Source organism: Mesorhizobium sp. L48C026A00 (assembly GCF_000502375.1).
Lineage (GTDB): Bacteria > Pseudomonadota > Alphaproteobacteria > Rhizobiales > Rhizobiaceae > Mesorhizobium > Mesorhizobium muleiense.
On record NZ_AYWU01000019.1, the window covers coordinates 170,715 to 225,798 of the forward strand.

The 55,084-nt window shown below is 61.8% G+C and carries 59 protein-coding genes, 1 tRNA gene and 1 pseudogene (1 of these 61 running past the window's edge); 24 read left to right on the plus strand and 37 right to left on the minus strand.

Annotated elements, in window-relative coordinates; translation table 11 throughout:
* Together X738_RS68815 and X738_RS68820 are read right to left on the minus strand one after the other, a co-directional pair.
* Positions 1-204: the 5' portion of an ABC transporter permease gene (locus X738_RS68815; protein ID WP_023801551.1), read on the minus strand. The gene continues 1,113 nt to the left of window position 1, outside the view; the window shows 204 of its 1,317 coding nt (coding positions 1-204); the start codon lies at positions 202-204; its stop codon lies off the left edge, out of view.
* A pseudogene (locus X738_RS68820) lies at positions 201-1,849 on the minus strand (sugar ABC transporter ATP-binding protein). Before X738_RS68820 ends, X738_RS68815 begins: the two are co-directional and overlap by 4 nt.
* A 219-nt stretch (positions 1,850-2,068) precedes the next feature.
* Between X738_RS68820 and X738_RS68825 the strand changes: the two are divergent.
* A complete protein-coding gene (locus tag X738_RS68825; RefSeq protein WP_023801552.1) occupies positions 2,069-3,100 on the plus strand; it encodes a LacI family DNA-binding transcriptional regulator in 1,032 nt (343 codons plus the stop codon).
* A gap of 26 nt (positions 3,101-3,126) precedes the next feature.
* Here X738_RS68825 and X738_RS68830 read toward each other — a convergent pair whose 3' ends face one another.
* The 3 genes from X738_RS68830 to X738_RS68840 all read right to left on the minus strand — a co-directional run bounded on the left by X738_RS68830 (position 3,127) and on the right by X738_RS68840 (position 6,726).
* The gene (locus X738_RS68830; protein ID WP_023801553.1) at positions 3,127-4,128 is read right to left on the minus strand and encodes an LLM class flavin-dependent oxidoreductase; all 1,002 of its coding nucleotides are present in this window, start codon (positions 4,126-4,128) and stop codon (positions 3,127-3,129) included.
* A gap of 158 nt (positions 4,129-4,286) precedes the next feature.
* On the minus strand, positions 4,287-5,450 hold the full coding sequence (locus tag X738_RS68835; RefSeq protein WP_023801554.1) for an AI-2E family transporter: 1,164 nt from the start codon (positions 5,448-5,450) through the stop codon (positions 4,287-4,289).
* Between the two features lie 214 nt (positions 5,451-5,664).
* The gene (locus X738_RS68840) at positions 5,665-6,726 is read right to left on the minus strand and encodes an LLM class flavin-dependent oxidoreductase (RefSeq protein WP_023801555.1); all 1,062 of its coding nucleotides are present in this window, start codon (positions 6,724-6,726) and stop codon (positions 5,665-5,667) included.
* 244 nt (positions 6,727-6,970) lie between these two features.
* Here X738_RS68840 and X738_RS68845 point away from each other — a divergent pair, with 244 nt between their 5' ends.
* On the plus strand, positions 6,971-7,399 hold the full coding sequence (locus X738_RS68845) for a DUF6481 family protein (RefSeq protein WP_023801556.1): 429 nt from the start codon (positions 6,971-6,973) through the stop codon (positions 7,397-7,399).
* A gap of 85 nt (positions 7,400-7,484) precedes the next feature.
* On the opposite strand, the gene sugE is transcribed toward X738_RS68845, so the two are convergent.
* The gene (sugE, locus tag X738_RS68850) at positions 7,485-7,799 is read right to left on the minus strand and encodes a quaternary ammonium compound efflux SMR transporter SugE (RefSeq protein ID WP_023801557.1); all 315 of its coding nucleotides are present in this window, start codon (positions 7,797-7,799) and stop codon (positions 7,485-7,487) included.
* Positions 7,800-7,978: 179 nt separating this feature from the next.
* Complete coding sequence (locus X738_RS88460; protein WP_023801558.1) at positions 7,979-8,104, minus strand: hypothetical protein; 126 nt, start codon at positions 8,102-8,104, stop codon at positions 7,979-7,981.
* 211 nt (positions 8,105-8,315) lie between these two features.
* Here X738_RS88460 and X738_RS68855 point away from each other — a divergent pair, with 211 nt between their 5' ends.
* Both X738_RS68855 and X738_RS68860 read left to right on the plus strand, forming a co-directional pair.
* Positions 8,316-9,146: a transglutaminase-like domain-containing protein gene (locus tag X738_RS68855; protein ID WP_023801559.1), complete on the plus strand. Its 831-nt coding sequence runs from the start codon at positions 8,316-8,318 to the stop codon at positions 9,144-9,146.
* Positions 9,147-9,245: 99 nt separating this feature from the next.
* Positions 9,246-9,650: a GFA family protein gene (locus X738_RS68860; RefSeq protein WP_023801560.1), complete on the plus strand. Its 405-nt coding sequence runs from the start codon at positions 9,246-9,248 to the stop codon at positions 9,648-9,650.
* A 4-nt stretch (positions 9,651-9,654) separates the two neighbouring features.
* Here X738_RS68860 and X738_RS68865 read toward each other — a convergent pair whose 3' ends face one another.
* Entirely contained in the window at positions 9,655-10,914 is a 1,260-nt protein-coding gene (locus tag X738_RS68865; RefSeq protein ID WP_023801561.1) for a DNA recombination protein RmuC, read from the minus strand.
* Between the two features lie 105 nt (positions 10,915-11,019).
* Between X738_RS68865 and def the strand changes: the two genes are divergently transcribed.
* From def to truA, 5 genes are all read left to right on the plus strand, one after another.
* Positions 11,020-11,565: a peptide deformylase gene (gene def, locus X738_RS68870; RefSeq protein WP_023801562.1), complete on the plus strand. Its 546-nt coding sequence runs from the start codon at positions 11,020-11,022 to the stop codon at positions 11,563-11,565.
* A gap of 94 nt (positions 11,566-11,659) precedes the next feature.
* Positions 11,660-11,965 carry a hypothetical protein gene (locus X738_RS68875; protein WP_023801563.1) on the plus strand — a complete coding sequence of 102 codons (306 nt, stop codon included), beginning with the start codon at positions 11,660-11,662 and terminating at the stop codon, positions 11,963-11,965.
* 30 nt (positions 11,966-11,995) lie between these two features.
* On the plus strand, positions 11,996-12,931 hold the full coding sequence (fmt, locus tag X738_RS68880; protein WP_023801564.1) for a methionyl-tRNA formyltransferase: 936 nt from the start codon (positions 11,996-11,998) through the stop codon (positions 12,929-12,931).
* Positions 12,928-13,437, plus strand: a complete 510-nt coding sequence (locus X738_RS68885) for a GNAT family N-acetyltransferase (RefSeq protein ID WP_023801565.1) — start codon at positions 12,928-12,930, stop codon at positions 13,435-13,437. The genes fmt and X738_RS68885 overlap by 4 nt, the downstream gene beginning before the upstream one ends.
* A gap of 17 nt (positions 13,438-13,454) precedes the next feature.
* On the plus strand, positions 13,455-14,216 hold the full coding sequence (gene truA / locus X738_RS68890; RefSeq protein ID WP_023801566.1) for a tRNA pseudouridine(38-40) synthase TruA: 762 nt from the start codon (positions 13,455-13,457) through the stop codon (positions 14,214-14,216).
* A gap of 276 nt (positions 14,217-14,492) precedes the next feature.
* Here the strand turns inward: truA and X738_RS68900 are convergent, their stop codons facing one another.
* The 6 genes from X738_RS68900 to dapD form a co-directional block, all read right to left on the minus strand.
* On the minus strand, positions 14,493-15,098 hold the full coding sequence (locus tag X738_RS68900; protein ID WP_023801567.1) for a hypothetical protein: 606 nt from the start codon (positions 15,096-15,098) through the stop codon (positions 14,493-14,495).
* 2 nt (positions 15,099-15,100) lie between these two features.
* Positions 15,101-16,300, minus strand: coding sequence for a succinyl-diaminopimelate desuccinylase (gene dapE / locus X738_RS68905; RefSeq protein WP_023801568.1), 1,200 nt, complete (start codon positions 16,298-16,300; stop codon positions 15,101-15,103).
* A 289-nt stretch (positions 16,301-16,589) separates the two neighbouring features.
* Positions 16,590-17,597 carry a GGDEF domain-containing protein gene (locus X738_RS68910; protein ID WP_023801569.1) on the minus strand — a complete coding sequence of 336 codons (1,008 nt, stop codon included), beginning with the start codon at positions 17,595-17,597 and terminating at the stop codon, positions 16,590-16,592.
* Positions 17,598-17,844: 247 nt separating this feature from the next.
* On the minus strand, positions 17,845-18,567 hold the full coding sequence (locus X738_RS68915) for a hypothetical protein (RefSeq protein WP_023801570.1): 723 nt from the start codon (positions 18,565-18,567) through the stop codon (positions 17,845-17,847).
* Between the two features lie 21 nt (positions 18,568-18,588).
* Positions 18,589-19,008 carry a DUF805 domain-containing protein gene (locus X738_RS68920; protein ID WP_023801571.1) on the minus strand — a complete coding sequence of 140 codons (420 nt, stop codon included), beginning with the start codon at positions 19,006-19,008 and terminating at the stop codon, positions 18,589-18,591.
* Complete coding sequence (dapD, locus tag X738_RS68925) at positions 18,989-19,843, minus strand: 2,3,4,5-tetrahydropyridine-2,6-dicarboxylate N-succinyltransferase (protein ID WP_023801572.1); 855 nt, start codon at positions 19,841-19,843, stop codon at positions 18,989-18,991. The genes X738_RS68920 and dapD overlap by 20 nt, the downstream gene beginning before the upstream one ends.
* 144 nt (positions 19,844-19,987) lie before the next feature.
* On the opposite strand from dapD, the gene X738_RS68930 reads away from it, so the two are divergent.
* Positions 19,988-20,827: an LOG family protein gene (locus X738_RS68930; RefSeq protein WP_023801573.1), complete on the plus strand. Its 840-nt coding sequence runs from the start codon at positions 19,988-19,990 to the stop codon at positions 20,825-20,827.
* Positions 20,828-20,863: 36 nt separating this feature from the next.
* On the opposite strand, the gene X738_RS68935 is transcribed toward X738_RS68930, so the two are convergent.
* Positions 20,864-21,571: a pyrimidine 5'-nucleotidase gene (locus tag X738_RS68935; protein ID WP_023801574.1), complete on the minus strand. Its 708-nt coding sequence runs from the start codon at positions 21,569-21,571 to the stop codon at positions 20,864-20,866.
* A 162-nt stretch (positions 21,572-21,733) separates the two neighbouring features.
* On the opposite strand from X738_RS68935, the gene X738_RS68940 reads away from it, so the two are divergent.
* Positions 21,734-22,495 carry a GGDEF domain-containing protein gene (locus X738_RS68940; RefSeq protein WP_023801575.1) on the plus strand — a complete coding sequence of 254 codons (762 nt, stop codon included), beginning with the start codon at positions 21,734-21,736 and terminating at the stop codon, positions 22,493-22,495.
* 106 nt (positions 22,496-22,601) lie between these two features.
* On the opposite strand, the gene phhA is transcribed toward X738_RS68940, so the two are convergent.
* A complete protein-coding gene (phhA, locus tag X738_RS68945; protein WP_023801576.1) occupies positions 22,602-23,438 on the minus strand; it encodes a phenylalanine 4-monooxygenase in 837 nt (278 codons plus the stop codon).
* 135 nt (positions 23,439-23,573) lie between these two features.
* Here phhA and X738_RS68950 point away from each other — a divergent pair, with 135 nt between their 5' ends.
* Positions 23,574-24,050 (plus strand): Lrp/AsnC family transcriptional regulator, encoded by a 477-nt coding sequence (locus X738_RS68950; protein ID WP_023801577.1) that lies wholly within the window; start codon positions 23,574-23,576, stop codon positions 24,048-24,050.
* Between the two features lie 57 nt (positions 24,051-24,107).
* On the opposite strand, the gene argB is transcribed toward X738_RS68950, so the two are convergent.
* Together argB and X738_RS68960 are read right to left on the minus strand one after the other, a co-directional pair.
* Positions 24,108-25,001, minus strand: coding sequence for an acetylglutamate kinase (argB, locus tag X738_RS68955; RefSeq protein ID WP_023801578.1), 894 nt, complete (start codon positions 24,999-25,001; stop codon positions 24,108-24,110).
* 75 nt (positions 25,002-25,076) lie between these two features.
* Positions 25,077-26,600, minus strand: coding sequence for an amidase (locus X738_RS68960; protein ID WP_023801579.1), 1,524 nt, complete (start codon positions 26,598-26,600; stop codon positions 25,077-25,079).
* 217 nt (positions 26,601-26,817) lie between these two features.
* Between X738_RS68960 and X738_RS68965 the strand changes: the two genes are divergently transcribed.
* The 4 genes from X738_RS68965 (at position 26,818) to msrB (ending at position 29,552) form a co-directional block, all read left to right on the plus strand.
* The gene (locus X738_RS68965; protein ID WP_023801580.1) at positions 26,818-27,357 is read left to right on the plus strand and encodes a sigma-70 family RNA polymerase sigma factor; all 540 of its coding nucleotides are present in this window, start codon (positions 26,818-26,820) and stop codon (positions 27,355-27,357) included.
* Positions 27,354-28,049, plus strand: coding sequence for an anti-sigma factor (locus X738_RS68970; protein WP_023801581.1), 696 nt, complete (start codon positions 27,354-27,356; stop codon positions 28,047-28,049). The genes X738_RS68965 and X738_RS68970 overlap by 4 nt, the downstream gene beginning before the upstream one ends.
* A gap of 314 nt (positions 28,050-28,363) precedes the next feature.
* Complete coding sequence (locus X738_RS68975) at positions 28,364-28,840, plus strand: fasciclin domain-containing protein (RefSeq protein WP_084833825.1); 477 nt, start codon at positions 28,364-28,366, stop codon at positions 28,838-28,840.
* A gap of 211 nt (positions 28,841-29,051) precedes the next feature.
* Positions 29,052-29,552, plus strand: coding sequence for a peptide-methionine (R)-S-oxide reductase MsrB (gene msrB, locus X738_RS68980; protein ID WP_023801583.1), 501 nt, complete (start codon positions 29,052-29,054; stop codon positions 29,550-29,552).
* Between the two features lie 38 nt (positions 29,553-29,590).
* Here the strand turns inward: msrB and X738_RS68985 are convergent, their stop codons facing one another.
* Complete coding sequence (locus tag X738_RS68985) at positions 29,591-31,123, minus strand: DHA2 family efflux MFS transporter permease subunit (RefSeq protein WP_245277758.1); 1,533 nt, start codon at positions 31,121-31,123, stop codon at positions 29,591-29,593.
* An 82-nt stretch (positions 31,124-31,205) separates the two neighbouring features.
* A complete protein-coding gene (locus X738_RS68990; protein ID WP_023801585.1) occupies positions 31,206-32,387 on the minus strand; it encodes an HlyD family secretion protein in 1,182 nt (393 codons plus the stop codon).
* Positions 32,388-32,527: 140 nt separating this feature from the next.
* Here X738_RS68990 and X738_RS68995 point away from each other — a divergent pair, with 140 nt between their 5' ends.
* Complete coding sequence (locus tag X738_RS68995) at positions 32,528-33,247, plus strand: TetR/AcrR family transcriptional regulator (protein WP_023801586.1); 720 nt, start codon at positions 32,528-32,530, stop codon at positions 33,245-33,247.
* Positions 33,248-33,370: 123 nt separating this feature from the next.
* Here X738_RS68995 and yihA read toward each other — a convergent pair whose 3' ends face one another.
* From yihA to rpmH, 5 genes are all read right to left on the minus strand, one after another.
* Positions 33,371-34,030: a ribosome biogenesis GTP-binding protein YihA/YsxC gene (yihA, locus tag X738_RS69000; protein ID WP_023801587.1), complete on the minus strand. Its 660-nt coding sequence runs from the start codon at positions 34,028-34,030 to the stop codon at positions 33,371-33,373.
* Positions 34,027-34,665 carry a CatB-related O-acetyltransferase gene (locus tag X738_RS69005; protein ID WP_023801588.1) on the minus strand — a complete coding sequence of 213 codons (639 nt, stop codon included), beginning with the start codon at positions 34,663-34,665 and terminating at the stop codon, positions 34,027-34,029. Before X738_RS69005 ends, yihA begins: the two co-directional genes overlap by 4 nt.
* A gap of 193 nt (positions 34,666-34,858) precedes the next feature.
* A complete protein-coding gene (gene yidC / locus X738_RS69010; protein WP_023801589.1) occupies positions 34,859-36,682 on the minus strand; it encodes a membrane protein insertase YidC in 1,824 nt (607 codons plus the stop codon).
* A gap of 13 nt (positions 36,683-36,695) precedes the next feature.
* Complete coding sequence (rnpA, locus tag X738_RS69015) at positions 36,696-37,049, minus strand: ribonuclease P protein component (RefSeq protein WP_023801590.1); 354 nt, start codon at positions 37,047-37,049, stop codon at positions 36,696-36,698.
* Between the two features lie 16 nt (positions 37,050-37,065).
* A complete protein-coding gene (gene rpmH, locus X738_RS83115; protein ID WP_008833937.1) occupies positions 37,066-37,200 on the minus strand; it encodes a 50S ribosomal protein L34 in 135 nt (44 codons plus the stop codon).
* A 315-nt stretch (positions 37,201-37,515) separates the two neighbouring features.
* Here rpmH and X738_RS69020 point away from each other — a divergent pair, with 315 nt between their 5' ends.
* The gene (locus X738_RS69020) at positions 37,516-39,003 is read left to right on the plus strand and encodes an ATP-binding protein (protein ID WP_023801591.1); all 1,488 of its coding nucleotides are present in this window, start codon (positions 37,516-37,518) and stop codon (positions 39,001-39,003) included.
* 149 nt (positions 39,004-39,152) lie between these two features.
* Positions 39,153-39,229 (plus strand) — tRNA-Arg (locus X738_RS69025).
* A gap of 208 nt (positions 39,230-39,437) precedes the next feature.
* On the opposite strand, the gene X738_RS85015 is transcribed toward X738_RS69025, so the two are convergent.
* The 7 genes from X738_RS85015 to X738_RS69050 all read right to left on the minus strand — a co-directional run bounded on the left by X738_RS85015 (position 39,438) and on the right by X738_RS69050 (position 45,164).
* The gene (locus X738_RS85015; RefSeq protein ID WP_023801592.1) at positions 39,438-39,575 is read right to left on the minus strand and encodes a hypothetical protein; all 138 of its coding nucleotides are present in this window, start codon (positions 39,573-39,575) and stop codon (positions 39,438-39,440) included.
* Between the two features lie 135 nt (positions 39,576-39,710).
* Positions 39,711-39,935, minus strand: a complete 225-nt coding sequence (locus X738_RS89175; protein WP_353728201.1) for a helix-turn-helix domain-containing protein — start codon at positions 39,933-39,935, stop codon at positions 39,711-39,713.
* Positions 39,936-40,084: 149 nt separating this feature from the next.
* The gene (locus tag X738_RS86240) at positions 40,085-40,261 is read right to left on the minus strand and encodes a hypothetical protein (protein WP_084833821.1); all 177 of its coding nucleotides are present in this window, start codon (positions 40,259-40,261) and stop codon (positions 40,085-40,087) included.
* Between the two features lie 1,190 nt (positions 40,262-41,451).
* A complete protein-coding gene (locus tag X738_RS85020; protein WP_156942634.1) occupies positions 41,452-41,595 on the minus strand; it encodes a hypothetical protein in 144 nt (47 codons plus the stop codon).
* 164 nt (positions 41,596-41,759) lie between these two features.
* Entirely contained in the window at positions 41,760-42,176 is a 417-nt protein-coding gene (locus X738_RS69040; RefSeq protein ID WP_023801596.1) for a sigma factor-like helix-turn-helix DNA-binding protein, read from the minus strand.
* 185 nt (positions 42,177-42,361) lie between these two features.
* Positions 42,362-42,556, minus strand: a complete 195-nt coding sequence (locus X738_RS89180) for a low affinity iron permease family protein (RefSeq protein ID WP_373420448.1) — start codon at positions 42,554-42,556, stop codon at positions 42,362-42,364.
* 1,141 nt (positions 42,557-43,697) lie between these two features.
* On the minus strand, positions 43,698-45,164 hold the full coding sequence (locus tag X738_RS69050) for a hypothetical protein (protein ID WP_198032861.1): 1,467 nt from the start codon (positions 45,162-45,164) through the stop codon (positions 43,698-43,700).
* Positions 45,165-45,839: 675 nt separating this feature from the next.
* Here X738_RS69050 and X738_RS69055 point away from each other — a divergent pair.
* Positions 45,840-46,988, plus strand: a complete 1,149-nt coding sequence (locus X738_RS69055) for a beta-glucosidase (protein WP_051407890.1) — start codon at positions 45,840-45,842, stop codon at positions 46,986-46,988.
* 81 nt (positions 46,989-47,069) lie between these two features.
* Here X738_RS69055 and glf read toward each other — a convergent pair whose 3' ends face one another.
* Both glf and X738_RS69065 read right to left on the minus strand, forming a co-directional pair.
* On the minus strand, positions 47,070-48,245 hold the full coding sequence (glf, locus tag X738_RS69060; RefSeq protein WP_023801600.1) for a UDP-galactopyranose mutase: 1,176 nt from the start codon (positions 48,243-48,245) through the stop codon (positions 47,070-47,072).
* Positions 48,246-48,247: 2 nt separating this feature from the next.
* On the minus strand, positions 48,248-49,420 hold the full coding sequence (locus X738_RS69065; protein WP_023801601.1) for a glycosyltransferase: 1,173 nt from the start codon (positions 49,418-49,420) through the stop codon (positions 48,248-48,250).
* Between the two features lie 415 nt (positions 49,421-49,835).
* Between X738_RS69065 and X738_RS69070 the strand changes: the two genes are divergently transcribed.
* Both X738_RS69070 and X738_RS86245 read left to right on the plus strand, forming a co-directional pair.
* Positions 49,836-50,759 carry a hypothetical protein gene (locus X738_RS69070; RefSeq protein ID WP_023801602.1) on the plus strand — a complete coding sequence of 308 codons (924 nt, stop codon included), beginning with the start codon at positions 49,836-49,838 and terminating at the stop codon, positions 50,757-50,759.
* 504 nt (positions 50,760-51,263) lie between these two features.
* Positions 51,264-51,440 carry a hypothetical protein gene (locus X738_RS86245; protein WP_023801603.1) on the plus strand — a complete coding sequence of 59 codons (177 nt, stop codon included), beginning with the start codon at positions 51,264-51,266 and terminating at the stop codon, positions 51,438-51,440.
* 13 nt (positions 51,441-51,453) lie between these two features.
* Here the strand turns inward: X738_RS86245 and X738_RS85030 are convergent, their stop codons facing one another.
* Entirely contained in the window at positions 51,454-51,627 is a 174-nt protein-coding gene (locus tag X738_RS85030) for a hypothetical protein (RefSeq protein WP_023801604.1), read from the minus strand.
* Between the two features lie 332 nt (positions 51,628-51,959).
* Between X738_RS85030 and X738_RS69080 the strand changes: the two genes are divergently transcribed.
* Positions 51,960-52,385: a hypothetical protein gene (locus tag X738_RS69080; protein ID WP_023801606.1), complete on the plus strand. Its 426-nt coding sequence runs from the start codon at positions 51,960-51,962 to the stop codon at positions 52,383-52,385.
* 21 nt (positions 52,386-52,406) lie between these two features.
* Here X738_RS69080 and X738_RS69085 read toward each other — a convergent pair whose 3' ends face one another.
* The gene (locus tag X738_RS69085; protein WP_023801607.1) at positions 52,407-53,144 is read right to left on the minus strand and encodes a DUF4336 domain-containing protein; all 738 of its coding nucleotides are present in this window, start codon (positions 53,142-53,144) and stop codon (positions 52,407-52,409) included.
* Between the two features lie 332 nt (positions 53,145-53,476).
* On the opposite strand from X738_RS69085, the gene X738_RS69090 reads away from it, so the two are divergent.
* Positions 53,477-54,130: a dioxygenase gene (locus X738_RS69090; protein WP_023801608.1), complete on the plus strand. Its 654-nt coding sequence runs from the start codon at positions 53,477-53,479 to the stop codon at positions 54,128-54,130.
* A gap of 70 nt (positions 54,131-54,200) precedes the next feature.
* On the opposite strand, the gene X738_RS69095 is transcribed toward X738_RS69090, so the two are convergent.
* Complete coding sequence (locus X738_RS69095; RefSeq protein WP_023801609.1) at positions 54,201-54,890, minus strand: iron-containing redox enzyme family protein; 690 nt, start codon at positions 54,888-54,890, stop codon at positions 54,201-54,203.
* Positions 54,891-55,084: the final 194 nt, after the last annotated feature.

Here is a 55,084-nt window from a genome sequence, read left to right on the forward strand (position 1 = left end):
GCCGCCGGTGATGATCACCGCCGTCATGCCGGTGGCGATCAGGCCGGTGGTCGACACCTGACGCAGCACATCGAGCAGATTGCCGTAGGACAGGAAGATGTTGTTGCCCTTGGAACTGATCGGCGAGCCCAGCACGCCGATCAGGAAGATGGCGATCAGGCCCCAATAGAGCTTCGTCCGCGACAGGATGTTCAAGATGCTCATGCTGCGGGTCTCGTCATGGTCCGGCGCGGCGCCGCGAGCCGCATGATGGCCTCCTCACTGGCTTGCGCGCGGGAAAGGATTCCCGTCTGGCGACCATCGGCCATGACCAGGATGCGATCGGAAAGAAGCAGCAGCTCCGGCAATTCCGAGCTGATCACGGCGATGGCGAGCCCGTCTCGCGCCAGCTTGAAGATCAGGTCGTAGATCTCCCGCTTGGCGCCGACATCGATGCCGCGTGTCGGCTCGTCCAGCAGCAGCACCCGCGGCCGCGTCGCCAGCCACTTGCCGATGACGACCTTCTGCTGGTTGCCGCCGGACAGNCCCGCGGCCGCGTCGCCAGCCACTTGCCGATGACGACCTTCTGCTGGTTGCCGCCGGACAGGGTGCCGGCCGGCTGCTCGATGGTCCCGCAGCGAATGCCGAGCGCCTTGACCGCCTGCCGCGCCAGGCCTTGCTCGGCGGCCCGCGAGCGAAGCCCGAACCGGGCCAGCGTGCCGACCAGCGGCAGCGCGACATTGTCGGTGATCGAGGCCTGAAGATGCAGGCCCTGCGTCTTGCGGTCCTCGGTCACCAAGGCGATGCCGAGCCGGCGGGCGTCGCGCGGCGAACGGATTTCCACCGGCTCGCCGTCGAGCCGGATTTCGCCGCCGGCGCGGCCGCCGCTGGAGCCGAAGATGGTCTCCAGGATTTCGGTGCGTCCCGAGCCGAGCAGTCCGCCTATCCCCAGAATTTCGCCTTCGGCAAGATCGAAGGCGACGCCGTCGAGCGCGGTGCGCCAGCCGTGGCGGTTTGGTTTCGACAGCGATAGGCCGCCTACGGAGAGAACGACCTTGCCGCTGGGACCACGCTCTTCCTGGGAAGAGGCAAGCAGGTTGCGCCCGACCATCGCCGATATGATGGTATCTTCGTCGAGCTTTGCCATCGCCTCGGTCAGCACGCGGCGTCCATCGCGAAACACGGTGACCCGGCTGGCCAGATGCATGACCTCGTCGATGCGGTGCGAGATGTAGATGATCGCCACCCCGTTGTCGGCGAGCTGGCGGATGATCCGGAACAGCCTCTGGCATTCGGCCGGCGAAAGCGCGGAGGTCGGCTCGTCCATGATCAGGATGCGCGCCGACATCGACAATGCCTTGGCGATCTCGACCAGCTGCTGCTCGCCGACACGTAGGCTGCCGACCCGCGCTTCCGGGTTGAGCTCGATGCCGAGCCTCTGCAGCAGGGCGCCTGCGGCATGGCTGCTTGCCTTGCGGTCGACGATAAGTCCGGCGATCAGCTTCTCGCGCCCGAGGAAGATATTATCGGCAACGCTGAGCTCGGGAACGAGATTGAGCTCCTGGTGGATGATGGCGATGCCGGCATGCTCGGCGTCGCGCACCCCGGCGAAACGGACCAGATGGGCATCGACGTTCACCGTTCCGTCGTAATCCGTATAGATGCCGGAGAGGATTTTCATCAGCGTCGACTTGCCGGCGCCGTTTTCCCCCATCAGCGCATGGATCTCGCCGCGCCGCAGCTCGAAGCCGACATCGACAAGTGCGGCGATGCCACCGAAGGTCTTGGAGATGTGCTCGGCGCTCAGAACGACAGCCGAGCGGCCGGCGGCCGCATCATCTCCGGACGTGATGGAATTGCCATGCTCCATGACAAGAACGGCCTCCCTTCCGTTGTCGTCGAACATCTCAAACGCTAATCTAAACGTTTCGAACATGTCAAGTCGCTATCTAATGAGGCGGGATTGATGCATTTCAATTCTTGCACAAATCCGCAGGATTCCTTAGGTATTGCAGCCAGAGGGCGATGAAACGTTTCGAAAATGATGGCGTCAGGACGAAAAAAGCAGCGAAAGTCCACGGCCCCCACCATGCTGCACGTGGCTGAAGTGGCGCGTGTTTCGGTCGCCACCGTCTCGGCGCTGATCAACGGCACCGCGACCGTCAGTCCCGAGCTCAGCCAGCGCATCGAACAGGCGATCCGCGACATCGGCTACAAGCGCAACGCGATCGCCCGCAGCCTGAAGATGGGCACGACCCGCACCATCGGGCTGACCGTTCCCCACATCACCAATCCGTTCTTCACCGATGTCGTTTCGGTCATCCAGCAGGCATTCGACCGCGCCGGCTATGCGGTCATGCTGTGCTGCACGGACGAGGACCTGAACACGCAGGACGACCAGATCAGGCTGCTGCTCGACCGAATGGTCGACGGACTGATTGTTGCGCGCGTCGGCGACGGCGCGATCCTGAAGAGAATTGTCGACGACGCCAACGTGCCGGTGGTGCTGCTCGACCGCGTTTGCGAAGGCGTCGATACCGACGCGGTCGTTCTCGACAACCAGCGCGCGGTGTTCGACGCCATCACCTATCTGATCGATCTCGGCCACCGGCGGATCGGCTACATCTCCGGCTCGTTCGACATCTCGCCCATGCATGATCGCATGACGGGATATCGCGAGGCGCTCCAGGCTGCCGGCCTGCCGGTCGAGAGCGAGCTTGTCCGCTTCGGCAATTTCCATGAAGTCGACGGCTACAACGCGACAATGCAGCTGCTTTCGCTGCACGACCGCCCGAGCGCGATCTTCTCGGCCAACAACCCGATGGTGATCGGCACCATGAAGGCGATCCGCGATATCGGGCTGTCCTGCCCCGAGGACATTTCGGTCGCCTGCTTCGACGATTTTCCGTGGTCGGACGTGTTCCAGCCGCAATTGACCACGGTCGCACAACCGGTCAAGGCGATCGGTGAGCAGGCGGCCAATCTGCTGCTCGACCGGCTCGCCGGAAACAGGGACGCGCCGCCGCGCAAGCTGACGCTCAAGGGACGCCTGATGATCCGCAATTCATGCCGGCCGCTGGGCGCGCCGCTGGGGGCGATCGCACAAAGCGTCAGCGCCTAACGCGCCTTCGCAGCCTCGCAAAAAAGTCAGGCAGCTTCCGACAGCGATTTGTGGACGTCGGCCAGGATCTCGAAGGATCGCACCCGCGCTGCGTGGTCGAAAATCTGCGCGGTGACCATCAGCTCGTCGGCGCCGGTGCGCTGCGCGAACGCCTCGATGCCTTGCCTGACCGTTTCCGGGGCGCCGACGACGGCGCAGGACAGCGCTTGGCCGAGCATGGTTTTGGCCATCGGGTCGAGGTCGCGCTCATATCCGTCGACCGGCGGCGGCAAGCGGCCGGGCCGGCCTGTGCGCAGATTGACGAAGGCCTGCTGCAGCGAGGTGAACAACAGCCGCGCTTCGGCGTCGGAGGGTGCAGCGAACACGTTGAGGCCGAGCATGACATAGGGCTTGTCGAGCTGTTTCGAGGGCTGGAAGCGCGAGCGATAGATCTCCAGTGCGTGGTCGAGTTCGGCCGGCGCGAAATGCGAGGCGAAGGCGTAGGGCAGGCCGAGCATGGCTGCGAGCTGCGCACCATAGAGGCTCGAGCCCAGAATCCAGATCGGCACCTGCTCGCCCTCGCCGGGCACGGCGCGGATACGCTGACCGTCTTCGGCCGGCTGGAAATAGCCCATCAGTTCGATGACATCCTGCGGGAAACTGTCGGCGCCGGCGTCGAGGTTGCGGCGCAGCGCACGCGCCGTGCCCATGTCGGTGCCCGGCGCCCGGCCGAGGCCGAGGTCGATGCGGCCTGGATGCAACGCGTTAAGTGTGCCGAACTGCTCGGCAATGACCAGCGGCGAATGGTTGGGCAGCATGATGCCGCCGGCTCCGACGCGTATCGTTGTGGTGCCGCCGGCGACATGGGCAATGACGACGGAGGTGGCGGCGCTGGCGATGCCCGGCATATTGTGATGCTCGGCCAGCCAATAGCGCCTGTACCCCAGCCGCTCGGCATGGCGGGCGAGATCGAGCGAATTGGTGAGCGATTGCGAAGCGTTGCTGCCTTCGACGATCGGCGACAGGTCGAGAACCGAAAGTGCGGTCATGGGCGGGGATCCTGTGGACGGGAGGGATGTAGGAACCGACCGCGACGGCCGCAAATTCAAAAAATTGAACTGACGCCCATGAGTCCACTCAAGCAAAAAGGGACGCTCTGGAATTTAGTATCCACGGCTGCCTGCCGCAGCTTATCCCGCTTCTCGGATCATGCGCCCGCAGCCGTGTCGGTTTCTGAAATCTCTTCGTCCTCAACCGCCGTATGTTGCGCCGCCAGGAAATTGCCGACATGGCTGAGCTCGTCGAAATGATCGCAGAACACCTTGATGACGACCAGCAGCGGCACCGCCATCAGCGCGCCGACGAAACCCCACAGCCAGGACCAGAAGGCAATGGCGATGAGGATCGCCACGGCGTTGATCTCTAGGCGCCGGCCAACCACCGTCGGCGTCACGAATTGGCCCTCGACGGTATCGCACAACAGCACGAAGGCCGGCGCCAGCAGCGCGTAGGAGATGCTGTCGAAGCTGATCAGCGCGATGATCGTGACAAGCGTGATTGTAATCAGCGCCCCGATATAGGGCAGGAAATTGAGCAGAGCCGCTGCTGCGCCCCAGACCTGCGGGTTGGGCATGCCGAGTGCCCATAGGCCGAGTCCGATGACCACGCCCAGGCATGTATTGATGATGGCGACGGTAAGCAGATAGTGCGAGATTTCACGTTCGACGTCATAGACGACGCGCAGTGCCCGCTTCTTATCGCTGAGACTGGGGAAGGATTCGACGATCTTCTCATAGAACATCGTGCCGGACGCGAGCAGGAACAGCGACAGGACGAAGACGATGATGAGGCTGGTGCCCGCCGACAGCAAATTGCCGGCGGCTTGCGAGAGGATGCCCGATTGCGCCATGGCTACCCTCTGGACGCCCGGCCCTTGGGAGGTCTGCGTCAGTCCCTCTATCTGCCGCGAAATCTCCATGATCCTTTCGAAAGGACGCCGCAGTTGCGCGAGACGTTCGGTCAGCTGCTGGCCAATCACCGAGGTGTTGTTGATGAGGTCGATGACCGGGCCGCTGAGCAGATAGCCGGCCACGGCAAGGATGCTGACCGACAGCACCACCAGCAGTGTCGCCGATAGCACATCGGGCATGCCGTGTTTGCGCAGGAAGCGGACGATCGGCGTCAGCGTCAGCGCCAGCAGGAAAGCCAGGATGACCGGCATGAAGAAGGCACGGGCGAAGGAGAGCGCGTAGATCGCCATAAGGATGAAGATGCCGACTAGCAGCGAACGTATCAGGTGCATGTCCGCACGCGCCTCGACGCGCGGATCGGGGCTCTCGGCAGCGCCCGAAGCGGCGGGTTCGGCTTTCATTCTGGCCCTCGGCGGCACACTGCGATTGGTGTACGCTGTTGGCGGAAACGCCTTTGCGGCTTCAAGGTTCCGTTGGAGCGACGTGCGTCCACTTGGACGCTCAAAGTACGCTCTAACGCTTTGAATTTACCATCGGCCCGAAAATCGATTCCGATTTTCGGCCGATGCGTTAGCCGGCGCTGACGATGACCTTAGGCCCTACCTGGCCGGCGAGTCAGGCGGCCGGCGCGGCAACGGTGGGGATCGCCTTCGCCGTTTCCTTGCGCACGATCGGTGCCACCTTGGTGCCGTAGAGTTCGATCGCCTTCATGATCTTGGCGTGCGCCATGGTGCCGATCGCCATTTGCAGCAGGAAGCGGTCGTTGCCGAATATCCTGTGCTGGGCAACGATCTTTTCGGCCACCTGTTCGGGGTTGCCGACGAACAGCGCGCCGTTCGGGCCGCGCGACTGGTCGAAATGTGCTCTCGACGTCGGACCCCAGCCGCGCTCGCGGCCGATGCGGTTCATCACCTCGGCCTGCGGCCCATAAAAATCGTCGGCCGCCTGGTCGGTGGTCGCGGCAATGAAGCCGTGCACGTTGAGGCTGGTGGCCAGACCAGCCGGATCGTTGCCAGCCCGTTTGGCCGCTTCCCTGTAAATATCGAACAGCGGCGCGAACCGCGCCGGCTCGCCGCCGATGATGGCCAGCGCCAGCGGCAGCCCGAGCGCACCGGCCCGCGCGGCGGATTGCGGCGTGCCGCCGATCGCGATCCAGATCGGCAATCTGTCCTGGAACGGGCGGGGGTAGACGCCGCGATCGTTGATCGGAGCGCGCAGCCTGCCCGACCAGCTCACCTTGACATGATCGCGGACGGCAAGCAGCAGATCGAGCTTTTCGGCAAAGAGCTCGTCATAGTCCTCAAGATCGTAGCCGAACAGCGGAAAGGATTCGATGAACGAGCCGCGCCCAGCCATAATCTCGGCCCGGCCGCTGGAAAGAAGGTCGAGCGTTGCAAACTGCTGGAAGACACGGACCGGATCGTCGGATGACAGTACAGTGACCGCGCTGGTCAGCTTTATGCGCCTGGTGCGTTCGGCCGCCGCGGCCAGGGCCACGACTGGCGCTGAAGCCGCATAATCGGGACGGTGATGCTCGCCCAACCCAAACACGTCGAGGCCGACCTGGTCGGCCAGCTCGATCTCCTCGATCAGGTTGCGCAGCCGCTCATGCGCACCGATGGCGCCTGGGCCTGATTCCGGGCTGACGTCGGCGAAGGTGTAGAGACCGAGTTCCATCATCTGTCATCCTGGTGTTTTGTTCTGGTGTTTTGTTTTTCGCGCTACAGGTAGCGACCAGTCCGCCGCGCCGCCAGAGGGTCGGATGGTGAACAGTGCATGTCCGTTTCAGCCGAATTCAGCCGAAAAGGCGTCTCCCGGCTGCAACAGCTCAGAATTTCATGGCTGGCATACCGTTTTGGCGCTTGAACTCTGGGTTTTCACGCGTATGTAAGCCTCGCAAATTGACTCCAGGGAAGTGGACTTGGCTATCTATAGGGAAAAAGACGTTTTCGAGCGGCGCAATGCCGCAAACGAGGCAAAGAAGGCGCTTCTCGAGCGCTTCAAGGCAAAGCCGGCAGCGGACGATCCAGCGGTGCTGGCACGACAGGCCGAACGCAAGGCGATCCTCGAAGCCCGTGCGATACGCGAGGCCGAAAAGGCCAGGCTGAAGCAGGAGAAGCTGGCGCGCGAAGCGGCCGAAAAGGCCGAGCGCGAAGCTGCTGCCGAAGCCGCGCGGATTGCTGCGGAAGAAGCGGCGCAGGCGGAAGCGAAGATCCGGGAAGCCGAAGAGAACGAGCGCATCGCTCGTTTGCTTGCCGACGAGGCCGAGCGCAAAGCCAAGCGCGACGCGCGCTATGCGGCGCGCAAGCAGCGCACCGGCAGGACGCCTCCGGGCTTTTCCGCTCGCTAGCGCTCCAAGCGCGATTCACCAATCAAATTCAGGGCCGCCTTGCAGCGGCCCTGAAGGCGTTTGTGCTGCTGCCTTGCAGCAAGAACTAGGTCGCGAGTTTCAATCCCATGATGCCGCAGACGATGAGTGCGATGCAGGCCAGCCTGATCGCGGTCGCAGGCTCACCGAGCAGCCAGATGCCAAGCAGCGCCGTGCCGACGGTGCCGATGCCGGTCCACACCGCGTAAGCCGTGCCGACCGGCAGCGTCTTCAGCGCCAGTCCGAGCAAGGCGAGACTGACGACCATTGAGGCAACCGTCAGGACGGTCGGAAGCGGCTTCGAAAAACCGTCAGTGTATTTGAGGCCGATCGCCCAGCCGATCTCGAACAGGCCAGCGAAGAAGAGAAGAATCCACGACATCGGAACGCTCCATTGGATTGCGGGTCGTCCCGGTCTTTTCGGAAAGCGCGAAGTCGTCTTCGCGGCATTGATTCAGAAATGCCCAATCAACAGCAGCGCCGACAGCACTTCAGGACCAGTCGCTGAATGTCGATGGTCCTGGAATGCCGTCGGTCATGACTGCGCCGAAACGCCGAGGCTTACTTGTCCTTGAGTTTGGTCGCCTTGACGGGCGGCGCTTTCAGGGTCGGGGCAGCGGCAGGTTTCTTCGCGTCCTTCTTCGGCTTGCGGGCTTCCTTGCCCGCCTTCATCGCACCTTTAGCCATGATTCGTTTCCTCCAATTGTGGCAAGCGAAATGAACCAAGAGAAACGCTCGACCGCAAGAGGCATAATCTGGCGCCGGCGCCAGCCGTTGGCTGTCAACCGTTTCTAAATCGCTCGTAAACCGCGCTGGTCCGTGCGATGATCTTTTTTGCGCTGCAGCAACGGCCCGTGCCTTCGCCGGGTGGTGATCCGGCAGGACGGTCAGGACGATAATGCGAATCCATATCGGCTGCGAGATGAGCTTCGACTTTCCGCAGGAAACGCCGCTGATCGCGATGCTCAACGTTCACTATTCCCGCGCGTCCGATCTCGAGCGGCCGGATTTCCTGACTTCGAACCCACCGGTGCCGATCGAGAGCTACCGCGACAGTTTCGGCAATTGGTGCAACCGCCTTGTCGCCCCTCCCGGTCGCTTCACCTTCGGCACGGACGCGGTGATCCGCGATCCCGGAAGTTTTGAGATGGGCGATCTGCTGGCGTGGCAGCACGAGGTGCGCGACCTGCCGTCGGAGACGCTGCTGTTCCTGCTGCCGAGCCGCTATTGCGAGAGCGACGTGCTGGCGAACGAGGCGTGGCGGCTGTTCGGCCACTCACCGCTCGGTATTCCACGCGTGCAGGCGGTCTGCGATTTCGTCCACAACCACATCATCTTCAACTACGGCAACGCGCGGCCGACGCGCACGGCAGCAGAGGCCTATCGTGAGCAAAGCGGCGTTTGCCGCGACTTTGCCCATCTCGCCGTCGCCTTCTGCCGCGCCTTGAATATCCCGACACGCTATTGCACCGGATACATCAGCGACATCGGCTTGCCGAAACCGTGGTCGGACATGGATTTCGCTGCCTGGATGGAGGTCTATCTCGGCGGCCGCTGGCATGCCTTCGATCCGCGCAACAATGCGCCGCGCATCGGCCGCATCCTGATCGCCTCCGGCCGCGACGCAGCCGATGTGCCGCTGACCCATATCTTCGGGCCGGGTATGCTGGCCGGTTTCAAGGTCTGGACTGATGAAATCATCGAACAGGCGTCGGCGCCGCAGTCTTGAACCACAGCATGCTTCGCGCGTTGTGATTGCCGGTGGAGCTTCGGCCGGTGCGCCGTTAAGCTCCAACGCGTCGAGGCTCGGCTGAAGGGAGGAGCGAAGATGAAAATCGACGGCGGGTGCCATTGCGGCGCCATCACTTACGAGGCGGAGGTCGATCCGGACAACACCAGTATTTGTCACTGCATCGATTGCCAGCAGCTGACCGGAACAGCGTTTCGGGTGACCGTGCCGGCGCCGGAGGAGCACTACCGGATCACCAAGGGCACGCCGAAGATCTACATCAAGACCGCAGCGAGCGGCGCCAGGCGCGCCCAGGCCTTTTGCGGCGAATGCGGTACGCACCTCTATGCCACGTCGGTTGGCGACGGGCCGAAAGTCTACGGCATCAGGGTCGGCACGGCGCGGCAGCGCGAACAACTGATCCCGAGAAAACAGATCTGGCACCGCTCGGCGCTGCCTTGGCTGCCGGAGTTCGAAGGCACGATGATCGTCGAGGAGCAGTAGCCTCTCAGTCGTCGCCTTCGACGACCCTTAGCCTCAGCTGGCCGGTCTTGGAGTCGGCGACGCGCGCACCCGCTTCGGTCTTCGCACTGGCCGCCGATCCGGCGTCGCCCTCCGTCGGCTGCGCGCCGAACTCCAGCGCCTCGATCTTTTGGCCGCGCTTGGTCACCTTCGACGTCGAGACGAGAATATCGTCGATATCCTTGGCCGACTGGCCGAAATGGCTCTGCAGCTTGCGCACCCGCTCGTCGAGGCGCGAGACATCCTCCATCAGCCGGATGACTTCGCCCTGGATCAGATGCGCCTGCTCGCGCATGCGGGCGTCCTTGAGAATCGCCTGGATGACCTGGATCGACAGCATCAGCAGCGACGGCGAGACGATGACGATGCGGGCGCGGTGCGCCTTGTGGACAATCCCCTCGAAATTCTCGTGGATCTCGGCGAATACCGATTCCGACGGCACGAACATGAAGGCGGTGTCCTGCGTCTCGCCCTGGATCAGGTATTTGTCGGAAATATCGCGGACATGCACCTCGATGTCACGCCGAAACGCTTGTGCCGCGACCTTCTGCAAATCGACGCCTTCGGCGGCACGGATGGCGTTCCAGGCTTCCAGCGGAAACTTGGCGTCGATGGCGAGTGCGGGCGCGCCATTCGGCATCTTCACCAGGCAGTCAGGCCGGCTGCCGTTCGACAGGGTCGCCTGGAATTCATAGGCGCCGTGCGGCAGGCCGTCGGCGACGATCGCCTCCATGCGCGACTGGCCGAAGGCGCCGCGCGTCTGTTTGTTGGAGAGGATTGCCTGAAGTTGCACGACTTGGCTGGCGAGCGACTGGATGTTGCCTTGCGCTGTATCGATGACCGCCAGCCGCTCCTGCAGTTTGGCGAGGCTTTCATGCGTCGATTTCGTCTGCTCGGTCATGGTCTGGCCGAGACGGCCGGTCATCGCGTCGAGACGCTGGCCGATCGACTGCGTGAGTTCGGCCTGCCGCGCCCCGAACACTTCGGCGATGGCGCCCATGCGGCCCTGCATCTCGGCCTGGCTTGCCAGGATGCCGGCCATCCGCGCCTCGGCGTCGCGGGCGTGGTCGGCGGCTTCCGCGGCAGCCACCGCACGCGCCTTGGCCGAGCGCCAGAGCGCGACGACGAGCGCCACGAACAGGCCCAGGAACAGGACCGCGCCGAATGCCAGCGCGTGGCCGAGCGTGATCGTGGTGGCGCCGAGCCGGGCGATCGGTTCGGACAGGATGGTGGTCAGGTCGTTCATATCGGACAGCATAAATGATTCGGCCTGACGACACAGATCAAAACGTGAACGCCGCTGCAAATGCCCCGGTTGACGCTTTTCGTGCGAGGTCTTAGGTGAGACGCCATGTCGATCAAGCCGCTCATCATCCTTCCCGATCCCGTCCTGCGCCAGGTTTCGAAACCGGTCGAGCGCGTCGACGGCGCCTTGCGCAAACTGGCCGACGATATGCTGGACACGATGTATGATGCGCCGGGCATTGGTCTGGCGGCGATCCAGATCGGCGAACCGCTGCGCATGCTGGTGATCGACCTCGCCAAGGAAGACGAGCCGCCGGCGCCGCATGTCTTCATCAATCCCGAGATTTTTGAGAGCGCCGATCAGCGCTCGGTCTACGAGGAGGGGTGCCTGTCGATCCCGGATTACTATGCCGAGGTCGAGCGCCCTGCCGCCGTGCGGGTGAAATATCTCGATCGCGACGGCAAGCTGCAGGAGATCGAGGCCGAAGGGCTGATGGCGACTTGCCTGCAGCACGAAATCGACCATCTCAACGGCGTTCTGTTCATCGACCACATCTCGAAGCTGAAGCGCGACATGGTGGTGAAGAAGTTCAAGAAGCTCGCCAGGGACAAACCATCAGGCAGCAAGGCGCCGGGCAAGTTAGTGGGATAGGGCGATACTCGCGCAGTTTGATGCTGAACTTTTCGAAGATGTTGGCGGGACAGCGCCCCTCTACCCTGTTCCAGATCAGGAAATGGAGACGCCGATGAGCGACATGCTGATCAGAAATATTCCCGAACCCTTGAAGCGGGAAATCGAGCAGGCGGCGCGTAAGAGCGGCCAGAGCCTGTCGGGCAAGGCGATAGCTCTTCTGCGCGAAGGCATGGTCGCCGAAAGGCAAGCCAGGCTGGAGCCGGGTCTTTCGGCATGGGACGCTATTCGCGCGACTTTCGCTGCTGAAAACGCAATTGGCGATGAATTCGCCAAGATCATGAACGAAATCGAAGCAGAAAGGAAACGCGACTTCGGTCGCCGACCCGCAAAGTTCGCGACTTCGACTGAGCCGACTTAACGGCCAGACGAAGACCGGACCCGGAACAAAATGCCCTTGCGCGTCATCTTCATGGGTACGCCCGAATTCTCGGTGCCGACGCTGCGGGCGATCGCGGATGCCGGACATGAGATTGGAGCCGTCTACACTCAGCCGCCGCGCGCCGCCGGTCGCCGGGGGCTGGAACTGACGCCGTCGCCGGTGCAGCGCGAGGCCGAGCGGCTGGGCCTCGAGGTGCGGACGCCGGTGTCGCTGAAGAACGAGACCGAGCAGCAGGCGTTCCGCGCCTTGCGGGCCGATGTCGCCGTCGTCGTCGCCTATGGCTTGCTGTTGCCCAAACCCATTCTCGAGGCGCCGCGGCTTGGCTGCCTCAATGGTCACGCGTCGCTGTTGCCACGCTGGCGCGGCGCCGCCCCTATCCAGCGCGCCATCATGGCCGGCGATACCGAGACAGGCATGATGGTGATGCGGATGGAAGAGGGCCTGGACACCGGCCCGGTGGCGATGGCCGAAAAATGCGCCATCGGCCCCGATATGACGGCCGACGAACTGCATGATCGGCTGATGCACATTGGCGCCGCGCTGATGGCGGAAGCGCTGGCTCGTCTGGAACGGGATGCCCTGACTTTTACCGCACAGGCGACGGAGGGGGTGACCTATTCCAAAAAGATCGATAAAGCGGAGACGCGCGTGGACTGGACGCGGCCTGCTGGCGAAGTCCACGATCATATTCGCGGCCTGTCGCCCTTTCCCGGCGCATGGTGCGAGATCGAAATTGGCGGCCGCCTGGAGCGGCTGAAACTGCTTCGCTCGATGCTTTCGCAAGGCGCCGGCGAGCCGGGAGGAATTCTCGACGACCGGCTGACGGTCGCCTGCGGGTCAGGCGCGATCAGGTTGGTCGAAGTTCAACGTGCGGGCGGAAAGCCCATTGCCGCGCAGGAATTTCTGCGCGGGGCCAAGCTCGAAAAAGGAATGAAATTCTCATGAGCATGATGTCGATACGCGCGGCGACGCCGCGGGACCGCGAGGCGATCCGCCTGGTCGAGGAACACGCATTCGGCCAGCAGGCGGAGGCCGGCCTGGTCGACGCGCTGGTCAGCGGCGGCGATGCCGTCGTCGAACTGGTGGCGGAAGAAGATGGACAGGTGGTCGGCCATATCCTGTTTTCGCGGCTTTTCGTGCAGAACGGCGGCAAGAGCTTTCCGGCGGTAGCTCTGGCGCCTCTGGCTGTCGAGCCGTCATTCCATGGCACCGGCATCGGCGGTGCGCTGGTCCGCGAGGCGCATATCCGCCTGAAGGACGCCGGCGAGGTGCTGGCGGTGGTGCTTGGCGATCCCGCATATTATGGCCGCTTCGGCTACAGTCACGCGCGCGCCGAAAAATTCGAAAGCGAGTTCCAGGGCGAAGCGCTGCAGGCGCTGGTCTGGGGCGAAGCGCCTGAGACCGGCAAGCTGGTCTACGCTTCGGCTTTCGGCACCGCGCTCGCCGCCTAACCTCATCCTTCTTAGGAATGCCGCGTTTTCGCCTCGACATCGAATATGACGGCAGCCTCTATGCCGGCTGGCAGCGCCAGGCAGACCAGCCTTCGGTGCAGCAGGCGATCGAACAGGCGATCGAGAAATTCTGCGGCGAACAGGTCTCGCTGCGCGGCGCCGGCCGCACCGATGCCGGCGTCCATGCGACCGGTCAGGTGGCGCATGTCGATCTCGTCAGGGCGTGGCCTGATGACAAGGTTCGCGATGCCGTCAACGCCCACCTGCAAACGGCCAAGGCGCGCGTCGCCATCCTCAAGGCGGCTGTGGTGCCGGATAGCTTCGATGCGCGTTTCTCGGCGATCGGCCGCCACTATCTCTACCGCATCGTCAACCGGCGCGCGCCGGCGGCGCTCGACAAGGGCAAGATCTGGAGGGTGCCGAAGCGGCTCGACGCCGAGGCCATGCACGAAGCGGCAAAGGTGCTGCTGGGGCGGCATGATTTCACCACGTTCCGATCGACCCAGTGCCAGGCCGACAACCCGATCCGGACGCTCGACCGGCTGGATGTCAGTCGGCTGGGTGACATGATCGAAGTGCGAGCCTCGGCGCGCTCGTTCCTGCACAATCAGGTGCGTTCGATGGTCGGCTCGCTGAAGCGCGTCGGCGAAGGCGGCTGGACAATTGCCGACCTGAAAGCGGCGCTCGACGCGCGCGACCGTGCAGCCTGTGGCCAGGTGGCGCCGCCCGACGGACTTTTTCTTATCGGTGTGGACTACCCGCAGGCGGCACACGACTGAGTAAAAATCAGTCCTCGTCGTCTTCAACCAATTGTGGGAGTTGGCGCTGCCCCTCATCGCCCTGCTGGGCACTTCTCCCCGTATAGTGCGGGGAGAAGAGGCTGGCCGCAGCCGCAGCATCCTTCTTGCAACGTCTGTGGTTGGCAAAATCGTTGATGAGAGCTGCCCTCTCCCCGTCACTATACGGGGAGAGGATGCCGGCAGGCAGGTGAGGGGCGGCGCCAACGTCAGCAAGCGAAACCACACCGGGAATTCGGACAAATTCACTTGGATGCTTCAAGTGCCGGTTCCGCTCGGCGCAACGATGCCGAGCAGCGCCTGCAGCACGAACAGAACGACCAGCGACGCCACGAACATTCCGGCGAAGACAGCGCTGCCGACAGCCGCGCCCCTGCCGATGGCAACGTTTGTCATCCGCCAGGTCAGGATCATCGACAGCGCGAACAAAAGCAGCGACGCCAGTACGGCGAACTCGTTGGTGGACGGCAGGAAAAGCCTAATCAACGCCGCTGGCAGCATCATCCAGGCGATGATCGCCGACGCCCAGTTGCTGGCGACGACATAGTGGACGAAACGCCCGCCGATGCCGGCGCGCGGCGCGACGAGGGCAAGGCCGACAAGCGGCAACACCCAGACGCCGATGTCGACTGTCGCCAGACGGATCAGCATGCTGAAGCGTCCGGCGAATGCATTCGGATCGCCGATCTCGTTGGCGAGGCCGACCCAACCGACGATCAGCGCCGGTGCCGCGACGACGATGGCGAAGAAGGAATTCCAGAAACCGTCGGCCGAAAGGTCGAACTGGCGCAGCCCATCGGCCTTGCCGAGCATCAGTCGCCAGGCGCCGTTGAGCGAAGCATAGGTTTCATCCGACGAAAGCATGATTACGATGCGCCTTGCTCGAACCAGTCTTCGATGAAGCGCTGATAGATCTGCGTCAGCGTCTCGAGGTCGGCAAGTGCGACGCGCTCATCGACCATGTGCATGGTCTTGCCGACCAGCCCGAACTCGACCACCGGACAATGATCCTTGATGAAGCGTGCGTCGGAGGTGCCGCCGGAGGTGGAAAGCGCCGGCTTCCTGCCGATCACCGCCTTGACCGAACCGCTCAGTGCTTCGATCAGCCGCTCGTCGCGGGTGAGGAAGACGTGGCTCGGCCGGTCGCGCCAGGCGAGTTCGTAATCGACCGGCGTCGTCTTGCCGGCCCGGTATTTCTTTCGCTTCGCCGCCTTGTCGAGACGGTTGTGGATTTCCGCCTGGATGGTCTCGGCGGTCCATGTGTCGTTGAAGCGGATGTTGAAGGTGGCGGTCGCCTTTGCCGGAATAACATTGGTGGCCGGATTGCCGACGTCGATCGAGGTCACCTCCAGATTGGTCGGCTGGAAGTCCTTGGTGCCCTTGTCGAAGACTGGCTGCAGCAAGGCTTCGACCAGCGTCATCAGGCCGCGCACCGGATTGTCGGCGAGCTGCGGGTAGGCGGCGTGGCCTTGGCGGCCGTTGACGATGATGCTGCCGGACAAAGAGCCGCGCCGGCCGATCTTGATCATGTCGCCCAGCGCATCGGGATTGGTCGGCTCGCCGACGATCGACGCATCCCATTTTTCGCCCTTGGCGACCGCCCATTCGAGCAGCTTTGTCGTGCCGTTGATGGCCGGCCCTTCTTCGTCGCCGGTGATCAGCAGCGAGACCGAGCCTTTCAGGCCGCCTTTCGACTCGAGATGGCGCGCCACGGCGGCGATGAAACAGGCGATGCCCCCCTTCATGTCGACGGCACCGCGACCGAACATCTCGCCCTTGGCGATCTCGCCAGCGAAAGGCGGATGCGTCCATGAGATCTCGTCGCCGACCGGCACCACGTCGGTATGCCCGGCGAACATCAGGTGCGGACCGTTGCCGGAGCGCCGCGCATAGAGATTTTCGATATCGGGCGTGCCGTCCTCCGAGAACACCGGGCGCTCGACGGAAAAGCCGAGTGGTTTCAGCATTGTTTCCAGCGTGCTCAGTGCCCCGCCCTCGATGGGTGTCACGGAGGGGCAGCGGATGAGGGCGGCGAGATTTCCAGCGGGATCGGTCGGCAACGTCATGGGCAAAAGCGTTAGTCGAAAGCGCAAGGCCTGTCACGGCCAGACATAAGGGACAGCCATCCCGCCGACACTATGGTTTTCGTGGCGTATTGTCGCAGGCCTGATGCATGTCGCCCAAAAGGCATGGCCTTGGGCTTGACCGGTGCGGGCGCAGCGGTTTTGGGCAAATGCGCATAAAACAAACAAAGGCTTGAAGTGCGTCGCAGGAGTCGCTTCAGACGCGACGCACTTAGGCGGGATACGAGATATTGCATGGACTGAGCGACAAAAGGCCCAATAATCGCTGTGGTCAGTTCGCGGCCCGCACATGCGCCCGGTAACGGCCCTTTCCGGTGCGTTTGGCTTCATAGAGCGCGTGATCGGAGCAGGTGAGAAGAAGTTCCGGCTCGCCGCCGTCGGCAGGCGCGAAGGCACTTCCAATGCTCAACCCGATGGGTATTGCGGTGCCCACGCCAAGGTCGAAAGGTACCGAAATCTTCTCAATGGCGCGCTTTGCCAGGAGGGTGGCTTCGATCTCGGATGTGTCGGGCAGCAGGATCACGAATTCGTCGCCGCCGATGCGAAAGACCATATCCCCCGGTCGGAAAGCGCGCTTCAATCGTTCGGCCACCTTGCGCAGCAGCATGTCGCCGACCGCGTGGCCGAAGCGGTCATTGACGTGTTTGAAGCCGTCGAGGTCCATGCTGAGAACGGCAAACGGCCTACCGCCGTTTGCTGCCGGCGCCGCAAGCTCGCTGCACATGCCGCGCAGTTTCTCCTGAAGGAAGATGCGGTTGGGCAGGCCGGTCAGCGCGTCCTTGATCGCCAGATCGCGATTGTCCAGTTCGGCGCGGATCATGCGGGCGTTGATCGCATGATTTTGAAGCAGCACGATGATGACGCCGGCCACATAGAAAGGCACTTGAAATCCGACGATCGACATTCCGGGCGCCGGAGATAACAGCGCGCCAACTAGGAAAGGCAGGCTTACCGCCAGCATGACGAATATGGCGTAGCGCGGGGTCGCTGCGTTGCGCGACGACACCACGCCGACGACGCCTGCGACGTTCAAGGCAGCCAGCACGGCAAGCGCCATATCCCCGCTGACGACGCAGCCATAGCAGCCGAGGCCGAAAATCACCGACCATGACCCACCGGCGGCCATGAGGCCTGCCAGCGGCCCCGTTCCCCCGCGCTTGCGGGTCCGCTCACATTCCCGCATCAGCAGGAAGCGGACGGCAAACAGAATGAGGTCGGCCGCCATCCAGGCGTAGGGCCACCGGTCGCCGGTGGAGACAGTGGCGCCGACTGCCAGCACCAGGACACTGATGGTGCCGAACAGGACAGCGAATTTGCGCTCGAAAGTGGCGTCGAGAAGCCGCGCGCGGACAGCTTCCGGTTCCGCTCTGATCGGCGAAGAAAACCAGGCGAACAGCCGCGCGCCGGCGCTTCGCTTTCCGCGCGTTTTCGGGTTGGCCAGGGGTTCGTCGTGTGCCAGTCGAGTGCTCCGTGCCGGTCGACACAGTCTTCACAGGGCTTGCTGGACCAAGGTGATTAAGATTAGCTTAGGTACTTGCACGAGCCGACCGCAATGGATGGTCGATCAGCGTGATCTTTTGCCAGATCTTTCGCGACAGATTGGAGCCCAATGACTCGATGTCGTTGACGCCATCGACGACCACATCGTCGTTGACCGATTGCGCGAACAGCGCGGCGATCTTGCCGGTGATCGACAGCATTTCGGAGCAATAGTCGAGGTAGCGCGCGAGATCGGCACGGTCGGTTATGCGTGCCGGTGAATGCGATGTCGGCTTGAAATCGGTTGAAAGCGCTGCCGGATCCTTGGTCAGCTGATGCATGTCGATGACATGGATCAGCGATCGCAAGCCATGAAGCTTGCGAAACACCTGCTTGCGCTTGATGCGCTCCTCGGTCCGGATCAAGGCCAGGAAGCCGAGCATCGCGAGGATGATCATGTTGATCAAGGATTCGATGCCTTGCACCGACTGGATGGCGTCGTGGGTTCCCGAGATGCGGCCGAGCGGCAGGATGGTGCCGACGAACAGGAACATCACCGCGCCGGCGGCAATGGTGACGATGACGACGCCGCGCAGCCACCAGATCGGCGCTTCCAGCGCCTTCGCCGCCTTGGCCAGATCACGCGACAGCGACACAAGTTCGATGGCGACGCCACGCAAGCCGGTATCGGGAAACCGCTCGGCGACGCGTTTTTCCAGTCGCTCGGCTGTTTCGATGATCAGTTTCGCATCAAGCGTGCGGTAGCGCATGGCTAGAGACCCGCCCGGCGCTCAGGATTCGGCCGGCGCATTGGTGCGTTTGCCGTAGCGGTTGGGTCCGGGATCACTTTTGAAAAAGGCCAGAATGACAAGGAGAATGGCGCCGACGATGAGAGAGATCAATGCGTAGTAGGTAGGCTTGCCGAAATCATGGAACCGCTTCGCCGTTAGCGCAAAGGTCGACCATGTCGAGACGACCACAGCGATCCACCAGGCGAGCGCCCAGTACTGACTTGCAGCAGTGCCCAACGGCGTTCGCGAGAACTGGTAGAGCAGGAAAAGCTGAGTGAGGAGCGGCAGAAGACCCGCCAAAACATAGGCGCTGGGGTTCACTCGCCCGGAAAGGCTGAAGAAAAGCCATAGAAATCGAGGTCTGTCGAGCAAGCGGGTAGGTCCGTTTTTATTGAAAAGATCAATCGCGAAGCAGTTCATTGATCGAGGTTTTGGAACGGGTCCTGGCATCGACCCGCTTGACGATGACGGCGCAGTAGAGGCTCGGACCGGGCTCGCCATTGGGCAAAGGCTTGCCGGGCATCGAGCCGGCGACAACGACGGAATTGGCTGGCACTTCGCCGTAGAAAACCTCGCCGGTGGCACGGTCGACGATCTTGGTCGACTGGCCGATGAAGACGCCCATGCCGAGCACCGAGCCTTCGCGCACGATGCAGCCTTCGACCACTTCGGAGCGTGCGCCGATGAAGCAATTGTCCTCGATGATGGTCGGCCCGGCCTGCATCGGCTCCAGCACGCCGCCGATGCCGACGCCGCCCGACAGATGCACATTCTTGCCGATCTGGGCACAGGAGCCGACCGAGGCCCATGTGTCGACCATGGTGCCGCTGTCGACATAGGCGCCGACATTGACGAAGGACGGCATCAGCACGGCACCTGGCGCGACGTAGGCGGAGCGCCGCACGATCGACGACGGCACGGCGCGGAAACCTGCCTTCTCGAAATCGATGGCACTCCAGCCGTCGAATTTCGACGGCACCTTGTCCCACCACACGGCCTGGCCCGGACCACCCTTGATGATCTCCATCGGGTTGAGCCGGAACGACAGCAGCACCGCTTTCTTCAGCCACTGGTTGACATGCCATTTGCCGTCGGCCTGGCGCTCGGCAACGCGGACGACACCCCGGTCGAGCAGGTCGAGCGCCGCCTGGATGGCGTCGCGCGTCGCGCCGCGGGTTGCCGTCGAAATCGTCTCGCGTTCCTCGAAGGCGGTTTCGATGGTCTTTTCGAGGCTCGCCAGATCGGGCTTTGACATGAATTCGCTCCATTACCAAGCTGTTAAGGGGCCGCATCTTAACCTGTTTTGAAAGTCGCCGGACCCTATGTGAAGGCTTGGTGAGGGTCAATCGCGGCTGCGTCACCGGGACGGCGCAACTGAATAATTAGACGGGTAGGTAATATGACTCCTATGGAAAAGGCGGGGTGGACGCCGCTGCCGCATTCGGACGAGGATCTGGAGCGGTCGAAAAGCGTGCCGGACACGCCGCAGACGCGTGCCGAGACCTACCGGTTGGCATGGAACGATCCCGACTTCATGACACGGCGCGAATTGCGCGCGGTCAGGCTGCAGCTCGAACTGTTAAAGCCGGAGATGATCCTGGCCGAGCGCGGCATCGGCTCGACCGTCATCCTGTTCGGCGGGGCGCGCATACCCGAGCCGGGCGGTGAAGCCTGGGCGGCCAAGAACGAGACGCAGAAGGAAAACCTCGAGAAAAACAGCAAATATTACGAGGAAGCGCGAAAATTCGCCCGGCTCTGCTCGCAGCAGTCGGCCACCTCCTATTATCGCGAATTCGTCGTGGTGACAGGCGGCGGACCCGGCGTGATGGAAGCCGGCAACCGCGGCGCCGACGATGTCGGCGCCCCGTCGATCGGCCTCAACATCGTGTTGCCGCACGAGCAGGCGCCGAATGCCTATGTGACGCCGGAGCTCTGTTTCAACTTCCACTATTTCGCGGTCCGCAAGATGCATTTCGTCATGCGCGCCAAGGCTGTCGCGGTGTTTCCCGGCGGCTTCGGCACGATGGACGAATTCTTCGAAACGCTGACCCTGATCCAGACCGGCCGCATGGAGCGCGTGCCGGTGATCCTGTTCGGCAAGGCTTTCTGGAAACGGGCGATCGATCTCGATTTCCTCGCCGAGCAAGGCACGATCACCCCTGGCGACCAGGACATCATCGATTTCGTCGACACCGCCGACGAAGCCTGGGGGATCATCAGCCGCTTCTATCAGCTTTAGGCCGCGGGCTTCGATCCGGCTTTACGAAGCAACGGCTCAAGCGGTGATGTCGACGATCGCGGTGAGGAATTCGGCAAGATCGTCGGTGACGAAATCCACATCGTCCTCGTGGCCCGGGTCACGTTCCCAGATTTCCGAGAAGGTCGGCTCGAAGTTGCGCGGCACAACCAGCACCGTGGTCATGCCCAGCGATTTCGGCACGGACAGGTTGCGGGCCAGATCCTCGAACATCACCGCATTGTGGCCGGTGACCGCGTGGAGTTCCGCGAACTTCTCGTAGGTCTGGCGGGCCGGCTTGGGGTTCAGCCCGGCAGCGACGATATCGAAGATGTCGTCGAAATGATCGAGGATGCCGAGTTGGCGCGCGGTGCGTTCGGCATGCCTGCGGTCGCCATTGGTGAAGATGAACTTGCGGCCGGGAAGCTGGCGGATGGCGGTGCCGAGAACGGGATCGGGAACCAGCCAGGAATAGTCGATGTCATGGACCTTCTCGAGAAAGTCGTCGGGATCGATGCCGTGGCGCGCCATCAGACCGTTCAGCGTCGTGCCATATTCCCGGTAGAGTTCCTTCTGCAGCTTGCGGGCATCGTCGCGTGGCAGCGTCAGCAGTTCTCCGACATAGGCGGTCATCTTTACGTCGATCTGCGAGAACAGGTTCGAATGGTGCGGATAGAGGGTGTTGTCGAGGTCGAACACCCAGTCGGTGACATGGGCAAAGCGGGCGGGGTCCGGGAGCGTGGTCATGCAACCCCTTATGACACGAAACAATGCTTTTGGCAGAGGCTTTATCCACAACTTATGCGCGTCATGGGTGGCGAAAATGGCCCGATGATTCAAATTTTAGGCATCGCCGAAAGGTGCCATTCAGGGCTTGCTGGCACACAGACGGTCCAGGGGGAACCAGCGATGAGCCGCATATTTCTGAAGTCTGCCGCCGTCGCTTTCGCCTCCCTCGCAGTCTCGCTGTTGTTGACGCTGATCGTCGTTCCGGCAATGGGCTTTCCGATCAACCGCACGATCTGGCTGACGTCCACGGTCTGCCCGCTGGTGCTCGCCTGGATCGCCAGCGCCTACACGTTCTGGCAGGGCGAGAGGTTGAAAGGCGCTCATCGCGACCTCGCCCGCGCTCATGCCCAGCTCGCCGCTGCGCATCGGCGCCTGTCGGAGAAGGCAAGCCGCGACGACATGACCGGCATGCTCAACCGCGAGAGCTTCTTCGCCGCCCTCGAGGCCACCCGGCGTAAATCCGATCGCGGTGCGTTGCTGATCATCGACGCCGATCACTTCAAGCTCATCAACGACAGCTACGGCCATCTGACCGGCGACGATGCGCTGCTCCTGATTGCAAGCGCGATCGAGCGCGGCGTGCGCAGCGGCGACGTGATCGGCCGCATCGGCGGCGAGGAATTCGGTGCGTTTCTGGTCGGCGCCACCGAACAGGAGGCCAAACGCGTCGCTGAACGCATTCGCCGTGAAGTCGAGCTGATCCGCTTCCGTCCCGTCGATGAGCGGGTCATACCCCTCACCGTCAGCATCGGTGGTGTCACCTGCGGCGAGGATGCCGGCGTATCGGATCTGATGCGTGTCGCCGACCGCCGCCTTTACCAGGCCAAGGATCGCGGCCGCAATCTGACCATCCTGGACAGGGACGTTTCCGAAGCGGCCTGAACGGTCCCATCTTCTCGGCTTCCGGCCTGCCGATGGATCGTCATTCCAGCGCGCGACCAATAACGCCCGCACCGATCGGCTGCGAGCGTCCGCGTCTGGCCAGCGTCTAAAGTTTTGCCGGGTCGAGCGCCGGCTTGCCCTTGTGGCGTCCGATGATCGCTGCCATGTCGGCGACGTTGTGGAAGGCATCGCGCAAAACGTCGAAGGACGGCAGCACGAAATAGGCGCGCTGGAACTTGTCGATCTCATAGCTGGTGCGCATTACCGTTTCCAGATCGAAGGGAACATGATGCGCGTCCTTGCTTTCAACCGCGAATTGAAGTTCGGCAAAGGACGACATCAGCCCGGCGCCGAAAGCCTTCAACGGTTGGCCGGCCTCCTGGATCAGCCCGTACTCGACGGTGTACCAGTAGAGGCGGCTGATCATCTCGTCGCCGCCGAGCGCGATCAGATGCTCGGCCTTCTCGCCATACATCTGCATGAAATCGGCAAAGACCGGCTGGGTCAGCACCGGCACATGGCCGAAGAAGTCGTGGAACATATCCGGCTCGACGATGTAGTCGAGCTCTTGTTTCGTCCGCAGCCAGTTGGTCACTGGGAAGCGCCGGGCGGCCAGGTGGACGAAGAAGGCCGGTGCGGGAATGAGGCCCGGCACGGCGACGATCTCCCAACCGGTAAGCTTGCGCAGCCTCTCGCTGACCACACCGAAATCCGGAATCCTGTCGAGCAGGCCCAGCGTGGCGACGCCGTCGAGATAGGACCGGTGTGCCAACTTTTTGGTCAGCTTCGTCTGGCGGTCGCACAAAGTACGCCACACTGCCTGCTCGTCAGCTGTGTAGTTGTAGCTCTGCTCAACGGTGAAATCGGCGCGGCAGACCGAATAGTCGCCGCGAAGGCCTTGCGCCGCGCATTCGCGGGCGTAATCGGCAACGTTCATCGTCATGGCTGTTCTCCCTGGAAATCACGACTAACATTTTGAAAGTTTAGCCGGGTCCGGTGAGGCGAATCCGCTTTGATGATGGCTCGAACACGCGATTTGAGGTAAAAGCCACCACAGCAAAGCTGCAGGAGAGTGAAAGTGCCTCAGTTTGATGATTTTGAGATCAAGATGCTCGATATCTTGCAGCGCGATGGGCGCAAGCCTGTGTCCGAACTGGCCCAGGAGATCGGCCTTTCGACGACGCCATGCGCGCGCCGCTTCGAGGCTCTTCAGAGCGCCGGCATCATCAAGCGCTTTGCCGCTGTGCTCAGCCGCCGCGCCATCGGCCTGATGGTCGAAGTGTTCATTCAGGTGCGCCTGGTGACCCACAGCGACGGGTCGCCCGAAACCTTCATCGCCGCCGTGCAGCGCATGGACGAGGTGTCGTCGTGCTGGACGATGACTGGCGACTACGATTTCCTGCTGCATGTGATGGTGCCGTCGGTCGACGAGCTCAACGCCTTTGTCATGCACCGGCTGATGCGGCTCGACGGCGTGCGCGATGTCCACACGCAGCTCGTGCTGCAGAACATCAAGGGGCCGGGCCACGTGCCGCTTGGGCACCTCAGGCGATAAATTCGCCCTGACGCCTGCTCAACCCTGGATTTCTGGCCGACAAGTTGCAGCCTGCGCTCAAGGCACGATCAGTGTGCCGGCGCCGTGTTCGGTAAACAATTCGAGCAGCACCGAATGCGGCGTCTTGCCATTGAGGATGACGACGCCTTCGACGCCGCGCTCGATCGCATCGATGCAGGTCTCGACCTTGGGGATCATGCCGCCCGACACCGTGCCGTCCTTGATCAATGCCTTTGCCTCGGCGACGGTCAGTTCGTCGATGAGCTTCTTGTTCCTGTCGAGCACGCCGGGCACGTCGGTGAGGAACAGAAGGCGTGTCGCCTGGCAGGCGCCGGCGATGGCGCCGGCGAAGGTGTCGGCATTGATGTTGTAGGTGTGGCCGTCACGGCCCGGCGCCACCGGCGCCAGCACCGGGATCATTTCGGACCGCGCCAGAAGGTCGAGCAGGGTGCGGTCGACCTCGACAGGCTCGCCGACGAAGCCGAGATCGAGCACACGCTCGATGTTGGAGTCCGGGTCGATCATGGTCTTGCGCGCCTTTTCGGCGAAAACCATGTTGCCGTCCTTGCCGCACAGGCCGATCGCCCATTCGCCCTCGGCATTGATCAGCGCGACGATCTCCTTGTTGATCGAGCCGGCCAGCACCATCTCGACGATCTCGACCGTCTTCTGGTCGGTGACGCGCAATCCGCCCTCGAACTTCGATTCGATGCCCATCTTGCTCAGCATGGCGCCGATCTGCGGCCCGCCGCCATGCACGACGATCGGGTTGACGCCGGATTGTTTGAGCAGCGCGATGTCGCGGGCAAAGGCCTTGCCGAGCGCGATGTCGCCCATGGCGTGGCCGCCATACTTCACCACGACCGTCTTGTTCTCGTAGCGCTGCATATAGGGCAGCGCCCTCGAAAGCAGCGCGGCCTGCATTTCGGCGGTGGCGGCGAGGTCCGTCATTCGGCTTGGTTCCCAGCTTGGCATGAACGGCGGCGTCTTAGCGGGAATTGGAGCAGGGGGCAAACGGCTTTGCTGTCACGTCAGGTGAAATCGGCCTGCTTTCATCCCGGGCACCTGCAGTGGCGCCCGCCGCGTCAGCCATCCCGAAATCTTTTCCATTTGCGCGGCGAGGGACAACAAGGTCTCCTCGTCGCCGGGGCGGCCGGCGGCCTGGATGCCGAGCGGCAGGCCGGCATCGGTGACATGAACAGGCAGCGCGATCGACGGCTGGCCGCTGACGTTCTGGATTGCCGGCCAGTGGGTGAACCACAGGCTCTTGTCCATCAACTGGCCGAACAGCGGCTTGAATTTCAGCAGGCGGGCAAGCCGCAGCCTGTCGAGCATTTCTTCCAGGAACGCATCTGCGCCTTTTGGATCCATCGCGCCGCAGGCGAGCGGCGGATGCGCGATGACAGGCATCAGCACGGCATCGTACCGCGCGGTCTCGATGATCAGCCGGCGCGACGTGGCATGCAGCCGCTGCAGGCTGGCATAGATCTCGCCGGCCGAAAGAACTTCGCCGAAGGCGCTCATCACCCGCGTGGTGCGTTCGATATCACCCGAAATGGAGCGGCCGACGCGCAAGACCTCGCCGCGCATCGTGCCGGCCACCGCCGCGGCGACGGTTCTGGCGAAATCAGCGATGAAATCGCGATCGATATAGGGCAGGTCGATCTCCTCTATCGTATGGCCGCCTTCGCGCGCCAAAGCTATCGCAGTGTCCAGCGCCGCCAGCGTCTCGGTCGATATCGGCAGGCCGAGCGGCGATTTTCGGTAGACCGCCAGTTTCAGCTTGCCGGGGTCACGCACTGCTGCGGCGGCGAAAGTTCCTTTCGGCGTCGGCGCCGCATACGGCGACAGCGGATCGGGCCCATGCGTCAGGTCGAGCAGCAGGGCCGAATCACGGACCGAGCGGGAAACGGCGTGGTCGATGACCAGGCCGTACCAGCTTTCGCTGACCAGCGGCGTCAGCGGCACGCGGCCGCGCGAGGTTTTCAGCCCGACCAGCCCGGTGCAGGCGGCGGGAACGCGGATCGAGCCGCCGCCGTCCGAAGCATGTGCCACCGGTACGACGCCGGCCGCGACCAGCGCCGCCGCACCTCCAGACGAGCCGCCGCTGGTATGGGCTGTATTCCACGGATTGCGGGTGATGCCGAAAGCGGCGGATTCGGTCATCAGCCTCAGCCCATGTTCGGGCGAGGTGCTGGTGGCGATCGGGACGAGGCCGGCGGCCAGATGGCGTTCGGTCATCACCGAGTCGAAATCGGCAACGAAAGCCGGAATGCGGCTGCCGCCGTGCGTCGGCACGCCTTTCATGGCGATGCCGAGATCCTTCAGCGCGAAGGGCACACCGGCCAGCGGCAGCTTGCGGTCGATGGTTTTCGCCCGCGTCCGCGCCGCCTCGTAGAGCGGCTCGGCGATGGCATTGATGTCCGGACGAGTGGCCTCGGCCCGTGCAATCGCCGCGTCGACGAGCTCCTGCGGCGAGATTTCTCCTTTGCGCACCAAGCCGGCCAGGCCGGTAGCGTCATGTTCCCACAGGGCCCGTTCGACCGACATTCTTGCTCCCCCAACTATCGGCAAGCTAGAGCATCGGATGCAAAAGTGGAAACCCGGTTTTGGGAAAATCCGATGCTCAAAGAGGTCGGCTCTTTCTCGTCAATGGAAGCCGACGGCGCTCCCGGTGCACAGGAACGCTTCCGCCGTTGCAATACATTGCAGTGGAATGATCTGGGGCAATTGCCTAATTTGGGCAATTGCTTAAATTTGGCAGCCGATGACGCCGCAGGACATCAGCAACCTGATCGTCCGGACTTCGATGAAGGACCGGGCTGCGTTCGATCTGCTCTACCGGCAGACCAGCGCGAAACTTTTCGGCGTCTGCCTTCGTGTATTGAAGGACCGGGGAGAGGCAGAAGAGGCGCTGCAGGAGGTCTTCGTCAAGATATGGACGAAGGCCGACCGTTTCGCCGTGTCGGAGCTAAGCCCGATTTCCTGGCTGGTGGCCATTGCGCGCAATCACGCGATCGATCGGATAAGGGCGCGGCGAGAGCCTGCTGCCTATATCGACGCTGCGCTCGACGTTGCCGATCCGGCGCCGGGACCCGAGGCTGCGGCTGTTGCGGGCGGTGAATCCGGGCGCATCTATCGTTGTCTCGATGAATTGGAAAAGGACCGGGCGGCGTCCGTCCGGGGCGCTTATCTGGACGGCGAAAGCTATGCCGAACTGGCGGCGCGCCATGACGTGCCGCTGAACACGATGCGGACCTGGCTGCGGCGCAGCCTGTTGAAGCTCAGAGAGTGTCTTGAAAGATGACGCTGGCAGAGGATGACGGACCGGAATCTGGGGGCGACGACCTGTTTGCCGCCGAATACGTTCTTGGCGTCCTGGCCGCGGACGAACGCGAGATTGCGTCACGCCGCATCGACGCGGACGCCGCTTTCGCGCACCTTGTCGATGCCTGGGAGGCGCGTCTTTCGCCGATGGCCGACGCCTATCCGGAGACAGAGCCGCCGATCAGGGTCAAGGAGGCATTGGATCGCCGGCTGTTCGTCGCAGAGCGCGCCGGCCTCTGGTCAAGCCTTGCCTTCTGGCGCGGTCTTGCAGCCGCTTCCGTCGCGGCGTTGGCGATCTATATCGCCGTGCCTTACCTCAACCCGCCGGCCGAGCCGCCGCGGCTCATCGCCTCGCTGGCTGCCGATGGCAGCGACGTCAGATACCTCGCCGTCTATGATGCCGCCCGTCGCGAGGTCGGCCTGTCGCATGTCTCCGGCGAGCGCGCCGCCGGCAAGGATTTCGAGCTGTGGATGATCGAGGGCAAGAATGCGCCGGTCTCTATGGGCGTCATCCCGGCCGGCCAGACCGCGCGTATGATCATCTCCTCGGCCGTGCAGGAAAAACTTGCGCAAGGCGCCGTGCTTGCGGTCAGCCTTGAACCGACCGGCGGTTCGCCGACCGGCCAGCCGACCGGCCCTGTGGTCGCTGCGGGCGATCTGAAGAGCATCTGATCGCCCCTGTCTGCAAATCACCCCTGTCTGCCGGTTTTCGAGAAGATTTTAAATCTATCGCCTGTGGTGAATTTAGCGGGGAAGCATGCAGGCTGTAAGAGCCCTGCCCTGAAAATCATGCTCGCCGTTATAAAAAATAAAATTTTCTCCTGAACGGGAGAAACTCTGGCATTTATCCCCCGTATCTCCTTGCGCCACAAAGAGGGGAAGAAATAAACTGAGGAGATAGAAATAATGCGTAAGTTCGCCACCCTTTGCTTGCCGGAACGGTCGCCGTCTCCGCGCTCGCCACCGCCGCCTATGCCGAAAATCCGATGGTCGGCGGCGCCGCCATGTATGCCACCAGGAACATCGTCGAGAACGCCGTCAATTCGAAGGATCACACGACGCTGGTCGCGGCCCTCAAGGCCGGCGGTCTCGTCGACACGCTGCAGAGTGCCGGTCCCTCCACCGTGTTCGCGCCGACCAACGAGGCCTTTGCCGCCCTTCCGGCCGGCACCGTCGATACATTGCTCAAGCCCGAAAACAAGAACAAGCTGGTCAAGATCCTGACCTGCCACGTCATCGGTGCCAAGGCGATGGCCGCCGACGTTGCCAAGATGGCCATGGACGATGGTGGCGCGCACAAGGTCAAGACGGTTGGCGGCTGCGAGGTGACGCTCAAGGCCGAAAACGGCAAGGTCACCGCGACCGACGAGAACGGCAATGTCGCCAATGTGACTGTCGCCGATGTCGAGCAGTCGAACGGCGTCATCCACGTCATCGACAAGGTTCTCCTGCCGAAAATGTAACGAAGCGGCCCTCGCCAGCGAACATATGGCTGAGGCTCCATGCCGAGTGCGCGGATTTCCGCTTGCGTGACCCGCGCAATCGACAGGCGTACACTCCGCACCGTCCGTTCCAGGCAGGTGCGGAGTGCCCGTTGTCGGGAGCTGGCCGTCACCGGCTTTTGATTTCCATGTGACGGTCGAATTTGGCAAACGGACAGAAGGAGGAATGGTGATGATCCGGCGCGACTTTCTTTGGAGCGGTGCTGCTGTGGCATTGCTGGCAGGCACGGCGGCAGCGCTGCGCATCGGCCGGCCGCGGGACGCACACGCGGCCGAAACCTTCGAAGTCACCAAGACCGAGGCCGAGTGGCGCGCCGTCCTGTCCGACGCGGCTTTCAACGTGCTGCGCAAGGAAGGCACGGAATATCCCGGCACCAGCCCGCTGCTCAACGAGCATCGCAAGGGCATCTTCGCCTGCGCCGGCTGCGACCTGCCGCTCTATTCCTCCGAGACCAAGTTCGATTCCGGCACCGGCTGGCCAAGCTTCTGGCAGGAGATTCCCAACGCCGTTGGCATGACCGCGGACAGGTCCCTGGGCATGACCCGAACCGAGGTCCACTGCCGCCGTTGCGGCGGTCATCTCGGCCATGTCTTCGACGACGGCCCGCCGCCGACCGGCCTGCGTCATTGCATCAACGGCGTCGCCTTGACTTTTAAGCCGGCCACGGCCTGACCTAAAGCGCGCGCATTTGGGCGCGCAAAGTTGCGCGGTCAGTGTCCGCCGCCTCCGCCCGCCGGCTCGGCCGGCTTGCGGATGACCATGGTGAAGATCGCCAGCGTGGCGAACAGCGCCGTCAACAAATAGAACACGTCCATGAAGGACAGCAGCGAAGCCTGCTGCTGGACCATGCCGGACAGTTTGGAGACCGCCGCCTTGGATGCGTCGAGGCCGGCATTCTGCTGGAAGTCGAGCGTCATGTTCTGCAGCCTGGTCTGCGCCTCGGCGCTGCCCCATTGCACATGCTCGGCCAGCCTTGCGTAGTGGAAGTCGCTGCGATCGATCAGCACGGTGTTGATGACGGCAAGGCCGNCGGCGCCACCGAGATTGCGGGTGAGGTTGAACAGACCGGATGCATTCTTAAGCCGGTCAGGCGGCAGCGTTCCAAGCGCGATGTTGTTGATCGGCACCATGCACAGCATCATCGAGGCGCCGCGCAGGATCTGCGGCAGCAAAAGCTCCCAGAAATCCCAGTCTGCGGTCAGATAGGTCATCCGCCAGGTGCCGGCAGCGAAGCCGAAGAAGCCGATCATCATCATCAGCCGCGGATCCATCTTGCGCGACAGGATGCCGGAAATCGGCGCTGTGACGAACATCGCCAGGCCGCTGACGAACAGCGCCTCGCCGATCATCAGGGAGTCGTAGCCGCGGATGCGCCCCAGATACACCGGATAGAGATAGGTCAGGCCGTAGAGGCCGATGCCGATGACGAAGGAGAACAGCGAGCCGAAAGCGAAGTTGACGTTGGCGAAGGCCTTCAGGTCGACGATCGGCTCCTCGGCAGTGAAGGCGCGCCAGAAGAACAGCACCGCGCCGGCCGTCATCAGGATGGCGCAGATGAACACGGCCTGGTCCTGAAGCCAGTCGTTGTTGGGACCTTCCTCGAGCACAAATTCCAGCGAGCAGAGGAAAGCCGCCATGCCGGCGAGGCCCCACCAGTCGAACTTGCGGAACAGGCTGAGATTGGGCTTGTCGAAGTCGATCAGCGACCATGCGGCTGCGGTCACCATGATGCCGGGCACCACATTGATCAGGAACAGCCAGTGCCAGGACATGGCATGGCTGATATAGCCGCCGACAGTCGGGCCGATGGTCGGCGCCAGCGTCGCCACCAGGCCGATCATCGGCGACACCATGGCACGGCGCGACGGCGGGAAGATGGTGAAGGCGGCAGCGAACACGCTTGGGATCATGCCGCCGCCGATAAAGCCCTGGACGGCGCGGTAGACGATCATCTGGTCGATGTTGGTGGCGGTCGCCGCCAGCGCGCTCGCGGCGGTGAAGCCGGCCGCGGAGACGGTGAACAGCACACGCGTCGACAGCATCCGGCTGAGAAAACCGGACAGCGGGATCATGATGACTTCGGCGATGAGATAGGCGGTCTGCACCCACGGAATTTCGTCGGAGCTGGCGCTCAAGCCGGCCTGAATCTCGGCCAGCGAGGCCGAAACGATCTGGATGTCGAGGATCGCCATGAACATGCCGAACACCATCGCCAGGAAGGCGATGATGCGGCGTGTGGGAATAGTATCAGGCGTAGCCGGCCTCGCCGGCGGCGATCCTGCTGTCGAGGTTGCGCTTGCCACGGCATTGCTCCCAAGCGGCCGCTCAGTTCGACGCCGAAGGTGCGGTGCGGCTGTCGACGGCGACGACGACGCTGAGGCCGGCGCGCAGCTTGCCTGTCTTCAGCACATCCGCCGGCACGTCGATGCGAACCGGGACGCGCTGCACGACCTTGGTGAAGTTGCCGGTGGCGTTTTCCGGCGGCAGCAGCGAGAACACCGCGCCGGATGCCGGCGCCAGCGACGAGACGGTGCCTTCGAAATCCTGGCCGTCGATCGCGTCGACCGAAATCCTGACCTTTTCACCAGGCACCAGCCGGGCAAGCTGGGTCTCCTTGAAATTGGCGACGATATAGAGCTTGTCCATCGGCACGATGACGGCGAGCTTCTGTCCGGGGCTGATCAGGTCGCCCTGCTCGACCGAGCGGTTGCCGACGACACCGTCATAGGGCGCGCGCAGCACGGTGAAGGACAGGTCGCGTGCGGCCTTGTCCCTGGCAAGCTGCAGCGACGCCAGCGTGCTTGCCGTCTCCGCGCGCTGCGCTTGGAGCACACCGATATTGGCCTCAGCCGCCGCGATCTGGGCGTCGGCACCGACAAGGGCGGCATTGGCCTGCTCGACCGCGGTCTGGGCATCGTCCAGTTGGGCCTGGGTGCCGACATGTGTCTTGAGCAATTGGGCGGCGCGCGCTTGGACACGCGCCGCATTGGCGGCGGCGGCCTGGTCGGCGGTCTTCTGCGCCTGCGCCTGCTCGAGCGAGGCGCGCGCCGCCTCGGTCTGGGCGTCGATACGATCGAGCGTCTTGCTCAAGGTGGCGATCTGCGCCTCGGCCTGGGCGACCGCTATTTTGTAGTCGCCATTGTCGACGACCAGCAGCGGGTCGCCGGCCTTGACCTGCTGGTTCTCGGTCACCTTGACCTGATCGACATAGCCGGAAATTTTCGGCGAAATGAACGCCATGTCGGCCTGGACATAGGCGTCGTCGGTGGAGATCATGAAACGCCCGTCGGTCCAGTAATCATAGCCATACCAGGCGCCTGCGCCCAGCAAGCCAAGCGCAATGATCGGCAACAGAAAGGAGCGTGCCGAGCGTTTCTTTTTGGCCGGCGCCTCGGCCGGAGGGCTTGTTGCGGGCTCAGTCGGTGGGTTCGGCGCTTCGATTGCCGGCGCAACCTTGGCGTTGGGGAAGGAACGGACTTCGGCGGTTGGGGTCGCGTTCGAGGACATGGCATCTCTCTTGGCATCGCTAGAAACCGGGCATCAGACTGAACCGTTCGGTTCGATGTTGACGTTGACTTAGCGCGGTGAGAGGCCCATATCAAGGATGATCGAACCGATCGGTTCGAATTTTTTCGAGGTGTGACGTTATGACCGAGCCCGACAAGGACCAGTGCGATCCGCTGGATGGCCTGCGTCGCGGCCGCCCGGCGGCGGGACAGGACCCGGTCAAGCGCAGCCAGATCATCGAGGGCGCACGTCGTGTCTTCATCGACAAGGGCTTCGAAGCGGCGTCGATGAACGACATCACCCGTGAGGCCGGCGTTTCCAAGGGCACGATCTATGTCTACTTCGCCAACAAGGAAGAGCTGTTCGAGGCGCTGATCGAGGAAGAGCGCGGCACGATCTTCAAGAATATGTACGATCTGCTCGACCGCGCCGACGACCTTCGCGAGACGCTGGTGAAGTTCGGCAAGGTGCTGTCCCTCAAGATCACCTCGGCCAAGGTCGTCCAGGCGCAGCGCACCGTGATCGGCGCGTCCGACAGGATGCCCGAACTTGGTGCGCGTTTTTACGAACGCGGCCCGAAACGCGGCCACGACAAGGTCGTTGCTTTTCTCAATGCCGCCATCGAGCGCGGCCTGCTCGAGATCGACGATGTCGATCTTGCCGCCTATCAGTTCACCGAACTGTGCCTGGCGGGTCTTTTCCGTCAGTGCATGTTCGCCTACCGCACCAAAGCCCCGAGCCAGGCTGAAATCGACCACATCGTCAGGTCGGGCGTCGGCATGTTCCTGAAGGCTTACGGCACCGAAAGGCTTGCCACGGAAGAAAGCACCCAAACGATTGCCCTAGAGGCAAAGTCCTAGAGCGCGTCGCGTTTGACCGGGCTCACGCGACGCGCTTTAGGATGTTGTTTTTGCATGTCGTCATCGCAAAACCGCTGCACACCCACGGGTCAAGCCTGAGGGCATGCTTTTGCGCGACATGCGTTAGCCGCCATTGGCCGCCAGCACGATCGCCGCGCGCAATTCCTCGAGTCCCTCGTTCTTTTCCGACGACGTGGCGAGGACGAACGGAAACGCGGCCGGCCGCTTCTTGATCTTCTGCAGTGTCTCTTCGATCAATCGCGGCACGCCGGCCGCCTTGATCTTGTCGGTCTTGGTCAGCACGATCTGATAGGACACCGCCGCCTTGTCGAGCAGCGACAGCACTTCGTCATCCTTGGCCTTGATGCCATGGCGGGCGTCGATCAGCACGTAGACGCGCTTCAGCGTGACACGGCCTTTGAGATAGTCGAAGACGAGTTTCGTCCAGTCGTCGACCTTTTCCTTGGGCGCGGTGGCGTAGCCGTAGCCTGGCATGTCGACCAGCGCCATCGGCGGCAGGTCGGCGCCTTCGCCGGAAAACCCGCCCGGAACGAAATAGTTGAGTTCCTGCGTCCGCCCTGGCGTATTGGACGTGCGCGCCAGTCCCTTCTGATTGACCAGCGCGTTGATCAGCGACGATTTGCCGACATTCGAGCGGCCGGCAAAGGCGATCTCCGGCGGTCCTTCCGGCGGCAGGAACTTCATCGCCGGCACGCCGCGGATGAAGATCCACGGCCGCGTGAACAGCTCGATGCCGATCACGGACTTGTTCAACGCGTTCAAACCGCTGCCTCCAGTACAGAAATATCGGCGCCACGAATGGCATTGAGGTTGCGGCTGATCTTTTCCACCGGCCAATCCCACCACGCCGCCGCCAAAAGCCGCCGGATGGTCCTGTCGTCGAAACGCATCTTCACCACCTTGGCCGCATTGCCGGCGACGATCGCATAGGGCGCCACGTCATGCGTCACCACGGACTTTGCCGCAACGATGGCGCCATCGCCGATCGCCACGCCGGGCAGGATCGCCGCTTCCATGCCGATCCATACATCATTGCCGATCACTGTGTCGCCGCGCAATTCCTTCGACCAGGTCGCCGGATCGAAACCCTCTTCCCAGCCATGACCGAAGATGTTGAACGGATAGGTCGAAAAGCCGGACATGGCATGATTGGCGCCGTTCATGATGAAGCGCGCGCCCTCGGCGATGGCGCAGAACTTGCCGATGATCAGCCGGTCGCCGATGAATGGATAGTGATGCAGCACGCATCGCTCGGCGAATTTGTCCGGCCCGTCCGGATCGTCATAATAGGTGAAGTCGCCGATCTCGATGTTCGGCGCGGTGACCAGCCCCTTCAGGAAGCCGACGCGGCTATGCATCGGGATCGGGTGCTTGATGTTGGGGTTGGGTCCGATCATGGTCTGGCTCCATCGACGAAACAACAGGTCAAAATAGTGCGATGCGCCCGGCAGCACCAACCGCGTGCGCAGCGGATCATCCTTACCTGTTCATCGACGCAGCGCTCCTGAAACGACAGCGGAGCTTATAGGTCGCGGCGGCGTCTACCGCCGCGCCGGGGCCTTCCTGGATTCGGCAGAAAGGCAGCGCCGCCTATTCCGCCGGCGACGGTTTCTTCCGGAACAGCGCGACCAGATTGTCCCACAATTCGATCTTGGCGCCCTGCCGCTTCATGATCACGCCTTGCTGGATGATCGAAAGCAAATTGTTCCAGGCCCAGTAGATGACAAGGCCGGCCGGAAAACCCGCCATCATGAACGTGAAGACCACCGGCATCCAGGTGAAGATCATGGCCTGCGTCGGGTCCGGCGGCGTCGGGTTCATGCGCATCTGCAGGAACATGGTCAGGCCCATGATCAGCGGCCAAACGCCGATCATCAACATGTCCGGCAGCGCGATCGGAATGAGGCCGAACAGGTTGAAGATCGAGGTCGGATCGGGCGCCGCCAGATCCTGGATCCAGCCGAAGAACGGTGCGTGCCGCATCTCGATGGTGATGTAGAGCACCTTGTAGAGCGCAAAGAAGACCGGGATCTGCAGCGCCACCGGCCAGCAGCCGGCGAGCGGATTGATCTTCTCGGTCTTGTAGAGCTCCATCATCGCCTGTTGCTGCTTCATCTTGTCGTCCGCGTATTTCTCGCGGATCTCGAGCATCTTGGGCTGCACCTTCTTCATGTTCGCCATCGACGCGTAGGACTTGTTGGCGAGCGGATAGAAGGCGGCCTTGACGACGACGGTGGTGGCCAGGATGGCCAGGCCGAAATTGCCGAAGAATTTGTACATCGTGTCGATCAGATAGAACATCGGCTTGGTGATCCAGATGAACCATCCCCAGTCGATCAAACGGTCGAACAGCCTGATGTTGCGGTCTTCCGCATAGGCGTTGACCTTGGCCACTTCCTTGGCGCCGGCGAAGATTTCGCTCTCGACTGTCGCCGACTGACCGGCATCGACGGTGATCGGGTCGGTGAGGAAGTCGGCCTGGTAGCGCGGGCGGCCGTCCTCGAAATAGGCGTAACGCGGCTGGAACTGCTGCTTCTCGGTCGGCACCAGCGTCACCGCCCAGTATTTGTCGGTGATGCCCAGCCAGCCATCGGTCGACTTGCTCGGCGTAAACTGCTTGTCCTCCTCGATCGACGAATATGTGTGTTCCTGCAGGCCTTCCGTGCCGGTGACGCCGATCAGCCCCTCATGCAGCACATAGATGCTGGCAACGGCAGGCTTGTCGAAGCGGGTGACACGGCCGTAATTCGACAGGGTAACGGCGGCCGACCCCGAATTCTGCACCGTGTCCGACACCGTGAACATGTAGTCGCCGTCGACGGAGAAGGTGCGCTTGAAGGTCAGGCCCTTGTCGTTGGTGAAGCTCAGCGTGACCGGGGTCGCCGGCGTCAGCGTCGCATTGCCGTCGACGGTCCACACGGTTTCCGGGCCCGGCACCGTGCCGGTCTTGTCGCTGCCGATAAAGCCGATCTCGGCATAGTAGCCCGTAGGCAGCGCTGCCGGGTTGAGCAGTTCGATCTCGGGCGAGTTCTTGTCGACCGTCAGCCTGTAGTGCTTGAGCTTGAGGTCGTCGAGACGGGCGCCGGCGAGATTGATCGAGCCCTCCAGGCTCGGCGTGTCGATCCTGACGCGCTTCGTCGACGCCAGCGCCTGCTCGCGGCTGGCCAGCGTCGTGCCGTCAGTTCCAGGTGCATTGGGTGCATTGGGAATGGCGCCTTGCTGCGGCACCGGCGTGTCGCTGCCGCCCGGACTGGCGGCTTCGGCCGCCTTCTTCTGCTCCGCTAGCCGCTGCTCTTCGATACGGGCCGCCTCGCGTTGCGCCTCGCTGTGCGGCAGCACGTAAAAATACTGCCAAAGTGACAGGATCAGCACCGACAGCGCGATGGTGATGAAGAAGTTCCGGTTGTTTTCCATCGAAAGCCTTGGCCTATCGTGTTCCGCGCAGTCGGCGTGAGAGTTCGGCCTTCAACTGGCCGAACGGAATGGCAAGCACATCTTCGCGCCCCACGATGACATAGTCATTGCCTGGCTTCATGTCACCCGCGGCATGCGTGCGCACGGCTTCTCTCAGCCGCCGCCGGATGCGGTTGCGGACGACTGCGTTGCCGACCTTCTTGGTGACCGTGTAGCCGACGCGAGGCGCCTCTGCGTCGCTGCGGTCGAGAACCTCGACGAGAAAAAGCCGCCCGCGGCGCTTTTCGCCACGCCGGACGGCCAGGAATTCCGCGCGCTTCAGAAGCCGCTTGGGATGTGCTCCCACTGGCTTGCCGGTTGCGGGCAACGATCTCGTCTTCCGTTCAGGCGCTGAGCCGCTTGCGGCCGCGGTTGCGGCGGGCTGCGACGACGCCACGACCACCCTTGGTGGCCATGCGGGCACGAAAACCGTGCCGGCGTTTGCGGACGAGTTTGGACGGTTGGTAGGTACGCTTCATTTGTTTTAATACCGCGGGGTGCGGCCCTTCTTGATTCTGTCACTCTGTAACAGGAGCTTTGCCCGGCCGGCTTTGGCGCGATCGAAACCGCGCCGGGACGAATGGCCCGAGCGTGAGCGGGCTTATAGAAAGAAGGGTTTTGGAAGTCAATCCGGGGCCGACACCGGCCCCGACATTCCGGCGTCTCGGGCCAACGGCTGGCGTGTGGCCGAGGTCTGGGCGGTCTTATCCCTGATTGGGACGAAGGATGAAATTGGCAAAAAAGCCGCAATAGCCTAATCTTGGCCGATCAAGTGATCGTGAAGAAAAAGCAGCATGAGTGAAATCCCATCCGTGGACGAAAGCACCGATCGGGCGACCGCAGCCGCCCGCAGGGTGCCGTTGTCGCGTGGATTGTCGACAAAGCTCCTGCTGCTCACCATCGTCTTCGTTCTCCTGGCTGAGGTCCTCATCTTTCTGCCCTGGATCGCCAGCTACCGGCTGAGCTGGCTGAAAGAGAGGCTGAGCACCGCCGCGGCCGTCTCGATCGTGCTGGTGCAGGGAGAGCCCGCCTCGCTGTCGCGCGCTGCCCAGAACGATGTGCTGATGGCGATCGGCGCCAAGGCGATCGCCGTGCGCGACGGCGGTGTCTCGCGGCTTCTGGTGGTGGCTGAGATGCCGCCGCACGTCGACGAGCATATCGACATTGCCAATGTCGGCCTGATCGAGGGCATGACCGGCGCCTTGGACACGCTGTTGTTCGGCGGCGAGCGGATGCTGCGCGTTTTCGGGCCGGTCGGCGACAGCGACAAGGAATTCGAGCTGATCATGCCCGACTACAGCCTGCGCAATGCCATGCTCATCTATTCGCGCAACGTCGCCTTCGTCTCGCTGCTGATCTCGCTGTTCACCGCCATGCTGGTCTATGCCGCCATAGACCTGATCATGATCGGCCCGATCCGGACGATGACGCGCTCGATGCTGGCCTTCTCCGAGGCTCCCGACGACCCCGGGCGGATCATCCGCCCTGCTGCCCGCGCCGACGAAATCGGCGTTGCGGAGCGCGAGCTCTCGCAGATGCAGGAGCGGCTGCAAAAGATGCTCTCCGAGCAGAAGCATCTCGCCGACCTTGGCCTCGCGGTATCGAAGATCAACCATGACATGCGCAATATCTTGGCGTCGGCGCAGCTGATGTCGGACCGTCTGCGCCAGGTCAAGGACCCGACCGTGCAGGCCTTCGCGCCAAAACTGCTGCGCGCGCTCGATCGTGCCGTATCCTATTCGGAAGGTGTGCTTGCCTATGGCCGCACCCAGGAGCCGCCGCCCTCGCGCCGCAGGCTCAGGCTGCGCCAGCTGGTCGATGACGTCCACGGCCTGCTCGACACCGAAGGCGGCATAGAATTCGTCAATGCCGTCGAACTGGCTTTCGAGGTCGATGCCGATTCCGATCAGCTTTTTCGCGTGCTCACCAATCTTTGCCGCAACGCCGTCCAGGCGATGGCGGCGGACGCGGAAAGCGCGGTGGTGCGTCGGTTGGAGGTGTCGGCCGAGCGCGTCGGCAGCGTCAGCCGCATCACCGTCACCGACACCGGCCCCGGCCTGCCGCCGAAGGCGCGCGAGAACCTGTTCGCGGCGTTCCGCGGCTCGGCCCGCAGCGGTGGCACCGGCCTTGGCCTGGCCATCGCCTATGAACTGATCCGCGCCCATGGCGGCACGGTGGAGCTTGTCGAAAGCAGAGGCGGCCGCACCACATTCGCGGTCACCATTCCCGACCAGCCGGTCCGGCTCGACCAGGCCCGCAACGGCCTGCGCCGTCCCGCCTGATCCTCGCCGCCTGATCCTCGTCAAGGCACAACAGCAAAACTTTTGCCGGATCGGCTTGCTTTTCGGAAATTCAGTCGCTAGGGAACACGTCACATCGCGGCCGGTCGTCAAGGATCGGATCGCGGGCCATGCAAAGCATGGCCTGTTGCGCGCCCGTAGCTCAGCTGGATAGAGCACCAGACTACGAATCTGGGGGTCAGGAGTTCGAATCTCTTCGGGCGCGCCATTCCATCCAATTGAAATTGCTAACTTTTTTGATGCTGCCGGGAAGTCGTCGCCGGCTTGATTTTCGGAATTCAGCCGGTTTTTCAGCCGGTTTTGGACAGTCGGCGCCCCCCGGCGAGAAAATAGCACCATAGGTGGAGTGCCCCCGTGGCAATGGCGGTTATTTCAGTGTGGCGACAGCAGAGTCGCTTGCGTGACTGCCTGTCGGCCTAAGCCGTCTTGCGCGCGTCCAGCGCGGGTTCTGCGGTCGTCGCGCTGCCCCGGTCCGCATCGAGGACCGCCAGTTCTTCCCCCAATGCGGCGATCAAGGCCGCCACCCGGCCGCGTACGCGCGGATTAAGATTCATCAAGCCCTCAACAAGACGCCGGCCTTCCGCACTGGCGATGAAGTCTATGCGCTCGTCTACCGGTAGAGGTCGAGTTTCCCGGGTGGTCTCATTGCCCGGCAGGCCTTCGAAGAAGCGGCTGACGGGAACGCCAAGTCACGTGGCGATCTCGTAGAGCATGGAGGCGCCGACACGGTTTCTCGCGTTCTCGTATTTCTGAAGTTGCTGAAAGCTGATGCCTATCGATCGGGCAAGCTGACAATCTTCCCGCGACAACCGAGCAGTTCCTCGCGAGGGCCGACACGGAAAGCGATAGCGCCAAACGCTGATCTGCTGCACCTCGCTAAGCGGTGTTGCGCGTCCCACACGGCAGCCTGTCACTCCATGTCCGGCACGTCGCCGCCAACAAATAGTGTCGTCGGCTCGCCGTATTCGCCCAGCGACGGGTTAGCATCGCGCGACCATGCAATTACACCAGCATGTTTCGCCGCCAGACCCTTGGCGGTTCTAATTGCCCGGTCTTCGGTGCGTCAGTTTTCCTTCAAATCTTCAGCTTCGTCCTTCAGTTTCTGCCAGTCGGCGCCGTGCTTGCGAAGCAGTGTTCGCGCCTGTTTCGGCGTCACGTCTGTCACCTCCGTCAGGTGCTCAACTTCAAGATCTGCACCCTTCTTTAACCGGCTCGTATCGGACGATTTTTTTCGGGCCATTTCTGATTCTCCTCGCTAAATCGATCAGAGCAACGGGCACTGTGCATTGCGGTTCCCGTCCCTTGGAGGAAACCGCCGTCCGTCGGGTTGCTGAGCCGAAGGAGACCATTGTGCTTAGGTTTTTGTTCGGCCTTGGCGGTCGCACCGAGGCGGAGGTTATGCAGCTTCCGCCTGTTGATGACGAGCGTCGCCCGACGGCAAGAAACGAAGCAGAATTGGGGGAGCCGACCTAGTCGTTTCGTCATTCACCGGCTTCAGGTCAGGCCGAACCTTCCACTGTTCTGCGGCGTTGGTCATTTCAGCCCTCTGGTTTATGTGCGGCACCACGTCGATTTGCGGCACCTTGGATTTCTCTACACAGGTGCGTGCGGCACCTGACCCCCACAGGCGACCCGGAATGTCGGCTGTGGTGGTCCTGTCTTCCGGAACCCAAGACATAGCCGTAGCGGGAGTTGGTGCTCCCAAACGCTGAGGCGGCGCGATGCGGCGATGGCCGCTAGCCAACAACGGCTGACGTGCGCGAGATCAGGCGCCTGCAAGTATTCTTGATACTCTACTTCCCGCCGGACCGCCCGCTGAATCATGCAAACCGATGCGAAGGTATCCGCGTCTACACGAAAACCGGTGCGGACTGGACGAGCAAGTATATGGGCGTCGTGGAAGCCGCGAGGGAGCTTGAGGTCGTGAACGCGATCATCGATGGCGAGGCGGTTGTCACCAATGAGGCCGGTCTGCCTGACTTCGCTGCGCTAAAGCCGTCCAGAGGGATCCCTACGCCAATCTCGGCGCCTTCGATATCCTGTACCTGAACAGCCATGATCTGCGCGACATCAACTGCAGGGCGCGCCGGGAATCCTCTACGGCATCATCGAGCCAAACAGCCGGATCCGCATCCCGGCTAAAGATCGATTTGCTCATCTGCGCAAACCTGGTCCAAGACGCGTTCACAGACAGCCGATCCTGAGGGCTGCGGCAGGTGCGATTGAAACGGGGGCGCGGCATTTGCTAGGTCGTGAATACGACAAGCTGGGAGAAAACCACCTCGCTGCCCTCAAACTCGTCGCAATCCGCATCTGGCTACGCGGTTATGACGTCCTAAGCTGCAAGGGCGGCATCGCAGGAATTGAATCGCGGGAGGTTGGCCGTATAGTTGGCACCCCAGCGTTCAATTGTTCCGTTCGTCGCCCGGGTCAGTTTTTTGTGGGTGTCATGCGCCGCACATCGGGTTTCTTGAGGATCGGACGCAGCATCGTGTGGCCGGTGAAGGGCGGCTGCTTTGGTGACTTGGTAGCTCGGATCGAGAGAACGGCAACCGCCGCAGAGAACAGTGACATTTTCGCCTCCAGCTGATCGATGTAGAAATTAACCCTGCTATTGGACGTTTGTTCCCGTGACGTGATTGCGCAACCGGCGTCGGGGAGCCGGTCGCGGGAACAACACCTCTGAGCTACATAGATGTGCAGAAACCCGTGACAGCTTAGGCGGGTGAGATCGCTGCTCATTTCTGCCGAGGCTCATTGCCAAGGTATTCCAGCACGCTGGCACGCGCTCGGTTAAGGCGACTTTTTACCGTTCCCACCGCGCAACCGCATATTTCGGCAGTTTCTTCATAGCTGACGCCAAGGACCCCGATCAGCATCAGGACCTCGCGCTGATGCTCCGGCAACCTCTGGACCGCGTTGGCGACTTCCTTGCTCTGAACGGACCACTCCTGCGTCGCTTCCGTAATCGGGATTGCGGAGGCGCAGTCAAGCAGGCCCGGCTTTTCCCTGTCGGCGGCCTTNAGCCCTTTGGTCAATGTCTCCTGGACCAGGTCGTCGGCATCGTCGGGAACCCGGCAGAAGGTGCGGGCGAAGGCTCGCAAGGCAGGTATCAGGTCAACGATGGAAACGTCATCCGTTTCCTGGTTGGCCAAGGGGTAGCCCCTGGAGGACAATGGTCCAGCTCCCGTCGGACTCGACGTCAATGCTCGCTCCGAGATTTTCCCTTGGCACTGGAGATTCGTACCCGGATCTCCTGGACTTCGGCGTCAGTGAGATGTTCGATACCAATCAAGTCGCTTTTCGCTTCGCCGGCGCGAACCAGCTCATCGGGTTTTGCCTAGATCGCTACGCCATCGCGGTTTTGGGTAGTCTGGATCAGAAAAACCATCAGGAAAGCGGCGAACGTCGTACCTGTGTTGATGATGAGTTGCCATGTCTGCGAGTAATCAAAGACGGAGCCCGATGCTGCCCATAGCGACGTCAATGCCATACAGACTGCAGATCCCCAGGCGTGGCCCATTGCGCGAGCCACTTCTCCCGCTTAGATGGCTGAATACCTTTTCCAACTTCTGCTCCTCAGGCGAAGAGGTCCAGCGGTTGCCGGACCGCAAAACCCCCGATCAAGAACGCTAGAGGTGAGAGATTTCAATGCAATTTGTCGCGGGGTCCCTCCTGGATGATAGCAAACTGCTCACCGCTATGCGGCTATAACATACCTAACCCACAGCAGGTTCCGTCTACGCGAGCACAACGTGGGAGCTCTTGCCTCCTCGACCGTTCCACCTATCTTTCGCGGATCATTCTAACTTCATGCCAGGCTGCCAGCAGGCCTGGGGGGCGAAGACGCCTGGCAAGGTTTGACAAACTCTTTCCTGATCGACAGACGTCTCGCTCGCAGAAGACCTGGGTCGCCTGATGACCGGTAGAACTGGCCGTAGCACCGCGCTGCTAAGGCTGCCAAATGTCTCGGACACTGGACAAAGCAAAACTTAGACTGAGATGTTCAAACATCTCCGCGACCAGGTACCCAGTCGGAAGGCAACAACACCTTTGCCTTCTTAGCTGCAGCCACGACAGCCTTCCGTATTATCTGCGGGGTCGATCGGATCACCCTCCAGGGCTGATAGGCATAGAATCATTGCCTTGTTCCACCTGGGGCCGCGTTCGATCCACTTGAGGAGTTGCTCGGAGGCATCCTGGACGTGATCGACCCCGTAGCGGAAGCCGGGTCGGTCGGTTCTCACATAGACCGGAGAAGAGAACAAGCGCATCGCCTACGCGCGACCGTCACACGCAATGGGAAGGACCCGCCGGCCGATAACGGCGGGAGTAAAATCGGAGTAGTCAGGGTGAACTGGCTTGTGAAGAACGGACCGAAGAGGGTTTTGTTGCATCCGCATGGCGCATTGCAGTTGCGGGATTCCCGTTCCCGCAGCGCTGCCGTGTGGGATGGGCGAACGACTTGAGCGGAGCCTGAGAATTCAAAAACTGAATACGGCGTCTCGCGGAACCATACCCGGTCTGCATCGGGCATGCCGGGCGCACCCACCGCTAAACCATACTAGACATACTAAGAAGTGACTAATGTTCCATTTGAGGATCGCGTCGCCGGGACCAGACCCAAGCTTTGGCTTGGGGGATCACGACACCGTAGGGGCGCGAGGTGGCCTGCTCTAGACCGGGCGGATGGCAAGGGCGACATCGGCGGAGAACGGCGGCAAATCAAGCTTCAGCCAGCCGTCCGAATTCGCTTGCCATTCCGCTGTTTGCCTGCCGGCCGCGGTGTCCCAGGCGATGACGCGATAGGTGCCGCGAGCCAACCCGGGCAGCTCCAGGACGGCAGGAATGGGCGCAGTGCCGGCACGCAGCATGCCATTTCGCCCGATCGTGTCGCTGCGAACCAGCCAGACCACTGCCTGGGAATCGTCGCCGCAGGCGACCGGCGCGATGTCGGGACCGGAAATCCGCATCTTGTCGCCGAGATGGACACGCCGGAACGAAACCCAATCTATCAGAGGCAGGAAGTCGGCCAGCGAACGCTGCGCCCGCCGCATTCCGGGGGTGAGCACGTGCGGGGAGCGGTTCGGCCACCGCATGCCGCCACCGGCACCCCCCGAAGCCAGGTGAGCCCATTGCAGATGGCGGAAGTATTCATCGTCGAAGGGTTCGGGGAGCGTGATCTTCTTGTCCTTGAACGAGTGGATCGGGCCGTGCTCGGAATCGAGAAAAGGGCGACCGTCATGAATTTCACCAAGCGCCTCTCCGACGATCCGCGCCATGCCGAGCGCTGGCGCCACCGTGTCACTGGGGTCGTCGATCGTGCCCTCCTCGTAGAGATGGAGGGAGGCGAAGTCGAGGTCGGGGTGGCGGAAGATCGGCCCGGGCAGCGGCATGTGAGGCCGCCAGCGAAGCTCAGGTCCGAAAAGCGAGACGGTCTGCGGGTGAGAGCGACCGTAAAGTGACGTTTCCAGCCGGCGCACAAAATCGCTGAGATCATGGATGAAGGCGCCGAATCCATCCGCGCTGCCCTGAGCCTGCTCGGGATGGATCTCGTTCCAGAGGTCCCATGCGAAGAAGGCTCCGCTGCCGCTCCATCTGCGAACCACGAATTCCAGCCTTGCCTTGATCGCGCGGCGCGTCTCGGCGCAGACCAGGAATCGCGACGGGTGGTCCAGCACGCCTCCGTTATTGCGGTTGTAGGGGTGGTGGCGCCAATGGAGCCATTGCCAGAACGTATCAAAGGGAGTGAGCAGGATTCTTAAGCCCTGCTTTTCGCAAAGACGAAAGAGGTCGTCCCACAATTGCACCATCGCCGGCACGAAGCGGCCCTGCGGCTTCTCGAAGTAGCGGTGGCGAACCTGGGCATATTCCAGCATCAGCCTGAGGCATGTGACGCCGCTTTCCTTCAGCCAACGGAGATGATTTTCCACGCCGGCCATATCGGCGCGCCGGAACAGGCCATTGAGTTCGGGCCAGCTTACCGCATCATTCTGCCCGATCGGCGTCCATGCCTCGCCGTCCTCGGTGGCGAAATAGGAGCCGGCTAACTTAATCCAAGGCAGGCCGGCAGCCGGTCTCGGCGCAGAGTCTCCCACTTCCCCGACCAGCGGTATCGCCAATCTAATATCGTTCAAAGGCATGCCCCGAATTTCGTCGCCGGAGCGGTATAACTGCCGCGGTGGCAAAATGTTTCGCCGGGCTTGGCAGGCCGATGATCTTTACCCCATCTTGGGTACAACGATGCCCTGTCTCGACGCCGCGGCGCCCTGCCTCAAGAGCGGCGCGAAGCTGGTGATGTCGACCGATCACCAGAGAAGTTGCAGGCCGAACCCTCGCTGCGGATGACGAGGGAGCGGAATTGTCGTGCGTCGCTTCGTCGACAAGGGCAGAAATGCCAGGTTGGCGGGTCGCCTGCCCGACCAGAAAAACTTTAGCCGAAGGGGAACCTAACGGTCGCAGGCAAGTTCGGTAGGCAGTGTGGGGGGATTGCGCGTGTCGTTGCATCTCATCGGCTTTATAGTTGTCGTGCGTGCGATCTTCTCCTTCCTCGGATTCCATCATCAAGCCCGACAACGATTGGCGAGGCGCGGCTTCAGAGCGACAGTCTGTCATCCGGAGGTCAACGTCTGCTCACCGACAACACCTGGACTCGGCTCCGCTCACGCTCGCTTGGTCAACTTTCGACGCTTGCACGGCATGTACCGCTCAGGGGACGACGTGATGGAGGCCCGAAAGCAATTGTGGCGGTCGAGAATGGCAATGGCCGGTCGCCTGGCGGGAGCGTCGGCGCGAGCCTTGGCCGACGGGTCGCACGTATGAGCAGCGATCCGGCGCGTCCGCCAGGCGAGTACCGGTCCGCGTTTGCCAGCTTCTTCATGGCTGGTTTCGAGTGTTCATCCCATCGGCGCGGCGACGGAGTGCGCCTCGATTTGATCCGCGCGACCGCACACGACACGCACGCCCTCGGCGACTATCGCAGTTGTGCTGCCCTTGGGCTTCGCACGATTCGCGACGGCTTGCGCTGGCACCTGATTGAGACAGCGCCAGGAGTTTTCGATTGGTCGGGTTGGATATCGATGATCGAAGCAGCTCAGGCCGCCGGGGTGCAGGTCATCTGGGATATCTTTCACTACGGCTCGCCGGATCATGTCGACCAGGGTGGCTCAGGCTTCACCGAGGCCTATGTGCGATTCGCCGCTGAGGCTGTCCGGGTTCACCGCTCCGTTGCAGGGACAGCTCCCCTGGTATGTCCCATCAATGAAATCTCGTTCTTTGCATGGGCGATAGAGGTCGGCTATTTCCCGCGCGTGGGGCCGAAGAAGCGGGGATGGTTCAAGCGTCAGCTTGTGAGGGCAGCGGTTGCGGGCGTCAAAGCGATGCGGGGTGCCGAACCTGATTGCAGGTTCATCTGGGCTGAACCGCTAATCCATGTCGCTCCTCGTGACCGCACTCGCGCCGAGCAGCGGCGCGCGGAAAATGCGCGTCAAGGCCAGTTTGAAGCCTATGACATGCTGACGGGCCGTGCCGAGCCCGAACTGGGCGGCAGCGAGGACTGTGTCGACGTCATCGGTCTTAACTTTTATCCGCACAATCAATGGTACTTTCACGGGCCAACCATACCGATGGGTCACCACGAATACCGCGCACTTTCGGGAATGTTGGTCGAAGTCGCTGAGCGCTACAGAAAACCGATGTTTATCGCCGAGACGGGCGCTGAAGGATCAGGCCGGCCGGCATGGCTCCACTATGTTTGCGATGAGATCCGTGACGCGATGAGCCTTGGTGCGCCGATTCAGGGCATATGCCTTTACCCGGTGACCGCGTATCCCGGCTGGGACAATTCGCGCCACGCGGAAGTCGGCTTGTTCTCGACGATTCATGCCGACGGTTCGCGCAGTCTTCGCCAGCCGGTCGCCAATGAATTGGAGCGCCAACGCACATTGTTCTCGGCGGGTGTTTCGTAGCCGTCGAAAAAAGGCGCGCGACCATTAGCGACTTTCGCGGCGGATCACGGCAAGGCACGACTTGGCTACCACTATCCGAGATCAGTATAGATGTTCGCCGCGAGCCGTGCCCGACGAATCGAGCATCGCTCGGTGCGTTGGCATCTGCGCCACGCCATTTGCCGGCAGGCTTTGTTGAATGCGCGCGAACGTCGCCAAAGCTTGACCGACGACCTGATCCATATTGTAGTAGCGGTACGTGGCTAGGCGCCCGACGAACCACACGTCGGGGCACGCCGCTGCCAGTGCTTGATAGCGTTTGTACAGCGCCTCGTTTTCCGCCCGCGGCACCGGGTAATAGGGATCGCCGATATCGGTTGGATATTCGTAAGTCAGGCTGGTCTTCGGGCTCTGCTGACCGGTCAGATGCTTGTACTCGGTAATGCGGGTATAGTTTTCCGTCTGCGGATAGTTGACAACGGCGACCGGCTGAAACTGCTCGCAATCAAGCGTCACGTGTTCGAACCGCAGTGACCGATAAGGCAGACGACCAAGGCTCCAGTCGAAATATTCATCAATCGGCCCGGTGTAGATCATCCGCTGAAAGGGGATCTTGTCGCGAATTTCGCGATAATCGGTCTGCAGCATGATCTTGATCCTTGGGTTGTCCAGCATGCGCTGGAACATGCGTGTATACCCGCCAGCCGGCATATTCTGGAAAGTGTCGCCAAAGTAACGATCATCGCGGTTGGTCCGGGTAGGGACCCGCGCAGTCACGGACTTGCTTAGTTGGGCCGGATCGACGCCCCACTGCTTCCTTGTATAGCCGCGAAAGAATTTTTCGTAGAGTTCCCTGCCAACGGTGCTCACAACCACGTCTTCGGCGGTCCGGACTTCCTCGACCGTTTCTCGCCGGGATGCGAAGAACTCCTCCAACTGCTCGGGCGTCAATTCAAGACAGTACAGGCGATTGATCGTGTCGAGGTTGATCGGTATCGGCAGCAGTTTTCCGTCGACCGACGACAGTACGCGATGTTCGTAAAGCCTCCATTCGGTGAATTGCGAGAGGTAGTCGATGATCGATCGGGCGTTGGTGTGGAATATATGCGGCCCATAGCGGTGGACCAGAATCCCCGCTTCGTCATAGCAGTCATAAGCGTTGCCGCCGACGTGGTTTCGCCGGTCGATGAGCAGGACGCTTTCCTGCCGTTGCGATGCGATGCGTTCAGCGAGCACGCTGCCAGCGAAGCCGGCGCCGACAATCAACCAATCGAACATGGTCAGGCTCCCCGGCGCAAAGGCACAATGCTTTTCATTGCATAGGCGCGCTGAATATGGGCAGCCATTGCGTCCCACGTTCGTTCCCAGGACATGTTAGCGAGGTAGGCATCGACCTCCTTCAACAGGAAATTCCGGGGACGTGACAGAAGGGAGCGAAGCTTGGTTTCGATGTCTTCGGCGTCAACAATGTCGACCAGGCCTTCGGCACCATAGGTGCGCACGACGTCCACAATCGCCGTGGAGACCACCGGCAGTCCGGCGGCCAGGAACTCAGGAGTTTTGGTCGGGCTGATATAGCGTGTCGCCTCATTGAGCGCAAAGGGCATCCAGCCGGCGCTCCAGTGCCTGAGATAGCGAGGCAGGTCGGCGTAGGACTTGGCACCCAGCCAATGTAAGTTACTTGCGCGCGGCAGGCTTAGCGGGTCGATCTTGACCACCGGGCCGAGCATGACGAAATGCACTTCGGGCATTGCCGCAGCCGCCTGTGCGATCATTTCAACGTCGAGCCGTTCGTCGATCACCCCGAAGAAGCCTACTCTCGGGTGAGGTATGTCTGCCTGGTCTACAGGGTCATCGCCGGGCTCTCTTGCCTTGTGGAAATGCGCAACGTCTATGCTGCTGGGGAAGGGAAAAATCGACTTGTGGAGGCTTCGTTTGGACTCGTACAGACTCTGCCCGCCCGTGAACACGATATCAGCGCGCTGGAACAGCGCTTTTTCCATCTGCTGCAACTCTGCCGGTGCGTTCTTGAAGGCGGAGAGTTCATCCATGCAGTCGTAGACGCATACATCGCACGCTATATGGTCACTGAAACGCAGCGCCATGGGCGTGTAGTACCAGATGGTCAGCCGGTCATGCGGAGTTGAGTTGACGATCTGGTTGACGAACCTGCGCTGGATGGCGTCTGCCTTTGTCGCGGAAATGCCGACCGGAAGAACCGGGGTTACGATTGTGATCATTGCAGACCGATTGTTCACCCGCATCGAAGGACAGTGTATTTCCTCGTAGACTGGCTCCTCAAAGTAAATTAGCTGCTGCTGCTTTGAGGCGTGCGTCAAAATATGCTGCGGGCGTTGGTGTACGAAATCCCACCTGAGGTGAGAAAAGCAAAGTAAAATAAACGATTTCAGGGGGATATTTGATTTATTTTTTTTGCCGCCCGCTATTTTCATGTAAGAATCCCTTTAGCTATAGTGTGTAATTCTCCAGATTAACATATGTTAATCGAAGCAGGCTCCTGCTGAAGCCTCATCCGTACGTCTAAACTTTTATTTGAGTAAGTTGTTCCACGGATTTAATTGCTGGAGCCGCCGAGCCGGCCACTTGCGCGATTGTTCGAAGAGAAGCGGCGCTGCTACCAACACCCGATGGACATGTCGCCTCGGCCAAGGCGGAGGCCCTTGCAGCTTCAGATCTCGCCAAATGTGGCGCATTGCCACAGAACGGCTGAAATCCGCTCAATCGTTCAACAACCATTCATGAGCGCAGGTATAAGAGTTAATGAGCTGCGCATGATTCGTTTTGGTCGCCACAGATGGCCCGACGCATGGGTCGATGCAGGCAGCCACCGTGAGAGAGCCGCAAGGAATGAAGTTCAACTTTGAAACCAACGTCTTTCCGTTGTTTCACCCGCGGTCCGTGGATGATCTGAAGGATCCTTGTCCGGTGTTCGACGGCACGCTTTGGCACGTCTTCGGTTCCAGCGGCACTGTCACGACCGAGAGCTGGAAAATACTACATGCCACGGCTCCGGACCTTTATGGGCCGTGGACTGAGCATGAGGCGCTCGACTTGGCGGTAACCGGATCGGGCATAGCGGCGCCCGGCGTCATCCATGAATGCGGCGTTTTCCACATGTTCATCCAGACCGAATTCATGAAGTCCGGCGGACGTTGCGAGCATGCGGTGTCCAACGATGGCTTTCATTGGGTGGTGCTGAATCCGGCGATATTGTCCCTGCCGGACACCGATGAGGACGGGATCTACGATCCCCATCCGGCGATCATCGGCGGCAAGCGCTACATCGTCTATTCAGGCATGCCTAAATTCACCAGGGTGGCGCAGCCTGACGTCTATCTGGCGCGCAGCCAATCCGATTCCTGGTTCGGGCCGTGGAAACGTCTCGGCAAGATATTGGACCATCTCGACGTTCCCCATCACAACGCGCGCGAGCATCCGGACTACGAATGGGGCATCGAGGGCGCCCAACTGGTCGAATTGCCCGATGGTCGCGTGCTTCTCAACGCCACCTGCTTCCTTCCCGACGGTCCGCGCGGAAGTCGTCAGCGCGTATTCTTCGCCATCGCCGACGACGTCCAGGGTCCTTACGTGTCGGTCGGCCCTGTGCTTGATCCTGGTGAGCCTGGGGAGAACGGCCATTCGACGGTGATGATCGAGGGCGGGAAACTGACTTTGTTCTACCAGAGCAGACGTGAGGCAACGAACCATCGCTGGCGTTTCGGACTGGCTAGGTGCGACCTGGATCAGCAAGTCCTTTCACGAGTCGCCTAACAGGGACGACCAGCCCACTTCAGATAATCATCTTTGTAATCGGGTTGCTGCCGCGTGCCGAGCAGATCCTCAATCAATCCAGATCGGTCGACTTAGCCGAACGTCGCAGAGACTACGAGGCCGGCGGTTGGACAGGATTTGACGCCGAGGCGGAAGACTATACTCCCGACGAGATCGAGCGGGATCGGGCTCGTGACCTCAACCGCCTCTGATCGAGGAACCCCGCTGCCCGAAAGGTAGCGGGGAATTCTCACTCTCTTCATAGCCCGCTTTGAGCGTTGCGCGAAATCGCGCCCAGCGTAAAGGCGCTGCGCCATCCAGCCTTCGCTAGTCCCTTCGCTGGTGAGACTCTGCCTTGCTCTGCGCAGTGTCGATGGTCCCTCTGAGAAGCTGCACTGGGCATCAACAGCAATTCGGCCAAGTCGAATGCGACAGTATCAGATTCCGCGGAACCAAGGAGGTAGCGGGGCATTTCTGCCTACCGGTGCTTTAATGGAGGCGACCATGGGTTTCTTCAGCAAACTGCTCAAGAGTTTCAAAACAGCAAACCCTGCGAAATCGAGCAGCGGAAACATGCAGAAAGACACCGGCGCCGGGCCCGCTTTGGCGGCGCATTCCAAGGATGCCAAAGCAAGTGGGAAGGCTGGGCAGAACGCATCGGCAGCCACCAAGAAGAGGTGAGACGCCCTGGCGTTCAAAGCGTAGCGTCATCAAAGTGGATGAAATCCGCCGAGTCCATCGAGCCGTCGTCGCAAACAAGCCAACCGCTTGGTTGGCCTTCATTCTCGATGTTTGGCCAATGCCGCGCCACGAACCCAAAGAGGGAGGTGTCGTTAAACCGATGCTTGGAATGAGTAGTTTTTGCCATCGAGCGGCTTCTCCGCGTCAAGCCGGATGTTGTTCAAGCGCGCCCATCGACCAGCTTCGGGCGCTGCTTCGAACGCCCGAAACGATCGTAAACACCTGGATGGCCATGCGAATGGACGATTCCAGCATCACTGAAACCGAGGTCCGTGAAGCCCTCGTCCAGTTGGATCCACTCTAGGATGAGCTCTTCCCGCCCGAGCAGGCCCGCATCGTCCAGCTACTGGTCGAGTGGGTGGATGTCGCCGTCGAGAGCATTTCCATCCGGCTTCGCACGGAAGGCATGGCCAGCCTCGCGACGGAGCTGCGACAGCCGCCGGAGCATAGGAGGACTGCATGATGCCGTCGGAGGCCAAATATGCCGAACTCAGCCCTGACGGCAAATCGCTCATAGTCCATCTGCCGCTAACCCTGCGCAAGCGTGGTGGCCGCAAGATCATCATCTCGCCCGCCGGCGCGCAGCAATGGACCCCAGCACGGCCACGCATAGACAGCACTCTTATCCGGGCGCTGGCGCGGGCGTTCCGGTGGAAACACATGCTGGAAATAGGCGAGTTCGCCACAGTGATCGAACTTGCCGCGGCCGAAAGGCTTGACCGCTCCTTCGTATCCCATGTGCTCCAGTTGACGCTGCTCGCGCCCGATCTGGTCGAAGCCATACTCGACGGACGGCAGCCCGTGGGGGTTCAGCTCCAGGCGCTCGTCAGGGGTTTGCCCGTCGAATGGGAACGGCAACGGGAGTTGATGGCTAGTTCCTGCTGACAATCTTCTCTGCGGCCGCCCTCAGAGAAGCCAGGCCAGCGACTGGTGAAGTAATGTCGTCCCATCCTTGTGGAACCACCGGCCATGGCTGAAGATCACGCGCTTTGGCTGGAAAGCCACGAGGCGCTCCGCGGCCGCCTTCGCCTGCTCATGCTTCCGTTTGATGATCATCCGCAGGTAAATGGGGGCCTTCCCCCCAGGTGCCGTGACGCCTAAGAGGCGCGCCGCCGGCCTGATGATGAATGGTAGCTTTTCCGGCTCGAGATTCAGAACTAGATCCGTAAGCACCATAGTTCGGCTGTTCTTGTGATAGAATGCGACTTCGGTGAACCTACCGGCTCCTGGAACGACAACCTGATCGAGATCTTTCGACCAGGCGTCCGGCGCCGCAGCGGCCAGATCGTGATCGATCCTGACGCCGGCCCGGCGGACCTTTGCCCGATGGCGCAAGCCCGGAACGGCCCATGTCGGCGCTCCCTGCACATGGTCCTGCCACTCCTTGACGAAGGTCCAGTGTGCACTGTTTGGCGCAACCAGATGCAGTATCGGGCCAATCTGCTCGAGCTGCTCTCTCAGCTCAAAAGCGAACCGTGTTGGTGAATGCAGCAGGAGACCGCCATTCCCGAGCTGGATAACCGTCATGCGCACCGGGACTGGAATGCCCATCACGCTCAGCGGTCCGCTGTCGACGATCCAGACCCCCGGAGCGACAGGCTTGGCGACATCAAGAGGAGGGTAGGTGGCGTCTTCGGGCTTCATGGTTGTGCTCCAATTTAGCTTGGAGCTGGCGCAACACGCTTCGAGAGGATCTGTTCCGGGGAAATGCGTGACGGCCTAGTTCGTCTGCTGGCCAAAGCAAATCATTATGTTGCAACGGACCAACGGCAGCTTTGCGCCTCATGTCGGCCATTGAGGTGATCCTTGCTGTTGCCCGATAGCAGACGTTGCCGGCGATTACTCTGGACATCGTCGTTGCGCCAATTCCGGACGTTGATCAGGCTTCTCCGTTGCAGACATTCGAGCTACGGCTGGAGCTACCGAAGCCAGCCGTTGCTACCAAGTTTAGGTGATCCTCCCACGCGTCGACGCGAGTGAAGGGCGGCCTCGTTTCAAACTGGCTCCACGATAATCTCCGGCCAGGCCACGACATTGAAATAGAAGGGCCTGTCGGACGGTTCAATTTCGACGACCTGCCATGTGAGAAGCCGCTCTTTCTTTCGGGCGGCAGCGGCATCAGTCCCGTCAAGTCGATGCTGCGGGCGCTAACGGACCGGGCATCTGGCCATGAGATTCGTTTCATTCACTGCGCCCGGACTGCGGACGACATCGTCTTCCGCTCCGAATTGGAGGCGCTCGCCGCGCGATTCTCCAATATTGATGTAAGTTTCGACTGCAGCCAGGAAGGTTCGGCATGGCAAGGCCCTACGGGTCGGATCGACGGCCCCATGCTCCTGCGGCTGGCTCCCGACCTTCACCAGCGCACGTTATATCTCTGCGGCCCCGAGCCCTTTATGCCAACGGTTCGGGCCTGTCTCGCGGAGATCGGCATCGCGTTCTCGCAGTATCACGAGGAAAGTTTCGGGGGCGCGGTGGGCAATTCCATGCCTCCGCAATCGGCTGTCGCTGGCCCAACGCGCGTCCGCTTCGCCCGGTCTGGCGTGGAGCATCTTTGTGCGCCCGGAGAGATCCTGCTCGATGCGGCGCACAATTGTCACCTCTACATCACCAAATTGTGCAGACGGTGAGCTGGCTCCACCTTGCACACAGCGAACGAGCAGGTCGGCTATGCGACCTGTCGAACGCGGTTGCTGTATGTCAGCGAACCCTTCTCGCCAAAGACTCGACGGGTCTCAAGGATTGGACGCTCCTGGAGAGCCACTCGCAAGTATGAAGGACGCTCACGCCAATCATTTCGAGATGGATTTTGCCCAGCGGGAGTTCATTCAATGTGTCGTCGATCTCGGCACTATGTGTCGGATCAAGCTCTCCATGAATTCTCAATGTCCTGAATGCCGCTTCAGGAACGCCCGACCGATCTCGGATTTCATCGACACGCTGCTTGGAAGGAGGAAATGCTTCGAGAACTGTGATGTATCCCATCAGCATGATCGGGTGGTGATGGTTCAGCCAGTAATATTGCGAGCCAACGAGATTGGCCAACTGGGGCGAGGGCACAATCGAAAGCGCACAGTCCACATCGTAACCTGCTGAAGCAAGATCCTCGAGCGCCCAAGCATCGTGGTCCCGCTCATCTTCGATATGGCCGAGATAATAAGCACCCAACCTTCTCGCCAAAGGATCCGTTGCCGCCAGCTTTTCACAGACTTCAGCCCCACGGCCCATCAACGGGACTGAGGCCCGCATCAGCTGGTGAAGCAAGACAAGGTAGGGTGGGACGACCTGTTCCAGCGGATCGTGGCTCCACAGCTTCTCGAACGCAGCCTCGAGCGGGCCGATACAGAGAGCGACTTTGGTCCTGACGCTTTCACTGTTGGCGATGGACATACTTACAACCTTCATGAGAGGACATAACGAACTGAGCGCTCATGAGCCGAGGGGGCCAAGCCGTCGAACTCCCGGCAAACTCCCTCCGATTCGCCTTGGCGTTCTGAGATGTGACCCATTCTGCTGGAACTCGGGTGCACATTCAACTTGTCACTTCGGACGTCATCAGCGTCACTACTGTCGGCCACGACGAC

Bases quoted from the DNA above. Each gene is read 5' to 3' on its own strand.
- X738_RS68825 (WP_023801552.1), top strand. From the start codon at position 2,069: ATGCTGCACGTGGCTGAAGTGGCGCGTGTTTCGGTCGCCACCGTCTCG.
- X738_RS68830 (WP_023801553.1), bottom strand. From the start codon at position 4,128: ATGACCGCACTTTCGGTTCTCGACCTGTCGCCGATCGTCGAAGGCAGC.
- X738_RS68835 (WP_023801554.1), bottom strand. From the start codon at position 5,450: ATGAAAGCCGAACCCGCCGCTTCGGGCGCTGCCGAGAGCCCCGATCCG.
- X738_RS68840 (WP_023801555.1), bottom strand. From the start codon at position 6,726: ATGGAACTCGGTCTCTACACCTTCGCCGACGTCAGCCCGGAATCAGGC.
- sugE (WP_023801557.1), bottom strand. From the start codon at position 7,799: ATGTCGTGGATTCTTCTCTTCTTCGCTGGCCTGTTCGAGATCGGCTGG.
- X738_RS88460 (WP_023801558.1), bottom strand. From the start codon at position 8,104: ATGGCTAAAGGTGCGATGAAGGCGGGCAAGGAAGCCCGCAAGCCGAAG.
- X738_RS68855 (WP_023801559.1), top strand. From the start codon at position 8,316: ATGCGAATCCATATCGGCTGCGAGATGAGCTTCGACTTTCCGCAGGAA.
- X738_RS68860 (WP_023801560.1), top strand. From the start codon at position 9,246: ATGAAAATCGACGGCGGGTGCCATTGCGGCGCCATCACTTACGAGGCG.
- X738_RS68865 (WP_023801561.1), bottom strand. From the start codon at position 10,914: ATGAACGACCTGACCACCATCCTGTCCGAACCGATCGCCCGGCTCGGC.
- def (WP_023801562.1), top strand. From the start codon at position 11,020: ATGTCGATCAAGCCGCTCATCATCCTTCCCGATCCCGTCCTGCGCCAG.
- X738_RS68875 (WP_023801563.1), top strand. From the start codon at position 11,660: ATGAGCGACATGCTGATCAGAAATATTCCCGAACCCTTGAAGCGGGAA.
- fmt (WP_023801564.1), top strand. From the start codon at position 11,996: ATGCCCTTGCGCGTCATCTTCATGGGTACGCCCGAATTCTCGGTGCCG.
- X738_RS68885 (WP_023801565.1), top strand. From the start codon at position 12,928: ATGAGCATGATGTCGATACGCGCGGCGACGCCGCGGGACCGCGAGGCG.
- truA (WP_023801566.1), top strand. From the start codon at position 13,455: ATGCCGCGTTTTCGCCTCGACATCGAATATGACGGCAGCCTCTATGCC.
- X738_RS68900 (WP_023801567.1), bottom strand. From the start codon at position 15,098: ATGCTTTCGTCGGATGAAACCTATGCTTCGCTCAACGGCGCCTGGCGA.
- dapE (WP_023801568.1), bottom strand. From the start codon at position 16,300: ATGACGTTGCCGACCGATCCCGCTGGAAATCTCGCCGCCCTCATCCGC.
- X738_RS68915 (WP_023801570.1), bottom strand. From the start codon at position 18,567: ATGCGCTACCGCACGCTTGATGCGAAACTGATCATCGAAACAGCCGAG.
- X738_RS68920 (WP_023801571.1), bottom strand. From the start codon at position 19,008: ATGAACTGCTTCGCGATTGATCTTTTCAATAAAAACGGACCTACCCGC.
- dapD (WP_023801572.1), bottom strand. From the start codon at position 19,843: ATGTCAAAGCCCGATCTGGCGAGCCTCGAAAAGACCATCGAAACCGCC.
- X738_RS68930 (WP_023801573.1), top strand. From the start codon at position 19,988: ATGACTCCTATGGAAAAGGCGGGGTGGACGCCGCTGCCGCATTCGGAC.
- X738_RS68935 (WP_023801574.1), bottom strand. From the start codon at position 21,571: ATGACCACGCTCCCGGACCCCGCCCGCTTTGCCCATGTCACCGACTGG.
- X738_RS68940 (WP_023801575.1), top strand. From the start codon at position 21,734: ATGAGCCGCATATTTCTGAAGTCTGCCGCCGTCGCTTTCGCCTCCCTC.
- phhA (WP_023801576.1), bottom strand. From the start codon at position 23,438: ATGACGATGAACGTTGCCGATTACGCCCGCGAATGCGCGGCGCAAGGC.
- argB (WP_023801578.1), bottom strand. From the start codon at position 25,001: ATGACGGACCTCGCCGCCACCGCCGAAATGCAGGCCGCGCTGCTTTCG.
- X738_RS68960 (WP_023801579.1), bottom strand. From the start codon at position 26,600: ATGTCGGTCGAACGGGCCCTGTGGGAACATGACGCTACCGGCCTGGCC.
- X738_RS68965 (WP_023801580.1), top strand. From the start codon at position 26,818: ATGACGCCGCAGGACATCAGCAACCTGATCGTCCGGACTTCGATGAAG.
- X738_RS68970 (WP_023801581.1), top strand. From the start codon at position 27,354: ATGACGCTGGCAGAGGATGACGGACCGGAATCTGGGGGCGACGACCTG.
- X738_RS68975 (WP_084833825.1), top strand. From the start codon at position 28,364: ATGGTCGGCGGCGCCGCCATGTATGCCACCAGGAACATCGTCGAGAAC.
- msrB (WP_023801583.1), top strand. From the start codon at position 29,052: ATGATCCGGCGCGACTTTCTTTGGAGCGGTGCTGCTGTGGCATTGCTG.
- X738_RS68990 (WP_023801585.1), bottom strand. From the start codon at position 32,387: ATGTCCTCGAACGCGACCCCAACCGCCGAAGTCCGTTCCTTCCCCAAC.
- X738_RS68995 (WP_023801586.1), top strand. From the start codon at position 32,528: ATGACCGAGCCCGACAAGGACCAGTGCGATCCGCTGGATGGCCTGCGT.
- X738_RS69005 (WP_023801588.1), bottom strand. From the start codon at position 34,665: ATGATCGGACCCAACCCCAACATCAAGCACCCGATCCCGATGCATAGC.
- yidC (WP_023801589.1), bottom strand. From the start codon at position 36,682: ATGGAAAACAACCGGAACTTCTTCATCACCATCGCGCTGTCGGTGCTG.
- rpmH (WP_008833937.1), bottom strand. From the start codon at position 37,200: ATGAAGCGTACCTACCAACCGTCCAAACTCGTCCGCAAACGCCGGCAC.
- X738_RS69020 (WP_023801591.1), top strand. From the start codon at position 37,516: ATGAGTGAAATCCCATCCGTGGACGAAAGCACCGATCGGGCGACCGCA.
- X738_RS85015 (WP_023801592.1), bottom strand. From the start codon at position 39,575: ATGAATCTTAATCCGCGCGTACGCGGCCGGGTGGCGGCCTTGATCGCC.
- X738_RS86240 (WP_084833821.1), bottom strand. From the start codon at position 40,261: ATGGCCCGAAAAAAATCGTCCGATACGAGCCGGTTAAAGAAGGGTGCA.
- X738_RS85020 (WP_156942634.1), bottom strand. From the start codon at position 41,595: ATGTCACTGTTCTCTGCGGCGGTTGCCGTTCTCTCGATCCGAGCTACC.
- X738_RS69050 (WP_198032861.1), bottom strand. From the start codon at position 45,164: ATGCCTTTGAACGATATTAGATTGGCGATACCGCTGGTCGGGGAAGTG.
- X738_RS69055 (WP_051407890.1), top strand. From the start codon at position 45,840: ATGAGCAGCGATCCGGCGCGTCCGCCAGGCGAGTACCGGTCCGCGTTT.
- glf (WP_023801600.1), bottom strand. From the start codon at position 48,245: ATGTTCGATTGGTTGATTGTCGGCGCCGGCTTCGCTGGCAGCGTGCTC.
- X738_RS69065 (WP_023801601.1), bottom strand. From the start codon at position 49,420: ATGAAAATAGCGGGCGGCAAAAAAAATAAATCAAATATCCCCCTGAAA.
- X738_RS69070 (WP_023801602.1), top strand. From the start codon at position 49,836: ATGAAGTTCAACTTTGAAACCAACGTCTTTCCGTTGTTTCACCCGCGG.
- X738_RS86245 (WP_023801603.1), top strand. From the start codon at position 51,264: ATGGGTTTCTTCAGCAAACTGCTCAAGAGTTTCAAAACAGCAAACCCT.
- X738_RS85030 (WP_023801604.1), bottom strand. From the start codon at position 51,627: ATGGCAAAAACTACTCATTCCAAGCATCGGTTTAACGACACCTCCCTC.
- X738_RS69080 (WP_023801606.1), top strand. From the start codon at position 51,960: ATGATGCCGTCGGAGGCCAAATATGCCGAACTCAGCCCTGACGGCAAA.
- X738_RS69085 (WP_023801607.1), bottom strand. From the start codon at position 53,144: ATGAAGCCCGAAGACGCCACCTACCCTCCTCTTGATGTCGCCAAGCCT.
- X738_RS69095 (WP_023801609.1), bottom strand. From the start codon at position 54,890: ATGTCCATCGCCAACAGTGAAAGCGTCAGGACCAAAGTCGCTCTCTGT.